Source organism: Pseudomonas sp. MB-090624, from assembly GCF_003205245.1.
Taxonomy (GTDB): Bacteria; Pseudomonadota; Gammaproteobacteria; order Pseudomonadales; family Pseudomonadaceae; genus Aquipseudomonas; species Aquipseudomonas juntendi.
The window spans coordinates 113,187-160,059 of the sequence record NZ_QJRK01000003.1 but is presented as its reverse complement, the minus strand read 5'-3'; the positions used below and the strand labels follow the sequence as shown (position 1 = coordinate 160,059).

At 63.8% G+C, this 46,873-nt stretch carries 35 protein-coding genes (1 of these 35 running past the window's edge); 24 read left to right on the top strand and 11 right to left on the bottom strand.

What is annotated here, in order from left to right; genetic code table 11:
* The coding region (locus DMX12_RS02930) for a non-ribosomal peptide synthetase (protein ID WP_146226809.1) at window positions 1-4,625 on the top strand (4,625 nt) is incomplete at its 5' end.
* Between the two features lie 55 nt (window positions 4,626-4,680).
* Window positions 4,681-5,634 (top strand): alpha/beta hydrolase, encoded by a 954-nt coding sequence (locus DMX12_RS02925; protein ID WP_110676163.1) that lies wholly within the window; start codon window positions 4,681-4,683, stop codon window positions 5,632-5,634.
* 87 nt (window positions 5,635-5,721) lie between these two features.
* On the opposite strand, the gene DMX12_RS02920 is transcribed toward DMX12_RS02925, so the two are convergent.
* The 6 genes from DMX12_RS02920 to pvdM form a co-directional block, all read right to left on the bottom strand.
* Entirely contained in the window at window positions 5,722-8,148 is a 2,427-nt protein-coding gene (locus tag DMX12_RS02920) for a TonB-dependent siderophore receptor (protein WP_110676161.1), read from the bottom strand.
* Window positions 8,149-8,390: 242 nt separating this feature from the next.
* Entirely contained in the window at window positions 8,391-10,040 is a 1,650-nt protein-coding gene (locus DMX12_RS02915; protein ID WP_110676159.1) for a cyclic peptide export ABC transporter, read from the bottom strand.
* A gap of 16 nt (window positions 10,041-10,056) precedes the next feature.
* On the bottom strand, window positions 10,057-11,391 hold the full coding sequence (locus DMX12_RS02910) for a lysine N(6)-hydroxylase/L-ornithine N(5)-oxygenase family protein (RefSeq protein WP_054913100.1): 1,335 nt from the start codon (window positions 11,389-11,391) through the stop codon (window positions 10,057-10,059).
* Window positions 11,392-11,507: 116 nt separating this feature from the next.
* Window positions 11,508-12,368, bottom strand: coding sequence for a formylglycine-generating enzyme family protein (locus tag DMX12_RS02905; RefSeq protein WP_110676157.1), 861 nt, complete (start codon window positions 12,366-12,368; stop codon window positions 11,508-11,510).
* 14 nt (window positions 12,369-12,382) lie between these two features.
* A complete protein-coding gene (locus DMX12_RS02900; protein ID WP_054904863.1) occupies window positions 12,383-13,654 on the bottom strand; it encodes an aminotransferase class V-fold PLP-dependent enzyme in 1,272 nt (423 codons plus the stop codon).
* Between the two features lie 15 nt (window positions 13,655-13,669).
* The gene (gene pvdM / locus DMX12_RS02895) at window positions 13,670-15,016 is read right to left on the bottom strand and encodes a pyoverdine-tailoring dipeptidase-like protein PvdM (RefSeq protein ID WP_054904864.1); all 1,347 of its coding nucleotides are present in this window, start codon (window positions 15,014-15,016) and stop codon (window positions 13,670-13,672) included.
* A gap of 220 nt (window positions 15,017-15,236) precedes the next feature.
* Between pvdM and DMX12_RS02890 the strand changes: the two genes are divergently transcribed.
* Complete coding sequence (locus tag DMX12_RS02890) at window positions 15,237-16,865, top strand: twin-arginine translocation signal domain-containing protein (protein ID WP_110676155.1); 1,629 nt, start codon at window positions 15,237-15,239, stop codon at window positions 16,863-16,865.
* 23 nt (window positions 16,866-16,888) lie between these two features.
* Here the strand turns inward: DMX12_RS02890 and DMX12_RS02885 are convergent, their stop codons facing one another.
* The 3 genes from DMX12_RS02885 to DMX12_RS02875 are packed head-to-tail and all read right to left on the bottom strand — an operon-like array spanning window position 16,889 to window position 21,439.
* Window positions 16,889-18,292: an efflux transporter outer membrane subunit gene (locus DMX12_RS02885; protein WP_110676153.1), complete on the bottom strand. Its 1,404-nt coding sequence runs from the start codon at window positions 18,290-18,292 to the stop codon at window positions 16,889-16,891.
* A gap of 3 nt (window positions 18,293-18,295) precedes the next feature.
* A complete protein-coding gene (locus DMX12_RS02880; protein WP_110676151.1) occupies window positions 18,296-20,260 on the bottom strand; it encodes a MacB family efflux pump subunit in 1,965 nt (654 codons plus the stop codon).
* On the bottom strand, window positions 20,261-21,439 hold the full coding sequence (locus tag DMX12_RS02875; RefSeq protein WP_110676149.1) for an efflux RND transporter periplasmic adaptor subunit: 1,179 nt from the start codon (window positions 21,437-21,439) through the stop codon (window positions 20,261-20,263).
* 228 nt (window positions 21,440-21,667) lie between these two features.
* On the opposite strand from DMX12_RS02875, the gene DMX12_RS02870 reads away from it, so the two are divergent.
* The 3 genes from DMX12_RS02870 to DMX12_RS02860 all read left to right on the top strand — a co-directional run bounded on the left by DMX12_RS02870 (window position 21,668) and on the right by DMX12_RS02860 (window position 24,189).
* Window positions 21,668-22,144, top strand: a complete 477-nt coding sequence (locus DMX12_RS02870; RefSeq protein ID WP_110676147.1) for a sigma-70 family RNA polymerase sigma factor — start codon at window positions 21,668-21,670, stop codon at window positions 22,142-22,144.
* 167 nt (window positions 22,145-22,311) lie between these two features.
* The gene (locus DMX12_RS02865) at window positions 22,312-22,791 is read left to right on the top strand and encodes a histidine kinase (protein ID WP_110676145.1); all 480 of its coding nucleotides are present in this window, start codon (window positions 22,312-22,314) and stop codon (window positions 22,789-22,791) included.
* A 72-nt stretch (window positions 22,792-22,863) separates the two neighbouring features.
* Complete coding sequence (locus tag DMX12_RS02860; protein ID WP_110676143.1) at window positions 22,864-24,189, top strand: MFS transporter; 1,326 nt, start codon at window positions 22,864-22,866, stop codon at window positions 24,187-24,189.
* Between the two features lie 57 nt (window positions 24,190-24,246).
* Here DMX12_RS02860 and DMX12_RS02855 read toward each other — a convergent pair whose 3' ends face one another.
* The gene (locus DMX12_RS02855) at window positions 24,247-25,929 is read right to left on the bottom strand and encodes an electron transfer flavoprotein-ubiquinone oxidoreductase (RefSeq protein WP_080709229.1); all 1,683 of its coding nucleotides are present in this window, start codon (window positions 25,927-25,929) and stop codon (window positions 24,247-24,249) included.
* Between the two features lie 532 nt (window positions 25,930-26,461).
* On the opposite strand from DMX12_RS02855, the gene DMX12_RS02850 reads away from it, so the two are divergent.
* The 13 genes from DMX12_RS02850 (at window position 26,462) to DMX12_RS02790 (ending at window position 39,782) form a co-directional block, all read left to right on the top strand.
* The gene (locus DMX12_RS02850; protein ID WP_110676141.1) at window positions 26,462-27,211 is read left to right on the top strand and encodes an electron transfer flavoprotein subunit beta/FixA family protein; all 750 of its coding nucleotides are present in this window, start codon (window positions 26,462-26,464) and stop codon (window positions 27,209-27,211) included.
* Window positions 27,212-28,141 (top strand): electron transfer flavoprotein subunit alpha/FixB family protein, encoded by a 930-nt coding sequence (locus tag DMX12_RS02845; RefSeq protein ID WP_054904872.1) that lies wholly within the window; start codon window positions 27,212-27,214, stop codon window positions 28,139-28,141.
* Between the two features lie 95 nt (window positions 28,142-28,236).
* Window positions 28,237-29,058 (top strand): ABC transporter substrate-binding protein, encoded by an 822-nt coding sequence (locus tag DMX12_RS02840; protein ID WP_110676139.1) that lies wholly within the window; start codon window positions 28,237-28,239, stop codon window positions 29,056-29,058.
* 9 nt (window positions 29,059-29,067) lie between these two features.
* Window positions 29,068-29,421: a DUF4398 domain-containing protein gene (locus tag DMX12_RS02835; RefSeq protein ID WP_029886528.1), complete on the top strand. Its 354-nt coding sequence runs from the start codon at window positions 29,068-29,070 to the stop codon at window positions 29,419-29,421.
* The gene (locus DMX12_RS02830; protein ID WP_110676137.1) at window positions 29,418-30,230 is read left to right on the top strand and encodes an OmpA family protein; all 813 of its coding nucleotides are present in this window, start codon (window positions 29,418-29,420) and stop codon (window positions 30,228-30,230) included. Before DMX12_RS02835 ends, DMX12_RS02830 begins: the two co-directional genes overlap by 4 nt.
* A gap of 196 nt (window positions 30,231-30,426) precedes the next feature.
* Window positions 30,427-31,869: a PLP-dependent aminotransferase family protein gene (locus tag DMX12_RS02825; protein ID WP_009684720.1), complete on the top strand. Its 1,443-nt coding sequence runs from the start codon at window positions 30,427-30,429 to the stop codon at window positions 31,867-31,869.
* 64 nt (window positions 31,870-31,933) lie between these two features.
* Window positions 31,934-32,389, top strand: coding sequence for a hypothetical protein (locus DMX12_RS02820; RefSeq protein WP_110676135.1), 456 nt, complete (start codon window positions 31,934-31,936; stop codon window positions 32,387-32,389).
* Between the two features lie 132 nt (window positions 32,390-32,521).
* Window positions 32,522-32,776: a YkgJ family cysteine cluster protein gene (locus DMX12_RS02815; protein ID WP_009684718.1), complete on the top strand. Its 255-nt coding sequence runs from the start codon at window positions 32,522-32,524 to the stop codon at window positions 32,774-32,776.
* 33 nt (window positions 32,777-32,809) lie between these two features.
* Entirely contained in the window at window positions 32,810-33,415 is a 606-nt protein-coding gene (locus DMX12_RS02810) for an START domain-containing protein (protein ID WP_009684717.1), read from the top strand.
* 329 nt (window positions 33,416-33,744) lie between these two features.
* Window positions 33,745-34,938, top strand: a complete 1,194-nt coding sequence (locus DMX12_RS02805) for an HlyD family secretion protein (RefSeq protein WP_225785725.1) — start codon at window positions 33,745-33,747, stop codon at window positions 34,936-34,938.
* The gene (locus tag DMX12_RS02800; RefSeq protein WP_110676133.1) at window positions 34,935-36,176 is read left to right on the top strand and encodes a hypothetical protein; all 1,242 of its coding nucleotides are present in this window, start codon (window positions 34,935-34,937) and stop codon (window positions 36,174-36,176) included. The genes DMX12_RS02805 and DMX12_RS02800 overlap by 4 nt, the downstream gene beginning before the upstream one ends.
* 1 nt (window position 36,177) lies before the next feature.
* Window positions 36,178-38,310 carry a glycosyltransferase family 2 protein gene (locus tag DMX12_RS02795; protein ID WP_110676131.1) on the top strand — a complete coding sequence of 711 codons (2,133 nt, stop codon included), beginning with the start codon at window positions 36,178-36,180 and terminating at the stop codon, window positions 38,308-38,310.
* A gap of 11 nt (window positions 38,311-38,321) precedes the next feature.
* Window positions 38,322-39,782, top strand: a complete 1,461-nt coding sequence (locus DMX12_RS02790) for an efflux transporter outer membrane subunit (RefSeq protein ID WP_110676129.1) — start codon at window positions 38,322-38,324, stop codon at window positions 39,780-39,782.
* A gap of 124 nt (window positions 39,783-39,906) precedes the next feature.
* On the opposite strand, the gene gltA is transcribed toward DMX12_RS02790, so the two are convergent.
* Window positions 39,907-41,196, bottom strand: a complete 1,290-nt coding sequence (gltA, locus tag DMX12_RS02785) for a citrate synthase (RefSeq protein ID WP_029886714.1) — start codon at window positions 41,194-41,196, stop codon at window positions 39,907-39,909.
* 352 nt (window positions 41,197-41,548) lie between these two features.
* Here gltA and sdhC point away from each other — a divergent pair, with 352 nt between their 5' ends.
* The 5 genes from sdhC to DMX12_RS02760 all read left to right on the top strand — a co-directional run.
* Window positions 41,549-41,935, top strand: a complete 387-nt coding sequence (gene sdhC, locus DMX12_RS02780) for a succinate dehydrogenase, cytochrome b556 subunit (protein WP_008091902.1) — start codon at window positions 41,549-41,551, stop codon at window positions 41,933-41,935.
* Window positions 41,929-42,297, top strand: coding sequence for a succinate dehydrogenase, hydrophobic membrane anchor protein (gene sdhD / locus DMX12_RS02775; protein WP_008091903.1), 369 nt, complete (start codon window positions 41,929-41,931; stop codon window positions 42,295-42,297). The genes sdhC and sdhD overlap by 7 nt, the downstream gene beginning before the upstream one ends.
* A gap of 3 nt (window positions 42,298-42,300) precedes the next feature.
* Window positions 42,301-44,073, top strand: coding sequence for a succinate dehydrogenase flavoprotein subunit (gene sdhA / locus DMX12_RS02770; RefSeq protein WP_009684709.1), 1,773 nt, complete (start codon window positions 42,301-42,303; stop codon window positions 44,071-44,073).
* An 11-nt stretch (window positions 44,074-44,084) separates the two neighbouring features.
* Window positions 44,085-44,789, top strand: coding sequence for a succinate dehydrogenase iron-sulfur subunit (locus DMX12_RS02765; protein WP_009684708.1), 705 nt, complete (start codon window positions 44,085-44,087; stop codon window positions 44,787-44,789).
* 246 nt (window positions 44,790-45,035) lie between these two features.
* A protein-coding gene (locus DMX12_RS02760) for a 2-oxoglutarate dehydrogenase E1 component (protein WP_029886713.1) crosses the window boundary here: on the top strand, window positions 45,036-46,873 show its 5' portion. It continues 994 nt past the right edge of the window; the window shows 1,838 of its 2,832 coding nt (coding positions 1-1,838); the start codon lies at window positions 45,036-45,038; the stop codon falls past the right edge of the window.

Here is a 46,873-nt window from a genome sequence, read left to right as displayed (position 1 = left end):
GCGGGCAGATGTTCGCCCGCGCGACCATCGAGCGGCTGGCGCGGGCCTACGAGGCGGAGCTGGCGGCGCTGGTCGAGCACTGCCAGGCACCGCAAGGGCTGACGCCGTCGGACTTCCCGCTGGCGGGTCTGAGCCAAGGGCAACTCGACGCACTGCCGGTGGCGGTGGCCGAAATCGAAGACATCTACCCACTGTCGCCGATGCAGCAGGGCATGCTGTTCCACAGCCTGTCCGACGCAGGCGACGACCTGTACGTCAACCAGCTCAGCCTGCCGGTCGCGGGGCTCGAGCAAGAGCGCTTCCGCGCCGCCTGGCAGCATGTGATCGGCCGTCACGAGATCCTGCGTACGTCCTTCCACTGGGAAGGCGGCCAGAGCGCGCCGTTGCAGGTGGTGCACCGTCACGTCGACGTGGCGATGACCGTACTCGACTGGCGGGCACGAACCTTTACCGCCGCCGACCTTGAGGCGGTCGCCCGCGCGCAGCGTGGCTTCGACCTCGGCCAGGTGCCGCTGCAGCGCCTGTTGCTGGTGCGCACGGGCGACGCCGAGCACCAGTTGGTGTGGACCAGCCACCATATCCTCATGGACGGCTGGAGCAGCTCGCAGTTGTTCGGCGAGGTGCTGCAGCACTACGCCAGCGGTGAAGTGACCGGCGACAGCGGCCGCTACCGTGACTTCATCGCCTGGTTGCAGGCGCAGGATCAGGGGCGCCTGCAGGACTACTGGCAGGGCCGTCTGCGCCTGCTCGACGCGCCGACCCAACTGAGCCAGTCGATTCACCCGCGGCACACTGCCGACCTGCCGGGGCACGAGGCGCTGTACACCCGTTGGGACGCCCAGCGCACCGCCGCCTTGCAGCAGCACTGCCGGGCCCAGGGCATTACCGCCAACACCCTGATCCAGGGCGCCTGGCTGTTGCTGCTGCAGCGTTACACCGGCCAGCGCAGCGTGGCCTTCGGCGCTACGGTGGCCGGTCGCCCCGAGAGCCTGGCCAACGCGCAGCACATGCTTGGCCTGTTCATCAACACCTTGCCGGTGATCCAGACCCTCGAGCCGACACAACGCCTGGATCAGTGGCTGCAGCAGCTGCAGGCCGACAACCTGGACCTGCGCGAGCACGCCCATGCGCCGCTGGCTGACATCCAGCGTTGGTCGGGGCAGGGTGGCCAGGCCCTGTTCGACAGTATCATCGTGTTCGAGAACTACCCCATCGACCAACGCCTGGAGCAGGCCCAGGGCGGCCTGCGCTTCGGCGCCTCGAGCAGCCACGACGTCACCAACTTCCCCATGGACCTGGCGGTAACCCTCGGCGAGACCCTGGCCATCGAGTACCTGTTCCTGCGTAGCCACTTCACGGCCGAGGCCGTACAGGGCATTCGCGCACTGATGGAGACCTTGCTGCAGTCGATGATCGACAGCCCTGCCGAATGCATCGGCAACCTGCAACGGCTCAGCCCGGCGCAGTCTCAGGCGCTCGACGCCTGGGGCGCGGTGCCGGCGCAGACCGGCGAGCCGGTGATGCTGGCCCAGCTGATCGCTCGCCAGGCGGCTGCGCGGCCCGAGGCCATCGCCGCCGAGTGTGCCGGCCAGAGCCTCAGCTACGCGGCGCTGGAGGCCCGTTCCGACGTGCTGGCGCGGCAACTGCTCGCCCGTGGTGCCGGCCCGGAGGTACTGGTGGGCGTAGCCCTGGAACGCTCGGTGGACATGCTGGTGGCCCTGTTGGCGGTGTTCAAGAGCGGTGCGGCTTATGTGCCGCTGGACCTGGACTACCCGGCCGAACGCCTGGCCTTCATGATCCAGGACTCCGGCATGCGCCAGCTGATCGGTCGTGCCGACCTGGGGCAGCGCCTGCCCCTGCCCGTGGGCCTGGAACCGCTCGACCCGGCGACCCTGGCGTGCGAAGCCGGTACGCCGGCCAGCGTGTTCCCGGTGCCGGGCGAGCACAGCCTGGCCTACTTGATCTACACCTCTGGCTCGACCGGTGTGCCCAAGGGCGTGGCGGTCAGCCACGGACCTTTGAGCATGCATTGCCAGGCCATCGCCGAACTCTACGAGATGCAGGCCGGCACCCGAGAGCTGCACTTCATGTCGTTCGCCTTCGACGGTGCCCACGAGCGCTGGCTAACCTCGCTGGCGGTGGGCGGTACGCTGATCTTGCGCGACAACGAACTGTGGACGCCCCAGCAGACTTGCGAGGCGCTGAGCCGGGGCCGGGTCGACATCGCCTGCTTCCCGCCCGCCTACCTGAAGCAGGTGGCCGAATATGTGCAGCGCAGCGGTGTCGAGCCGCCCCCGGTGCGTATCTACTGCCTGGGCGGCGACGCCGTGCCGGAGCAGACCTTGGCCGAGGTGCGCGAGGTGCTGCGGCCACGCTACATCACCAATGGCTATGGGCCGACTGAAACGGTGGTCACGCCGATGCTCTGGAAGGCCTCGGCCGAAGAGCCCTGCGGCGCGGCCTACGCACCCATTGGCCGAGTCGTGGGGCAGCGCTCGCTACGGGTGCTGGACGATGACCTCAACCCATTGCCGGTCGGTTTTGCCGGGCAGCTGTTCATCGGTGGCCATGGCGTGGCTCGCGGCTATCACCAGCGGCCATCGATCACTGCCGAGCGGTTCGTGCCCGACCCGTTCGGTGAGCCCGGGGCACGTTTCTACCGTTCCGGTGACCTGGTGCGCCTGCGTCAAAGCGGAATACTGGACTACGTCGGGCGTCTGGATCACCAGGTGAAGGTGCGGGGTTTCCGCATCGAGCTGGGCGAGATCGAAGCCAGCCTGCGCCAGCAACCGGGTGTCGGCGATGCCGTGGTGATCGCTCGCGACGGTGTTTCCGGCAAGCAGTTGATCGGCTACGTGGCGGCCAGCGCCGAGGTTCGCGGCGATCAGCTCAAGGCCGCCCTGGCCGAAACGCTGCCGGCCTACATGGTGCCGTTGCAGGTGATCTGCCTGGAGCGCCTGCCGGTCTCGCCCAATGGCAAGCTCGACCGCAAGGCCCTGCCGGAGCCCACCTTCGACCTGGCCAGCCATGTGCCCCCGCGCTGCGAGGAGGAACAATGGATGGCGCAGATCTGGGCCGAGGTGCTGCAGGTGGAGCAGGTGGGGATCACCGATAACTTCTTCGAGCTGGGCGGCGATTCGATTCTCAGCCTGCAGGTGATTTCGCGGGTGCGCAACCATGCGCAACTGAAACTGGAGCTCAAGCTGCGCGAGCTGATGCGTTGCCAGACCATCGCCAACCTGTTCGACCAGCAGGGCGTGTCGCGGGTCAGCGGCGAGCAGCAGGCCGTGGTGGTGGAGGGCGCCTTCCCGCTGATCCCGATCCAGGAGTGGTTCTTCACCGCGCAAACCCATGCGCCGGAACACTTCAACCAGGCCTTGATCCTGCGTGCCAACCAGCCACTGGATGCGCAGGCGCTGGAGCGCACGCTGACCTGCATGCTCGGCCAGCACGATGCCTTGCGCCTGCGTTTCAGCCACGAGCAGGGGCGCTGGATCCAGCGTTACCAGCCGTTGCAGGAGTGCCTGCAGCGCCTTGGCGATGACCCGCTGCTGTGGGTGCGCGAGGTGGCCGACGAAGAAGCGCTGGAGGACCTGGCCAATGAACTGCAACGCAGCCTGGACCTGGCCCAGGGGCCACTGATGCGCGGCTTGCTGGCGACCCTGGGTAATGGCCAGGTACGCCTGCTGCTGGTGATCCACCACCTGGTGATCGACGGTGTGTCCTGGCGTGTGCTGCTGCAGGACTTGCAGGAGGCCTACCAGGCCTTGCTCGCCGACCGGGAGCCGCGGTTGCCGCAGCGCACCAGCAGCTTCGGTGAATGGGCCGCTGGCCTGGCCGGCCATGCGGTGACCCTGCGCGAACGTGAGCTCGACTACTGGGTGGCGCAGCTCGACCGCCAGGACGGGCCGCTGCGCTGTGACAACCCACGTGGCGGCAACCTCATGTGCCACCGCGAAGAGGCCGCGTTCAGCCTGGATGCGCAACGGACCGCACAGTTGCTCAAGGAGGCGCCCGCAGCCTACCAGACGCAGATCAACGACCTGCTGCTGACTGCGCTGAGCCGGGCCCTGTGCCAATGGGACGACAGTGCGTCGGCGCTGGTGCTGCTGGAAGGCCATGGCCGCGAGGATCTTTTCGAGCAACTGGACCTGAGCCGTACCCTGGGCTGGTTCACCAGCATGTATCCGGTACGCCTGAGCCCGGTGGCCGACCCCGGGGCGTCGATCGTGGCGGTTCGCGAGCAGTTGGCCCAGGTGCCGGACAAGGGCATCGGCTACGGGGTGCTGCGCCACATGGACGAACCGTGGGTGCGCGCGCGCCTGGCCGAGCTGCCGCAGGCGCAGGTCACCTTCAACTACCTGGGGCAGCTCGACCAGAGCTTCGATGCCGAGCAGGCGCTGTTCCTGCCCGCGCCGGAGAGCGTCGGCGACAGCTTCTCGCAGCAGGCGAGCCTGGCCAACTGGCTCGAAGTGGTGGGCCAGGTGTTCGACGGCAAGCTGTCGTTCCGCTGCATCTACAGCAACCGACGCTTCCGCCAGGGCACCATCACGGCCTTCATGGACCAGTTCCAGGCCGAGTTGACGCTGTTGATCGAGCACTGCCTGCAGGTCCAGGCCAACTGAATTTTCCTTCTTCTGACAGACCGGATGCGGGTGCGTCCGGCCCAGGAACCGAGTCATGCCACTGAACCCTGAAATTGCCGAATTCCTCGACCTGGTCGACGCCAGCCCTGGCGATGGCCAGTCCATGGCCTTCCACCGCTCGACCCCCGCCCAGGCGCGCGACGCCTTCGAGCAAGCCTCCGTGCGCATGCGTTGGGAAGCGCCGCAGGTCCATAGCGAGGACCTGCATTGCCAGGCTCGCGATGGCGCCACCCTGGCGCTGCGTCTTTACCGGCCCTGCGCGCCTGCCGAGCAACCACTGCCGGTGCTGCTGTACCTGCACGGTGGTGGATTCGTGGTGGGCAGCATCGCCTCGCACGATGGCGTCTGTCGCGAGTTCTGCGCGCGCACCCCCTGCGCGGTGCTGACCGTCGATTACCGACGCGCGCCCGAGCAACGCTTTCCGGTGGCGCTCAACGACTGCGCCGATGCCTTGGCGTGGCTGGCACGCAACGGGCGCGAGTGGGGGCTGGATGCCAGCCGGGTCGCCGTGGGCGGCGACAGTGTCGGCGCGACCCTGGCCAGCGTGCTGGCGATCGACGCCGCACACCTGGGTGGGCCTGTACAGCCGCGGCTGCAATTGCTTTGCTATCCAGTGGCCGATGCCTCGAAGCGCTGGGAGTCGCGTACGCTGTTCGCCGAGGGCTACCTGCTGGAGAGCGCCACCCTGGAGTGGTTCTACGACCATTATGCGCGCCAGGCCGAGGACCGCTCGAACTGGCGTTTCTCGCCGCTGCTGGCCACCGGCTTGCAGGGCGTGGCGCCGGCCTACATCGGCCTGGCAGGTTTCGATCCATTGCTGGATGAAGGCCAGGCCTATGCACGTCACCTGCGCGAGCAGGGGGTAGCGGTCAGCTGCGAGGTGTTCGAGGGGTTGGTGCACGACTTTCTGCGCATGCGCTTGGTCACGGCTGAGATCGACACGGTGTATGAGAGGTTGGCGCAGGTACTGCGTGACGCCTTGAACTGATGGTTTGCACTGGATAGGGAGGGCCGCCATGCGGCCCTTTTGCGTTGCATACGACCCAGGGCCTTGCGCCCTGGGTCGTGGTTGCGGTCAGAACTTGTACTGCACGCTGGTCATGAAGTTGCGGGGCGCGCCGTACACGCCCCAGCTGTCGACGTAGGAGAAGTACTTGCGGTCGAAGACGTTGTTGAGGTTGAGCGTTGCGCTCAGGTTCCGGGTGATGTCGTAGCGCGCCATGAGGTTGGTCACGGCATAGCTGCCCTGGGTGAAGGTGTGCAGGTCCTGGCCGGTCTTGCTCTGCCAGTTCACGCCACCGCCGATGGTCAGCTTGTTGTCCAGAATGCCGGGCAGGCGATAGGTAGTGAAGGTCTTGGCGCTGTGACGGGGGGTGTTGGTGACGATGCGGTTGTCGTCGGAGTCGGTGCTGACGCTGTAGGCGTAGCCGGCGAACGCCTGCCACCCCTCGGCCAGCTCGCCGTTGAGCTCCAGCTCCACGCCCTTGGTGGTGGTGCCCTGCTCGGCGCGGTAGATGTCCGGCGCACGCTCATAGACGGCCAGGTTGTCCTGGTCGATGCGGAACAGCGCCAGGCTGGCGTTGAGTTTTTCCTCGTTGAAGCTGCCTTTCACGCCCAGCTCGTAACCGGTGCCTTCCTGTGGGTCGAGGGCCTTGTAATTCTCATCGTGCACGCCATAGGGCTGCGGGTTGAAGATCTTGGTGTAGCTGCCGTAGACCGACCAGGTGTCGTTGAGGTCGTAGACCACGCCGGCATAGGGCAGGAACACGCCGTGGCGGTTCTCGTCACTCTTGTTGTCGAGCGTCGGATCACTCCAGTTCTGGTAGTCGCTGGTGCGTCGCCAGTCGGTGACGCGACCGCCGAGAATCACGGCCAGGTCGTCGGTTACGTGGAAGCGACCGGTCATGTAGGCGGCGTACTGGTTTTCCTGGATGTAGGTTTTGCCGATGGTGGTGGTGTCCGGGCGCGGGCCCTGGCCTTTCCAGTCCCAGATATTGTCGATGGTGCCGTCATAGCCGGTCCAGGGACCGAACCAGCCACCGTGATCCGGGGTGTTTTCGGTGTAGCGGGACAGGGTGACCCCGGTGATCAGTTCATGCTCGCGACCGAACAGGGTGAACGGGCCGGTCAGGTAGGCGTCGAGGTTGTTCTGGCGAGGCTTGCCCGACCAGCGGTTGGGGTACATGTAGGCGCCCGAGCCGTCCACCGGGCTGATCTCGCCGTTCATGTAGTTGATCAGCTCGTCGAAGTCCATGACGCTGTGGCTGAGCTCGACCTTGCCGCTCCAGCCGTTGTCGAACTGATGCTCGAGGGAGGTGAAGACATTGGTCTGTTTGCGGTCGTTGTACGACCAGGTTGGCGAACTGTTCTTCGAGCGGCTGAAGTCGGTCTTGCTGCCGTCGGCGTAGCGGACCTGGAAGCCGGTGCGCAGCGGGTCGTCGACCTGGGTATTGAGGTAACTGAAACCGACGGTCAGCATGGTTGCATCGCTGAGGTCGAACTCGGAGATACCGTAGATCAGCTGCGTATCCTGCTCGAGGCGGTCGACGAAGGAGTTCTGGGTCTTGTAGTCGACCACCAGACGCCCGCGGACGTTGCCGCTGTCGGTCAGTGGGCCGGAAACGTCGAATCCGGTGCCGTAACGGTCCCAGCTGCCAGCTTCGGCGGTCACGCTGCCCTGGAAGGTCGCGGTCGGGCGCTTGCGGATCATGTTGATGGTCGCCGACGGGGTGCCGGTGCCGCTGATCAGGCCGGTGGCGCCACGCACGATTTCGACACGGTCGTACATCGCCGTGCTCTGGGTGGTGTTGTCCAGGCGCGGGGAGGTGGGAACACCGTCGATCTCGAAGTTGTTGATCTGGAAGCCGCGCGACCAGTAGGTGTCGTTCTCGGCGCCGATGCCGGTGCGCAGCACGGTGATGCCCGGGGTGGCCTCGAGCACTTCGGTCAGGTTGGTCAGCTTCTGGTCGTCCAGGCGCTGGCGGGTGACCACGGTGACCGATTGCGGCGTTTCCTTCTGGGTCAGGTTCAGGCGCGTCGAACTACTGGACATGTAGGTGGTGTACAGGCCGGAGCCTTCGGTGACCGAACCTGGCGCCATGCCCGAAATCGCGGTTGGGCTCAGCTCCAGTGCGGCCTCGCCGGCACTGGGTGGCGGTACCAGCAGGATGGTGTGGCCGTCCACGCGGTAGGACAGGCCGCTGCCCTGGAGCATGCGCTGCAGCACCTCGTCGGTCGACAGCGAGCCGGATACCGGGCTGGACTTCAGACCTTGCACCAATTCCGGGCTGTAGAGGATCTGCATCTGCGTCTGCTGACCCAGTTGCTGCAGGGCGCTGGACAGCGGCTGGGCGGCGATGTTGACGGAGACCTGCTCGGCGTGGGCTGCGCTGCTCCCCAGCAGCATCAGGGCCAGCAGGGCACCCGGCAGTACCATACGGTTCGACTGCGATGGACGTACGGCGCGTGCCAGAAGGGTCGGGGACAGGTTCGGGCGGTGCATGGGTGAAAGGAACTCCTGAGGGATGTGGGCAGTTTTTCTTTTGGAATGGTCAGTAACTGATAATTAGACGCATCACGGATTGGAAACCGGAAAAAAGAATCAGCAATCTGTGCTTGGCGATTTATCTGATGAAAACCCCGCAGGGGGAATGCCATGGCGTCGGCTGTTCCGCCTTCCTTGCGGGCGGATCGCGGCGCCGTGCTCCGGACTGGCCAGGCCGTGCGCCACGTGCGTCGCAAGGGTCAGGCCGCGACGTGCTGGGTGACCACGCGACCGGCCTCCATGCGTACCAGCTGGTCGGCGATATCGAAGTAGCGATCATCGTGGGAGATCACGATGATGGTCTTGCCCAGGCGCTTGAGGTCGGGCAGCAGCTCGGTGTAGAAGATCCGGCGGAAGGTCGGGTCTTGGTCGGCCGCCCACTCGTCGAACACCAGCACCGGGCGATGCTCCAGCCAGGCATTGATCAGCGCCAGGCGCTTGCGTTGCCCGGTGGACAGGTCGGTGGTGGTGAACTTGCCGTCCTGGATGCTCACCTTGTGTGAGATTTCCAGGCGTTCCAGATACTGGTTGGCATCTTCGGGAATGCTCTGTTCACCCTGGATCACATCGTCGAACAGGTAGTAGTCGGCGAAGATCGTGGTGAACAGCTGGCGATACTGGTCCCTGTCGCTGGCATCGATGATCTTGTCATCCAGCGCGATATGCCCCTGTTGTGGTGCGTAGAGTCCCAGCAACAGCTTGATCAGCGTGGTCTTGCCACAGCCGTTCTCGCCGACAATGAAGACGATTTCGCCCTGTTCGATCCGCAGGTTGACCGGCCCCAGCCGGAAGGGCGCGGCATCGCCCACCGCAGGGAAGGCGTAGCTCACCTCGACCAGTTCCAGGCTGCGCACCTTGGCCTTGGCAGCCGGTGCGTCGGTCAGCAGCAGGTGCGGCTCGGGTGAGGAAAACTGCCGGGAAAGCTCGGCGATGCGCTGGAAGGCGATGCCGGCGCGGCCGACGATGGGCAGCGTACCGATCAGGTGCTCCAGCGGGCCTTTCATGTACAGCAGCACCAGGACGAAGCCACTGATGACCGCTTTGTCCTGCCCTGGGCCGGCACCGTGCATCAGCAGTGCGATGCCAATGACCACGAAGAACAGCATGGAGCCGAAGGTCTTGGCGATCACGAAGGTGTTGATTGCGCGGATCTGGGTCTTGCAGATGAAATCCGCGGTGGCCTGGATGCCATGCACGAACATGCGGTGGCGACGTGGGCGGTGGATGCGCAGTTCCTTGGCGCCGCCGGCCACGGCGTTGTACTGGCGTTGCAGGTCGTCCTCGGCGTCGCGGGCGGCCATGAAGCCACGCACGCCTACCGATTGCGCGAGGTACTGGGCGCTCGTGCCCACGGCGATGGCCGCCAGCATCAGCAGGAACATCGGCCACGACAGCATGGCCAGGTAGCCCAGGCAGCCCAAGGTCACCGTCAGCGAAATCGCCAGCGGCGCGAAGGCGAAGGCGAAGTCGCTGATGGTGTCGACATCATGGGTCAGTACCGGAATCAGACGGTGGCTGCGAAAGCGCTCGATCTGCTCGATCGGCGCGGCGAGCACCTTCTCCCCCAGGGTCTTGCGCAGGCGGGCGATGATGTGCTGGCCAACGTAGTTGGTACCGATATCCGACAGGATCGTGCTCACCAGTGCCAGCAGGCACAACCCGGCAAAGCCCAGGATCAGGCTGTGCCCCAGGTCGCCCTCGGCGTGCAGCGCGCCGTTGATGGTGGCCAACAGCGTGGTCACGCTCAGGCCCCCGATCATGCCGAGGAAGATGGACAGTGTGACGATCGGCCAGAATGGCTTGAGCAGGGCCAGCAATTCACGCAGGGCCCCGCGGTTGGAAGTGCTCATCGGCTGGTTCCCGTCCTCAGGCGCAGGTCTGGCGCAGGCTGGCTGGCGCGTTGCTGGCCTGCTTGCCCAGATGCTGGTAGAGCGACTGGCCGATCTCCGCCGCACGTGCCGGCAATACCGACAGCAGCGTGTCGCTGAGGCCGTGGGAGGCTTCGCAGAACCCTTGCAGGTAGACGTTGGCGCCGAACTCGGAGTGGGCCAGCGCGCGGTAGTCGCGGTCTACCTCGAAGTCCTTCAGGTGCTGCTGCAGGGGTGCCAGCAATTCGCGGTGCGAGCGGCGTTCGTAGCCGGTGGCGAGGATCACCGCGTCGTAGCGGTGGGTCTGGCGCACATCGGTGGCCAGGTCGCGCAAGGTCAGCTCGATGCCTGCGGCGGTTTCCACCACATCTTCGATGGTGCGGCGGCACAGCACGGCGTGGCGGTGCAGGTGCGCGACCTTCTGGCGGTAAAGGATGCCGTAGATGCGCTCGAGCAGGTCAACGTCGACTACCGAGTAGTTGGTGTTGTGGTATTCGCTGACCAGCTTCTCGCGCTCGGCGTGGGGCTGGTTGAACACCAGGTCGGTGTACTCGGGGGCGAAGATCTCGTTGACGAACGGGCTGTCGTCGGCCGGCTTGAGGGCCGAGGCGCGCAGGATCATGTCGACCTTGACCGATGGATAGCTGTCATTGAGATCGATGAAGGCCTCGGCGGCGCTCTGCCCGGAGCCGACCACGGCGATGCGCATCGGCTTGCCTTCGTTGCAAGGCAGCTGCTGCAGTGCGCTCAGGTACTGGGAGTGGTGGAATACCCGCGGGTCGTTCCTGAAGGCGCGGAAGGCGTCGGGGATCTTCGGCGTGCCGCCGCTGCCGACCACCACCGAGCGGGCACGGCGTTGGGTTTCACGGCCCTGCAGGTCGCGGGAGACGATGCGCAGGTGGTCGACCTTGCCCTCGCGCAGCTCAGGTTCGATGCGCAACACTTCCTCGCCGTACACCGCCTGGGTGGCAAAGTGCTCGGCGGCCCAGCGCAGGTAGTCGTTGTACTCCAGGCGGCAGGGGTAAAAGGTGCCCAGGTTGATGAAATCGGCCAGGCGCTGCTTCTGGTGCAGGTAGTTCACGAAGCTGTAGGGGCTGGTAGGGTTACGCAGCGAAACCAGGTCCTTGAGGAAGGAGATCTGCAACTCACTCTGGGTGGCCAGGGTGTTGCCGTGCCAGCGGTAGTCGGTCTGCTTGTCGATGAACAGGGCGTCGAGAGCATGGCCGTTGGTCTCGGCGAGCTCTTCCAGGGCGATGGCCAGGGCCAGGTTGGAAGGGCCGAAGCCGACGCCGATCAGGTCGTGGATTTTTTCGGGGGAAGAGGTCTGGCTCATGGTTGCGGTTCCTTGGATGGTCGAGTGGGGGCGCCGCTGAAGGGCGCCCCGTGTCCTGCGCAAGTACACCGATAGGAACGAGCCTGCTGGCGGAGAATTTACCGCCGCCTGGCGCTTTACAGCTCGCGGGCCACGCGGAATCCGATCCAGTCGCCACGGTCGTCGCGCACGGTGGTGTTGCGGTTGCCCGAGCGCGAGAAGATCGGTGCCTCGCCCCAGTCGTTGCCGCGGATCGAGATCTGCCGGCAGCCGGCTTCCTTCCAGGCGCTGCCGTCGGCCGGCGCGCCGACATAGCTGTCGTGGTAACAGTCGGCGACCCACTCGTAGACGTTGCCATGCATGTCGTACACACCGAAGGCATTGGCCGGGAAACTGCCCACCGGTGAGCTGTAGCTGAAGCCGTCCTTGGGGCCGTAGACGTTGGCGTTCTTGCTGATCTCGAGATTGGCATCCGGCTCGAACGGGAACATGCCGGTACTGCCGCCGCGTGCGGCGTATTCGCGCTGGGCTTCGCTGACCATGGCGTAGTGCTTGCCGGTTTTCTTCGACAGCCAGGCCACATAGTGCTCGATGTCTTGGTAGCTCATGCACACCGCCGGCTGGCGAGGGCCTTGCTGGTAGCTGGGCTTGCTATTGGTGCAGCGCCGCCCGGGGCGATCGTCGCCGTCGGCGATGACGATGCCGGTGGCCTTCTGGTAGGCGGCCCATTCAGCGGCAGTGATCTGGAAGCGGCTGATGGCGAACGGCTTGGCGAAGGTGACCGGGTGCTGCGGACCTTCGTCGTCCTGGCGGCCCATCTCGTCGGGCGGGGTGCCCATGGTAAAGGTACCGGCGGGCAGCACGACCATTTCCGGGCAGGCCTTGTCGCAGTCGCGGAACACTGTGCCGGGCTTGTCCGACGGCTGCGCGGCCAGGGCCGGCAGGCTGCAGGCGGCCAGCACGGCGGCCAGGGTGAGGCGGTGCAGGGGTGCGCTCATGGAAGATGCCTTGTTCAAAGTTGCTGGGTAATGAGGGACATGACCCGGTCTATCTGCTGCTCGTCGTTGAGCAGGCTTGGGGCCAGGCGGATCACCGGGCCGACGTCGCGGTCTACGGCGTCGCACATCACCTTGTTGGTGGTGAGGTGCGCGGCCACGGCGTCGGCGTCACGATCCTTGATGCGCAAGAAGGTGAAACCGGCGGAGAACTGTTCGCTGCGCGGGGTCACCAGCTGGATCTGGCGGTGCTCGAGCAGGCGCTGTTTGAGCAGGCTGTTGAGCTGGTGTATGCGCTGCTGCACCTCGGCCTTGCCCAGTTGCAGGTGCAGCTTGAAGGCCTCGCTTGTGGCCCAGCGGTGCTCGAAGGCGTGGTAGCCGCCCGGGGTCATGATGGTGGCGAAGTCCTCATCGCGGGAGAAGGTGGCGACGCTGGGCACCAGGTGCTGCATGCCGGTGGAGGCAGCGCAGATGATCCCGGTGCCGCGCGGGCCGAACATCCACTTGTGCGTACCGGCGATGAAGTAGTCGCAGTTGAAGTCGGCGAAGCGGGCGTTCTCCACGCCGAAGCCATGCACGCCGTCGACCACGTACAGGATGCGCTCGGCTTCGCTGCGCTCGCGGTTGTGCCGGCGCACCAGTTCACCGATCTCGCCCACCGGCAGCTTGACGCCGCTGCCAGAGTGCACCCAGGTCATGCCCAGCACCCGGGTGTTGGGCTTGATGGCCTTGTCGAGGGTGCTCAGTACTTGGTCGGTGGAGACCGTCCATGGGTCGTCGAACAGTCGGATCTGGCGCACCGCGGTGCCCTGGCGCTGGTTGCGGAACTCCAGCGCCTTCTGCGCGCAATAGTGTTCGTGCTCGGTAATCAGCACCTCCTGCCCGGCGCCGACTTTGAGGCCGCCATAGATCATCGCCAGGCCTTCGGTGGTGCTGCCGGTCAGGGCGATCTGGCGCGGGCCGACCTCCAGGTAGCGCGCGGCCCACTCGCGTACTTCATCTTCGCGCTGCCATTCGTACTGGCTTTCCCAATCCATCAGCGCAGCTGGGTTGCGATCCAGGTCGGCGCGGTGGCGGTCGATGGCTTCCTGTACCGGGCGCGGATGGGCGGTGACCAGGAAGTTGGCGAAATGCGCAATCTGCGGGTCGAGTGGAAACAGCTCGCGCAGGTTGCGCCACTTGTCGGGGCCGGCCAACGGCTTGGCGGGCTGGGCCAGGGCCTGGGGTAACAGTGGCAGGCTTGCGGCCAGCAGCCCGGCCTGTTTGAGGAAAGTGCGGCGGTTACTCATGGGTGTCGGCCTTGTTCAGCGATTGGCGACGGGGCGGGCAGCTTTCTGCACCTGTTCCCAGACGCGCAGGAAGTTGCCTGCCCAGAGCTTCGCGATGTCCGTTTCGCTGTAGCCTCGGGTCAGCAGTTCGGCGGTGACGTTGCGGATTTCGCTGACGTCATTCCAGCCGTCCAGGCCGCCGCCATCGTTGAAGTCAGAGCTGATGCCGACATGGTCGATGCCGACTTTCTTCACCGTATAGTCGATGGCGTCGACGTACTGCGCGAGGGTAGCCTTGGGTTCTTCTTCCAGCGTGCTGTACAGCGCGCTGGCGTATTCGCCGAAACGCGCTTCGGGCCAGATGGCGATCACCGCATCGCCCGGCATCAGCGCGTTGGCCAGGCCCTGCAGGGGTTGCAGGTCGAAGCGCGCGCGCAGGGCGTCGAGTTTTTCAATCACCGGCTTGCTCAGGGGCTTGAGGTATTGGCCGAAGCCGACCACCTGGATGACACCGCCGCTGTCCTTGATCAACTGCATCTCCTTGTCGGAGAGGTTGCGCGGGATGTCTACCAGCGCCCGGGGCGCGGAGTGCGAGGCCACCATGGGCGCGCGGCTAAGGCGGGCGACATCTTCAAGCGCCAGGGTGGACATCTGCGATACGTCGATGATCACGCCCAGATCGTTGAGGCGCTTGACCGCCTGCTCACCCAGCGGCGACAGGCCACCGAGGGCGTCGGCGGTGTCGTTGAAGAACGGCAGTGGGCGCGACGAGTCGGCCCAGTCGTTGTTGCCCGTGTAGCTGAAGCCGAACATGCGCACGCCGCGCGCAGCCCACAAGTCCAGCTGCGACAGGTCGTGGCCCAGTGGGTAGGCGTTGAGCATGCTGATGAAGATGGCGAACTTGCCTTCGCCATTGAGCCGGCGGAAGTCGTCGGGGGTGTAGGCGATGCCGACCTGGTTGGGGAAGTCACGGACCATCCCGCTGATGATCTTGTAGCGGGCTTCCTGTTCCTGCCGGGCGGCATCGACGAAACCGGGGGTAGGGCGGTGCGGGGCGTTTGGGCCGTTCCAGATTTCCGGCCAGCCGAAGATGGTCAGCGCCGCACCGGACAGGCGGCCCCGGTTGGCCTTGACCAGGTCGAACTGGCCCGGGCCGTCCTTGTCGATTTCCTGGCCGGCGCTGCCCAGTTCGAGGGGCACGGTGACATGGCTGTCGAACGACAGCATGTGCTCGTGCAGGTCGTTGGCCTGTTGCACGATTTTCAGCGGATAGCCGGCGTGCTGCTGTTGCCAGAAGAAATAGCCGGCGACACCCCCCAGGGCGGCCACCAGGGCCAGGGGTAGGCCAATGTAAAGGGCCTTGCGGGAACGGGTCTTGGTCATTGCCATCTCGTTGCACGGTTGATCGGGGCGGCCTGCCGACGCACAACGTGCTGCTTGGGCAGGGCTTGGGTATCAGGTGAACGAGCGACCGCCGGGCAAATTTATCGCCGGCTTCGAACCAGGCCAAGCCAGGCCTGGCATTAAATTTCGCCGAAGATGCAACGTTTTAGCCTTGGACGGGCCGTGCTCCACGGCCGCAATGAATGCTCAGGTAGTTGCAATGACGATTTCTCGACGCGGGTTCATCGCCGGTGTGGCATTGGCAGGCGTGGCGGTGCCCGGCGCGATGTATGCGCAGCATGTGCAGCGCCAGCGGTTCGACGAGCAGTTTCCGGAAACCCCCGGTGAGGCGGTGGTGGAACTGGCCGATGCGGCGCTGCAGCAATTGGGCGACACCTTGCGCGGGATCTGGCGTTTTACACTGCAAGGGAAAGATGCCGGGCTGCCCGGCCTGCCTGAGGGTGAACTGGAAATGTTTCTCGATGTCGCCCCAAGTGGCCGCGGCCTGCGTGGTTACCTGGACACGCCCGAGCGCCTGCGGGGTGCCGAGGCGCCGCGTTATCGGGTAGTCGGTGACCTGCTGACCGATGCGAACAGGACCTTGCGTTGGCGGCTGTTTTCTACCGCGCCGGGGGAAGGGCAGGCTGACTACCAATGCACGGTGGTACTCGACGAAGTCTGGGGTGAGTTCGGCAATGCCGGGCAGGCCACCCTGAACGGGCGCATCGCTGCGCTGGGGCGTTCGTTGACCCTACCCGTGCAGGACAACACTTTTGTTGCGCTCAAGCGCAGTTTCCCCGAGGCTCGCGAGCGCACGCCTCTGTCCCCGGCCTTGCTGGCCTGGCTGATTGCGCCGGAGCACCGCCTGTTCCACCAATTGTGGCATGCCTCGCGTGACAAGTGGCACAACCTCGACAAGGACAAGCAGGCGGCCCTGCGCGGCTTGGGCTGGCAGCCCGGGCCGCGCGACCGTGAGCGTGACGCCCGTGGCCGGCACAAGGATCGCAATGGCTCGGGCGAGGACTTTTTCTTCATGCACCGGCACATGCTGCGTGCTGCCCGGGTCATTCAGGACCTGCCGTCGTGGGCGCGGTTCCCGCTGCCGCAGCCAGAGCTCGAACGCGACCGGGTCGGCTTTGCCAACTATTTCGACAACCATGACGGTACGGCCTTGCCACCCACCTGGCTGGCTGCGGACGATGCGGCGTATACCCAGTGGGTGCGCGATATCAAGACGCCGGATACTTTCCACGGTAACTTCCAGGTCTGGGAGTCGAGGTACACCGACCCGCATTACCTGAGTACGCTCACCCTTGCGCAGTTCGGTTCGGAGATGGAACTGGGCCTGCACGATTGGTTGCACATGCGCTGGGCCTCGGTGCCGCGCGACCCGTCCAGCGGCTTGCCGGTGCCGTTCGCGCGCCAGCCGGAGGACTTTGCCGCACGCTGGTTCGAGGCGGAAAACGACTTCCTTGGCGACCCGTTTTCATCCCATGTAAACCCGGTGTTCTGGCACTTCCATGGCTGGATCGATGACCGCATAGAAGACTGGTTCCGCGCCCACGAGCGTGTGCATCCCGGCCAGGTGCGGCGCGCCGAGGTCAACGGTGTGCCGTGGTTCGCGCCTGGGCGCTGGGTAGAGGTATCCGACCCATGGCTGGGGCCCGATACCCATGGCTGTTCGACTGTGCCGGGGCTGCGGCCGGGGCGCAGTGTGGAGATGGACCCAGAGACCATGAAGCTGGCGCTGCGTATCATCTTCGCCGATGACGACCTGTTTGCCAGCTTGCGGCCGAAGGTGCCGCAGCGGCCCTGGTACGCACGCAACCTGAAACTGGCGAAGCGCTGACACCGCGCCCCACAGGGAATGCATCAGCGCTCGACCTGCCAGCCACCTCCCAGAGCCTTGTACAACGCCACGCTGCCCTGCAGCCGAGCCAGGTGCAGTTGCGCCTGCTGGTCCTGGGCAACATACAGCGTGCGCTGGGTTTCCAGCACCGTCAGCAGCGTTTCGGCGCCGGCGCTGTAGCGCTGCTGTGCCAGGGCGAAGGCGGTGCGTGCTTCCTGTACCTCCTGGTCCTGCCATTGCCGCTGGCGGTCTACGCCATGGATCGCATTGAGCGCTTTTTCCACGTCGGCGAAACCTGCCAGGATTGCGGCGCGGTAATCGTGCAGCAGCTCTTCCTGTTCGGCACTGGCCAGTTCGCGCTTGGCGCGCAGGCGGCCGTTGTTGAAGATGGGTGTGGCAATGCCGGCAGTGAGGGTATAGAAGGGGCTGTCGAGGATATCGGCGAAGGTCCGTGCCCCGCTACCCAGGTCTGCTCCCAGGGTCAGCTTGGGCAGCATGGCGGCCCTGGCCACTTGTACGTTGGCGCTGGCGGCGGCCAGCCGGGCCTCGGCGGCGGCAATGTCGGGGCGTCGGCCGAGCAGGTCGCTGGGCACCCCGCTGCCGATCGCCGGCCAGCGCAGGGTAGCGATCGATTCGTTGGTGTTCGGTAATGCCTGCACCGGATCACCGAGCAAGGTGGCAAGGGTTATCCGGTTGTTCTGCCATTGCTGCTCCAGCAGGGGTACCTGGCGCTCCTGGGCCGCCACCAGGCTGCGTTGCTGCGCCAGCTCCAGTCGCGTGGTCGAGCCAGAACGCTGGCGTGCCTCGACCAGGCCCAGCACGTCCCGGGCGTTTTTGAGGTTCAGCCGGGCGATGCGCAGCTGTTCCTGCAGCGCCAGGCCCTGCAGGTAGCTATCGGCGACGGCGCTGGTCAGCGTCAGCTCCACCGTCTGGCGATCGAAGCGGCTGGCGTCCAGGCCATGCAGGGCGCTGTCGCGGGCGGCGCGGATGCCGCCCCAGAAATCAACCTCGTAGCTGGCGCTCAAGCGCGTGCCGAATGAGGTGCTGGTGCGCTCGCTGCTGCTGGCGTCGAGTTGGTCGTTGCCGTCGCCGCGCAACAGGCGCTGGCGGCTGCCGTCCACTCCGAGCGTCAGCTCCGGCAGCCGCGCAGCGCCGGCGATCACAGCCAGCGCCTGGGCCTGGCGCACCCGAGCCGCGGCGGCGGCCAGGTCGTGGCTGTTGTGCCGGGCGCGTTCGACCAGGCGGTCCAGTTCGCCGCTGGAGAAGGCTTGCCACCAGTGAGCATCCGGCAGGGCCTGGCTGGAGGCGTCGGCTCGGGATTGCCAGGTTGGCGGCTCGGTAATGCCGGCCTCGGGGGCGGGCGGTGTGCTGCAGGCGGCCAGGGCCAGGCTGAGGGTCAACAGGCTGATGCGGCTTGGCAATGTCATGGGCTATACGCTGGTAAGGGCTTTGACCGGATCAAGGCGCGCAGCCTTGCGGGCCGGCATGAAACCGAACACCACGCCGGTGATGACGGCGCAGGTGAAGGCGCCGAGAATGGCGGGCAGGGCGAATGCCACGGCGATGTCGGCGAGCATCAGGCCGCCACCGATGCACAGTGCCAGCACGATACCCGTCACCCCGCCGACCATCGACAGCATCACCGCCTCGCTGAGGAACTGACGCAGGATATCGCGCTGGCGGGCGCCGGTGGCCATGCGGATTCCAATCTCGCGGGTACGTTCGCGCACGGTCATGAGCATGATGTTCATCACGCCGATACCGCCGACCAGCAGGGAAATGGCGGCGATGGCACCGAGCATCAGCGACAGGCTGTTCTGCGTGCGCGCCTCGGCCTGGATCAGCGCGGCGTCGTTGGTCAGTTCGAAGTCCTGCTTGTCCTGGTGGCGCTGGCGCATCAGGTGGGCGATTGCCCGCTCGGTTTCGCTCACCCGGCTCGAATCGGCTGCGGCGATGATCACGTATTCCGGGTCTTGCTTGCCGAACAGGCGTACGGACGCGGCGGAGTAGGGCACCACGATACGCTCGTCGCTGTCCTGGTCGCCGGAGCTGGCACCTTTGCCGGCGAGCAGTCCGACCACCTGGAAGGGCACGTTGCCGATCAGCAGGTACTGGCCCAGCGGATCGCTGCCAGGCTCCATGAGCTTGTCCCGGACCTTCTGGCCGATCACCGCCACGGCGGCGGCAGCCCGTTCGTCAGCTTCGGTGAAGAAGTTGCCTTCGACCACTGGCCAGTTGAGGATCTTGGAAAACTGGGTGTTATTGCCGCCGACATAGAACTGCTGGTTGTTGTTGCCGTGGCGCACGGTCAACTGGTCGCCGATCACCGGCATGATGCGCTGGACCTGGGGTAACTGGGCGATGGCGGCGACATCGTCCAGCGTGACGATGCCGGCCGGTTCGCGCAGCGTGGCGTGGCGGCCACTGAGGTAGAGGATGTTCGAGCCGAACGCAGCCATCTGGGCCATGACCTGGCGCTTGCTGCCTTCGCCGACAGCCAGCATCACTACCACCGAGGCCACGCCGATGACGATGCCGAGCAGGGTCAGGGCGGTGCGGAAGCGGTTGATCCACATGACCCGCCAGGCCGCTTGCAGGGCCTCGAGCAACTCGCCCTTCCAGGCCCCGCGCAAGGTGGCGCCGCGGTCCAGGCGCTGGCGCAGGTCGTCGGCCTGCAGGCCTGGGTGCGCCGCGTCGAGGGGCCGGTCGGCCGCCGAGTCGCTGATCACCAGACCGTCGCGAATTTCGATCACCCGTCGCGCCCGGGCCGCCACTTCACGGTCGTGGGTGATGAGGATGATCACATGGCCCTGGCTGGCCAGTTCGTCTAGCAGGGCCATGACTTCGGCGCCGCTGTGGCTGTCCAGGGCGCCGGTGGGTTCGTCGGCGAGGATGATGTGGCCGCCGTTCATCAAGGCGCGGGCGATCGACACCCGCTGCTGCTGGCCGCCAGACAACTGGTGCGGGCGGTTGCCCGTGCGGCTGGCCAGGCCGAGGCGTTCGAGCAGGGCCGAAGCGCGGGCATGGCGCTCGGCGGCCGGGGTACCGGCGTAAATGGCCGGCATCTCGACGTTTTCCTGGGCCGAGCCGGAGGGGATCAGGTGGTAGCCCTGGAATACGAAGCCGAAGGCTTCGCGCCGCAGCCAGGCCAGTTCGTCACTGTCCAGCTCGGCAACATCCTTGCCGGCGAAGCGGAAGCTGCCGGTGGTAGGGCGATCGAGGCAGCCAAGTATGTTCATCAGGGTCGACTTGCCCGAGCCGGAGGCACCGACGATGGCGACGAACTCGCCGGGGTGGATGCTCAGGCTGATGCCGCGTAGCACTTCCACCTTCGGCGAGTCGATGCCGCCGTAGTGCTTGCGGATGTCAGTGAGTTCGATCAAGGGCGCTGTCATTCAACCTCCGCTGGCGGCTGGGGCGCCGATGACCAGTTGCTCGCCTTCGGCAAGGCCGTCGAGTATCTGCACGCGCAAGCGATCGCTCAGGCCGGTGCGCACCCTGCGCTGTTCGATCTTGCCGTCGCGGGTGACCACCTGGGCCAGGCGCACGCCTTCGTCGCCGGCACCATCCAGGGCTGCCAGTGGCGCCGTGAGCACTTGGCTGGCCTGGCCGGCGACGAAGAACACCTGGGTGGTCATCTCGGCCATCAGGGCGCCATCGGGGTTTTCCACATCGAGCAGCACGGTGTATTGCACCACTTGGGCGCCGGTGGTGCCGGCGATGGCACTGGCGGGGCTGCCACCGCCCTGGCTGGCCTGGTCCAGCGGCTTGGGCGGGATCGGCAGGATCTGCCGCACGGTGCTGGTCCAGCGGCGCTTGCCGCCGGCCAGGGTGGTGAAGTAGGCGGTCATGCCGGGCTTGACCTTGCCGATGTCGGCTTCGGACACCTGCGCCCACACGGTCATTGGCGAGAGCTTGGCTATGCGCAGGATCAACGGGGTTTGTTGCTGGGCATTGAGGGTTTGCCCTTCGCGGGCATCGACTGCCACCACCGTGCCGTTCATCGGTGCGTAGATTCGGGTGTAGCCCAGCTCGGCTTCATCGCTGCGCAGGTTGGCCTGGGCCTGGCGGATTTGCGCCTGAAACATGTCGATGCGGGCCTGGGTGACCTTCAGCTGGGCGTCAGCCGTTTGCACGTCTTCGTCACGGGTGGCGCCGGCGGCGGCCAGGTCGCGCTGGCGCTTGAACTGTTGCTGGGCCAGTTGGTACTGCGCGCGCTGCTCTGCCAGCTGAGCCTTGAGGTTGTCGATCGAATAGCGCCCGGCATCCAGCCGGGCCTGCTGGGTGGAGGGGTCGATCTCGACCAGCAACTGGCCTTTGCGCACAGTGTCGCCGACCTCGACGTGCAGCTTGTGGATCTGCCCGGACGCCTGTGCGCCAACATCCACATAACGCCGTGGTTGCAGGGTACCCAGTGCTGTGACGCTGCTTTCGATATCGGCACGGGTGACCGCGACCGTGCTGACTGGCTGAGCCCCGAAGGGCAGGGCTTTCCAGGCCACCAGGCTGCCCAGGCCCAGCAGGCCCAGGCCTACGAGCAGGGCGCGACGGCGGGTGTTGGTTGAACGTGTCATGCAGGCTTCCAGCCAGGAGTGATGGCCACGCGCAGCCCGATTGCGGCGCGCACTGAGGTCCCAGATAGACGAAGGTCAGCCGGGCGGATTTAGCCTTTGTCTCGGGCAGGATCCTTTGTTGCTGAGAATAATTATAATTTGTAAGATCGCAACTTGATATCACTCGGTCCCGCGTTGGTGTCTGGAGGGGTTCCGGCAAAAACTGGCAGGGCGGTCTCAGGTAACGTCGTGGAACATTACTATCGCGAACTGGTGGGTTTCCTTTCCGCGCGCCTGGGCAATCGTCAGGCCGCCGAGGACGTGGCGCACGATGCTTATCTGCGGGTGCTGGAACGCACCCACGCCGAGCGCATCGAGCACCCGCGTGCCTTCCTTTATCGTACCGCGCTCAACCTGGTGGTCGACCGCCACCGCCGCCGCCGGGTGCGCCAGGCGGAGCCGCTGGAGGTGCTCGACAGCGACGAGCGCTGGCATACCCCGGCACCGGCGCACGACATGCAGCACGACCAGCGCCTGGCGCTGATGCAACGTGCGCTGGATGAGTTGAGCAAGGTCTGCCGCGAGTGCTTCCTGCTGCGCAAGCTCGAAGGCTTGTCTCATCAGCAAATCGCCGAGCACCTGGGCATCTCGCGCAGCCTGGTGGAAAAGCACATCGTCAACGCCATGAAGCATTGCCGGGTGCGCATGCGCGAGTGGGAGTGCTGATTGCCGGGCTCAAGGAAAATGCAAATTCTGTCAGTCAGTCACTTGATTTATGCGGTTTTCCCGACTTCTCTCAAAGAAGACCACTGCCAGGCAGGGCCCTGGCAATAGCCGTTAGCGGCGCAGTATGGTCGTGGAACGCCCCCATTACCTACTGCCCAGGTCCGACCATGGCAAACAAGACCCTGCGCATCCTCATCGCCGACGCCCACCCGTGCCAGCGCCTGCAGTTGGAGCGGTTGCTCAACGGCCTGGGCTATTACCGGATTGCCCCGGTGGAGAGCTTTGAAGAGCTGCAGCGCCTGGTGCAGTGCGCCTTGCAGCCCTTCAACCTGTTGCTGGGCAATATCGAGCTGGCCAGCCACGCTGGGGTCGACCTGGCGCGGTTCTGTCGCGTCAGCACGCAGATCCAGCACGCGCTGCTTTACCACTCCAGCCAGTTGAAAGTGCCCGCAGTGCCCGCGGCCGAGCGCCAGGCGGTAAGCTTGAGCCTGCCCCAGGCCCCCGATATCGAGGCACTGGAAACATTCATGGCGATCATCGACACCCCGGTGCTGGTCGGCCAGTTGCCGCTGCCGGATACCCTGGCCGGCAACAGAGCCAGGCCACGGCTGCGGGCCAATTTTGCGCACACGGTGTTCAACCGCTGACGGCGCATAGCGCAGGGCAACCGGGCAGGCATTTGTTATGCTCTTGCCCTTTGCCGATCTGCGGACCCTGCCATGACTGCCATCGATACCGCTCGCCCGCCCCGGTTCAGCCGCGGCGACCACCGGACCCTGGGCCTGGCGGCGCTGGGCGGCGCGCTGGAAATCTACGATTTCATCATTTTCGTGTTCTTCGCGCTGACCCTGAGCCAGCTGTTCTTCCCGCCGGAAATGCCGGAGTGGTTGCGCCTGCTGCAAAGCTTCGGGATTTTCGTCACCGGTTACCTGGCGCGGCCGCTGGGCGGCATCGTCATGGCTCACTTCGCCGACCACCTGGGCCGCAAGCGGGTGTTCAGCCTGAGCATTTTGATGATGGCGCTGCCGTGCCTGCTGATCGGGGTAATGCCGACCTATGCCGAGATTGGTTACGCCGCGCCGCTGATCTTGCTGGCGTTGCGCATATTGCAGGGGGCTGCGGTCGGCGGCGAGGTACCCAGTGCCTGGACATTCGTTGCCGAACACGCACCGCCGGGGCGGCGGGGGTATGCCCTGGGTTTCCTGCAGGCCGGGTTGACCTTTGGCTATTTGCTGGGAGCACTGACCGCGACGCTGTTGGCTCAGGCTTTCAGCGCCGAGGAAATTCTCGACTACGCCTGGCGTTACCCGTTCTTGCTCGGGGGCGTGTTTGGCGTGATCGGGGTGTGGTTGCGCCGTTGGCTGAGTGAAACGCCGGTATTTCTGGCCCTGCGCGAGCGCAAGGAGCAGCCGGTGAAATTCCCGTTGCGCCAGGTGCTGGGCGCGCATCGTGGGGCGTTGATTCCGGCTGCGCTGCTGACCTGCGTGCTGACCTCGGCGGTGGTGGTGCTGGTGGTGATTACGCCGACGGTCATGCAGCAGCGCTTCGGCATGTCCGCCGCGCACACGTTCGCGCTGAGCAGCGTAGGCATCGTCTTTCTCAACATCGGTTGTGTGCTTGCCGGCCTGCTGGTCGACCGCCTGGGCGCCTGGCGGGCGTTGATGATCTACAGCGCGCTGCTGCCGCTGGGCATCGCTGCGTTGTATGCGAGCCTGGTGGGGCAGTGGGGCATGACGTGGCTGGCTTACGCGTTGGCCGGGCTCTGCTGTGGGGTGGTGGGTGTGGTGCCGTCGGTCATGGTCGGGCTGTTTCCGGCACAGATCCGGGTATCGGGTATTTCCTTCACCTACAACGTGGCCTACGCCTTGTGGGCCAGCACTACGCCCCTGGCGTTGATAGCCTTGATGCCGTGGAGCCCATGGGTGTGCGTTGGCTTCTGTCTGGTCATGGGCGCGGTGGGGCTGCTGACTGCCCGCTGCTTTGGCCGCCGCGAACCTTCCGCGTTCGCGGCGGAGCCCATGCCGATCATGTGCGTCGACAAATGAACGAAAAAGCCCCCGGGCCGCGAGGCCAGGGGGCTTTTTCTTGCTGCAAGGGCGGGCTTACATGTTCGGGTAGTTCGGCCCGCCAGCGCCTTCAGGGGTGACCCAGGTGATGTTCTGGGCCGGGTCCTTGATGTCGCAGGTCTTGCAGTGCACGCAGTTCTGCGCGTTGATCTGGAAGCGCTTGTTGCCGTCTTCCTGGGTGACCACTTCGTACACGCCGGCCGGGCAGTAACGCTGGGCGGGCTCGTCGTACAGCGGCAGGTTGCTGGCGATCGGGATGCTCGGGTCGGTCAGCTTCAGGTGGCAGGGTTGTTCCTCTTCATGGTTGGTGCTGGAGAGGAATACCGAGCTGAGCTTGTCGAAGCTGAGCTTGCCGTCCGGTTTCGGGTAGTCGATTTTCTGCGAGTCGGCCGCCAGCTTCAGGCAGGCGTAGTCCGGCTTGGTGTCGTGCAGGGTAAACGGCAGCTTGCCGCCAAACCAGTTCTGGTCGACATAGTTGAAAGCCCCCCCCAGCAGCGGGCCGAACTTGTGCAGTGCCGGGCCGAAGTTGCGGCTGGCGAACAGCTCTTCGTACAGCCAGCTGGCCTTGAACGCGCTGACGTAGCCGTCGAGCAGGTCGCCACCTTCACGCCCGGCAGCCAGGGCGTCAGCCACTGCTTCGGCGGCCAGCATGCCGGACTTCATCGCGGTATGGCTGCCCTTGATCTTCGAGAAGTTCAGGGTGCCGAGGTCGCACCCGATCAGCGCGCCGCCGTTGAAGACCATCTTCGGCAGCGAATTCAGGCCGCCCTTGCAGATGGCGCGGGCGCCGTAACTGATACGCTTGCCACCTTCGAGGTATTGGCTCATCACCGGATGGTGCTTCAGGCGCTGGAATTCGTCGAAGGGCGACAGGTACGGGTTGGCATAGGACAGGTCGACGATCAGGCCGACTACCACCTGGTTGTTTTCCAGGTGGTAAAGGAACGAGCCACCGGTGTTGTCCTTGGCCATCACATCCAGCGGCCAGCCAGCGGTATGCACCACCAGGCCTTGCTCGTGCTTGGCTGGGTCGATTTCCCAGATTTCCTTCAGGCCGATGCCGTAGTGCTGCACGTCGGCTTCGCTGTCGAGGTTGAAGCGCTTGATCAGCTGCTTGCCGATATGGCCACGGCAGCCTTCGGCGAACAGGGTGTACTTGGCGCGCAGTTCCATGCCGGGGGTATACAGGCCGTCCTTTGGCTTGCCTTCGCGGTCGACACCCAGGTCGCCGGTGACAATGCCGCGGACCACGCCGTTTTCATCGAACAAGGCTTCCTGGGCGGCGAAGCCGGGGTAGATTTCCACGCCCAGGTTCTCGGCCTGCTGGGCCAGCCAGCGGCACAGGTTGCCCAGCGAAATGATGTAGTTGCCTTGGTTGTGCATGGTTTTGGGCACGAACAGGTCGGGCACTTTGGTCGAGCTGCCGGCGTCTTTGAGCACGTAGATATCGTCGCGCTTCACTTCGGTGTTCAGTGGCGCGCCCAGTGCCTTCCAGTCGGGGAACAACTCATTCAGCGCGCGGGGCTCGAACACCGCCCCGGAGAGGATGTGAGCACCGACTTCGGAGCCTTTTTCCACCACGCAGACGCTGATTTCGCTACCGGTTTCGGCGGCCTTCTGCTTCAGGCGGCAGGCGGCGGACAGGCCCGCCGGGCCGGCGCCGACGATGACCACGTCGAATTCCATGTATTCGCGTTCCACAGGTTCTCTCCTACTCATCAAGGCTCGTGCTGTTGCTGGGTCTTATGGGTGCATGCGCGCAGTGGCTCGTCACGGGAGCGAAACTGTAGCTGCGCAACTGACGGACTACACCGTTTTGTCTTGGCCGCGCATTATATCTACACCACTTGGCGGGTCCAATACAAACGTTTGTTTGAATTTGCCGCAGGCCAGTAAAATCACAGGAGTGCGGCTGGAGGGTGACCGATTTGCCGTATTGACCGGATTGGGTGTTACGGTCAAGATACGAGCGGTTTTACGTTCGCCGTAGGCTTGCAGCCGGGCGCAGGTACACCTCTAAAGACCAGGTGTGGAGCAGGGTTTTGCGGGCTTAGGCCGGTTTGTAGTGGAGTTTACACGCCACGACAGGAAATGACCCGTGAGTATTTGTCGCAATGGTCCGAACAAGACTGTTCGGTCACTGTGAAGATGCCGCTTCCCGGTACGTTTTTAGAGGTGCCCTTGTACCCACGCGCATCGCAGGGCTTTGCCCCAGGCGACTATCTATTCACCGGAGAGTAACGAGGAATCCATGAAGGTTCTTGTAGCTGTCAAACGAGTGGTCGACTACAACGTCAAGGTTCGCGTCAAAGCGGACAACTCCGGCGTCGACCTCGCTAACGTCAAGATGTCCATGAACCCCTTCTGCGAAATCGCCGTGGAAGAAGCCGTACGCCTGAAAGAGAAGGGCGTTGCCAGCGAGATCGTGGTCGTTTCGGTCGGCCCGACCACTGCCCAGGAACAACTGCGCACCGCCCTGGCCCTTGGCGCCGACCGCGCCATCCTGGTCGAAGCCGCTGATGAACTGAACTCCCTGGCCGTGGCCAAGGCGCTCAAGGCCGTTGTCGACAAGGAGCAGCCACAGCTGATCATCCTCGGCAAACAAGCCATCGACAGCGACAACAACCAGACCGGCCAGATGCTGGCTGCGCTGACCGGCTACGCCCAGGGCACCTTCGCCTCCAAGGTGGAAGTGGCTGGCGACAAGCTGAATGTCACCCGTGAAATCGACGGTGGCCTGCAGACGGTTGCCCTGAACCTGCCTGCGATCGTCACCACCGACCTGCGCCTGAACGAGCCACGCTACGCGTCGCTGCCGAACATCATGAAGGCCAAGAAAAAGCCGCTGGAAATCCTTGCGCCAGACGCGCTGGGCGTTTCCCTCGCCTCCACCAACAAAACCGTGAAAGTTGAAGCCCCGGCTGCCCGCAGCGCGGGTATCAAGGTCAAGTCGGTGGCCGAACTGGTCGAGAAGCTGAAGAACGAAGCGAAGGTAATCTAAATGACTATCCTGGTTGTCGCTGAATACGAAAACGGTGCCGTAGCCCCGGCCACCCTGAACACCGTTGCCGCTGCTGCCAAGATCGGTGGCGATGTGCATGTACTGGTCGCTGGCCAGAACATTGGTGGCGTTGCCGAATCCGCTGCCAAGATCGCTGGCGTGGCCAAGGTCCTGGTTGCCGATAACGCAGCTTATGCCCACGTGCTGCCTGAGAACGTGGCGCCGCTGATCGTCGAGCTGGCCAAGGGTTACAGCCACGTGCTGGCCCCGGCCACCACCAATGGCAAGAACGTCCTGCCGCGGGTTGCTGCGCTGCTGGACGTCGACCAGATCTCCGAGATCATCTCGGTCGAGTCCGCCGACACCTTCAAGCGCCCGATCTACGCCGGTAACGCCATTGCCACCGTGCAATCGAGCGCGGCCATCAAGGTGATCACCGTGCGTACCACCGGCTTTGACGCCGTGGCCGCCGAAGGCGGTTCGGCTGCCATCGAGGCGGTCGGTGCCGCGCACGATGCCGGTATCTCGGCGTTCGTTGGCGAAGAGTTGGCCAAGTCCGACCGCCCAGAGTTGACCGCCGCCAAAATCGTCGTTTCCGGCGGCCGTGGCATGGGTAACGGTGACAACTTCAGCCACCTGTACAGCCTGGCCGACAAGCTCGGTGCTGCTGTGGGTGCCTCGCGCGCCGCCGTCGACGCCGGCTTCGTGCCCAACGACATGCAGGTCGGCCAGACCGGCAAGATCGTCGCGCCGCAGCTGTACATCGCCGTGGGCATTTCCGGTGCGATCCAGCACCTGGCCGGCATGAAGGACTCCAAGGTGATCGTTGCGATCAACAAGGACGAAGAAGCGCCGATCTTCCAGGTGGCTGACTACGGGCTGGTCGCGGACCTGTTCGAAGCGGTGCCAGAGCTGGAAAAGCTGGTCTGATCCGCCTGCTTCACATATAAAGAACCCGGCCCCGTTACAGGGGCCGGGTTTTTTTATGGCCGGTTACGGGCCAATCGCGATACAAGGAGTGAGCAATGGTGCTGCGTAAAGCAGGCAGGGTGCTGGCATGCATGGCGGTCTTGGTTGCGCCACCGGCCATGGCGGCAGGCAAGTGCGAACGCCTGGTAGCAACCGGCAGCCCTGATGCGCCGCCCTATTCGTGGCAGGACCCGAAAGACCCGCAGCACCTGATCGGTGCCAACGTCGACCTGCTGCGTCAGGTGGCTGGCGAGCTGGGGGTGAAGGTGGAGGTGCTCAGTGCCGGGCGTCGCGAACAGGCACTGCAAGAGGTTCGCAGCGGCCGCATGGACCTGCTGATCGACACGCCGATGCAGGTGGAGCAACTGACTGCGCTGGACTATATCCACCCCCCGTTGCAGTTGAACGAGTACCTGGTGTGGACGCGGCACGATGCGCAACTGACCTTCGATGGCCCGGCCGACCTGGCCCGCTACCAGGGTAGTCTGTCCGAGCGGGCGCGCCTGACGCCGGCCTTTACTGCGTTCGCCAAGGCGCAACTGAAGCTGGTGCCTGCGCAGAATCTTACTCAAGCGTTCCAGAAACTGGTGCTCGGCCAGGTGGATTACGTGCTGGCTGGCCGTTATGCCGGTATGGCCATGGCCCAGAGCCTGGGCATGAGCAATGACCTGATTGCGCGGGGTTTGCCGGTCGACCGCCCAGGCTTGTACTTGGCGCTGTCGCACAATTCCGCGTGCAATGACAGTTGGTTGCGTGGGCAATTGGCGAAAAAACTGACAGAATTGCCGATCTCCGGTGCATCCGAAACGGTACTGCAACGCAATGTCGAGCGCTGGAAAGCGCAGTTGCAGGTGCCGGCGGACGCCCCCAAACACTAGGAAGATTGCGTGAGAACCCAACCACTGATCCTTGCCCTGGCCGTGCTCGGCCTGGCGGGCTGCGCCAATGACCCGGCCCCTAACGAGCAGATGCGTATTTCCGAACAGGCGCTGGAGCAGGCCAGGGCCGTCGGTGCAACCGACCAGGTCGAATCGCTGAAACTGGCCGAAGACAAGCTGGCGCGGGCCAGGACCAACATGCTGACCGAAGACTACCGCGATGCGCGCATGCGCGCCGAGCAGGCGGAACTGGACGCGCGTTTTGCCGAGGCCCAGGTGCTGAACCAGAAAAGTGAAGAGCAGTTGCAGTTGTTGCAGTCGCGGGTGCAGCGCCTGCGCAAGCAGCTGGAGGTGCAGCCATGAACCGTCACGCACCCTTCGCCGTACTGGCAGTGCTGGCCCTGGCGGCAGGCCTGCAGGGTTGCGCCAGCCAGCGTAGCAGCGCGGCGCTTGAGCAAGCCAGCGCCGCCTTCCAGAAGGTCAAGGACGATTCCGACGTGTTGCGCAGCGCGCCGCGTGACGTGATTCGCGCAGGCGAGTCGCTGGCGCGCGCCGAGCGCTTGTCCAGCTACATCGGCACCGGCTCCGATGTGCGCCATTACGCTTACCTCAGCCAGCGCTACAGCGAAATTGCCGGTGAGCATGCCAAGCTGGCGCTGAACCAGGAGCGCCAGGTCAAGCTGGACCTGGAGCGCCAGCGTTTGCAGCTGGCTTTGCGCGAGGCCAAGCTGGCCAGCGTTCAGCAGCAAGGCAAATGGGTCGAGGCGCAAATTGCCGCGCTGGCCTCGGAGCAAGCCGACCGCGGCCTGGTGATGACCTTGGGTGACGTGCTGTTCGACACCGGCAGTGCCAACCTGAAAAACACCGCCAGCCGAACCGTGCTCAAGCTGGTGCAGTTCCTGCAGCTCAACCCACACCGCGTGGTACGCATCGAGGGCTATACCGACAGCACGGGCACGCCTGAAGAAAACCTCAAGCTGTCGCACGACCGGGCTCAGTCCGTTGCCGACATGTTGGTGGACCTTGGTGTCGACGAAAAGCGCCTGCAGGTTGAAGGCTACGGCGACCAGTACCCGATCGAGGCCAATGCCTCGGAGCGGGGCAGGGCGCAGAACCGCCGGGTCGAGATTGTGTTTTCCGACGACAAGGGCAGGCTCGCGCCGGCGCGTTGAACGAGTGTGTTCGGCTCGGTGCGGTCGGCGCCGATCAGATCGCGCGCCGCCCGCGCGGCGCTGGATCTCACAGGCGCTGAAGATGCAGTGGCGGCCCCACCATCTGTCCCGGTACACTTCTTGACTGTTACGGTATCCTCTACTGTCAGTGAGTCGCACAAGAACAACGAGCCCGTCCGCGCGTCGAGATCCCGCCATGACCAACCTGCTGCTGTACCAGCGTATCGCCCAGCAACTGGCCGATGACATTCGTCGCGGCGTCTACCAGCCAGGCGAGCGGGTACCCTCCGTACGCAAGATGAGCGCGCAGCTCAACGTCAGCCATGCCACGGTACTGCAGGCCTACGCCAACCTCGAAGACCAGGGCCTGATCCGTGCGCGGCCGCAGTCCGGCTACTATGTGCACCAGACCCCGGCCCTGACCGCCCCGACCCCGGATATCGCCAGGGTCGAGCGCCCAGGCCTGGTCACACGTGCCAGCATCATCCAGCAGGTATTGACCGAGGCCCGCCGCGACGGTGTGTTCCCGTTCGGCGCTGCCGTGCCGCATGTGGATTATCTGCCTGTGCGCGCACTGCACCAGCAAATCGCCAAAGTGACACGCTTCCACAGCCCGCGCGCCTTCAGCTATATGTTCAGCCCAGGGTTCGAGCCGCTGCGCCGGCAAATTGCCATTCGCATGCGCGATGCCGGTGTGATCGTCGACCCGCGTGAGGTGATCGTGACCCACGGCTGTGTCGATGCCCTGCAGATGTCGTTACGGGTGCTGACCCGCCCCGGGGACCTGATCGCCGCCGAGTCGCCGACCTATTACGGTTTGCTGCAACTTGCGGACCTGCTGGGTTTGAAAGTGATCGAGATCCCCAGCGACCCGTCCACGGGGATCAGCCTCGAAGCCTTGCAACTGGCGGCAAACCAGTGGTCGATCAAGGCCTTGGTGTTGACTGCGCGGCTGAGCAATCCGCTGGGCGGTACGGTGCCGGAAGAGCGGCAAAAGCAGCTGCTGCGCCTGGCGTCGGACTTCGATATCCAGATCATCGAGGACGACATCTATGGCGAATTGATGTTCGAGCAGGGCAAGAGCAAGGCACTGAAAGCCTTCGATCGCCTGGACCGGGTGATCTACTGTTCGAGCTTCTCCAAAACCTTGTCTCCCGGGGTGAGGGTTGGCTGGATGATCGCCGGGCGTTACCAGGACGAGATACAGCGCCTGCAAACTTTCACCACCCATTCAGCCTGCAGCGTGACCCAGATGGGCGTGGCAGCGTACCTGGAGAATGGCGGCTACGACCGGCAGCTGCGCTATATCCGCCAGGAGTACCGCAAGAACCTCAGTGCCTACCAGCTGGCGGTGCAGCAGCACTTCCCCGAAGGTACCCAGATGACCCGGCCTACCGGGGGGTTCATCCTCTGGGTGAGCCTGCCTGGGCGGGTGAATACGCAAGAGCTGCATGTGCGTGCGTTGGAGCAGGGCATCAGTATTGCTCCGGGGTTGATATTCAGTAACACGGAACAGTTCAACCACTGCATCCGCCTCAACTGCGGTATTCCGTGGAACAAGGAGGCAGAGCGGGCGGTCATGACCTTGGGCTTGCTGGCACAGCAGCTGTGCCGCGAGCCTGCGCTCACACTTTTGTGAGGGTTGCCAGCAGCCCGCGGAACAGGGAGCATACGAGCCTTTACAGCGGGTCTGTCCATTTGCCATGAATGCATTACGTCGTTTTGTTCTGATTCTGTGCCTTGCGGCCCCATGCTGCGCCGCCGCGGGCCTGGCCTTCGCTGCGCAGCCGGCGCAGGCCCAGCAGGCACAGAAAAAAAACGCCGCCAAGCCTGCGCAGAAGCCGGTGACCCGCAAAGCCCCTGTCAAGAAAGCGCAACCGCCAAGCAAGGCAGTTGCCAAGCCCTTGCCCAAGGCAAAGCTGGACCTGAGCCTGCCCACCGACCTGGTCGACAACCTTGAGCCGGACGTAGGTTCGCCTTCGCCGATCCAGCGCCGCAAACCGCTGCTGCCCCCTATGTTCCGGGACAAGCCGGAAGCGGACGACAGCCCGTTCCAGCTCAATGGCCGCTTGATCAACAATGAAATGCAGCTGCAACTGCGCAATGACAGCCGCCGTGAAGTGGAAGGTGCGGCCATCGATTTCGAGTACCGGCAGTAAGGGGCAAACTGACTGCCGGGTCATGTCATTTTTCATCGTGCCAGCAATTTCAAACACCTGTTTGGGCGGGTACTATCTAGGGGCGTTCGTCCCGTTACTTGTTTCAGGGAGTCCTGAGTTTGGTGAATCGCCATGAACTGCCGTGAGGGCTGCGGTGCCTGCTGCATTGCCCCGTCCATCACCTCTGCCATGCCGCGCATGCCCAATGGCAAGCCAGCTGGCGAGCGCTGCCTGCACCTGACGGCGGCCAACCTCTGCGACCTGTTCGGCAAGCCTGAGCGGCCAGCAGTGTGTGGCGGGTTCAAGGCAGATGTCGAGGTGTGTGGCAGTGACCGTGACGAAGCGATCAGGATTCTTGGCTGGTGGGAGCAGATGACGGCGGCGTGAAAGGCTGGATCTTCGACAACAAGGATAAACATGATGAGATCGTTAAAGCGTATTGCACTGCTGTGTGGCGTGGGTGTTCTGCTTTCGCCGGCGGCCTGGGCCGAAAACTGGCAAGTGGCCAAGGACGAGGAGGGCATCAAGGTGTCCCTCAGCGAAGTCGCTGGCTCCAAGTACAAGGCCTATCGCGGGGTGACCGTGATCAAGGCGCCGCTGGCCAAGGTCGAGGCACTGCAGGAAGACGCGGCCGGGGCATGTGCATGGATCCACGAATGCAAATCGCAGAAGCTGCTCAAGCATGAAGGTAACCAGAGCTGGACCTACACCCAGTTCAATACACCATGGCCGGTGACGCCGCGCGATTCGGTGCTGCATATCACCACTGTCAAGGAGGCTGATGGCAGCGTCACCCGCAACCTGAAAGAAGAGCCGACCTACCTGCCGGAAGAGAAGGGCTTCGTGCGGGTGGCTAAAGTCGAAGGGTTCTGGAAGCTGGTGCCCAAGGGCGACACCACCGAAGTGACCTATCAGGTGCATACCGAGCCGGGTGGCAGCGTGCCGGCGATGGTCGCCAACAAGTTCGTGGTGGATTCGCCGTTCAATACCCTCAAACAGCTGCGTGAACGGGCTGAGAAGAACTGAGGCCTCGCACTGCCTGTAGCGCCTTCAGGTGATGGTGCTACAGGTGGCACCGGTGTCAATAAAAGAACGCCATTATTTGAGCGTTGCTGGAAGTTTGACAGCATAAATTTTTGGGCTTAGATTCAAACTCAGTGAGCCATTTCCTGCCCCCTCTCGTGCTCACGCCAACTATAAAAAACGTGCTGCGTTTTTCTTCTGCTTTATAACTTCAAGACCTACGCCTTACCCACTTGTACCTCTGCGCTTGCGGGCCGTTTTGTCCTCGGTCTGTGCAAGGGCGAGCACTTGCCTATTGATTTTCATCCGCCGCGTGTGTGGGAGATATCATCGTGCATGCTAATCGACTTTCGTTATTGCCCCGGATCGCCGGGTACGGTGTATTGGCTTTCATGGGCTGGTTGCTGTTTTCGACATTGTTCATGCCGTTATTGTCGTCATCGGCAACCCGGGCCATTCTCAATGCACCGGTCATTCTGCTGACCACGCCCATCGATGGCGTGGTGCGTACCTTGAACATTCAGCCAGGCACCACGTTCACCACGGGCCAGGATATCGCAACCATCGAGAACCCCCGGGCGGAACAGGAAACGCTGCTGGGCTTGCAGACACGCCGGCTCACCTTGCAGCAGCAATTGGCGGCCATGGCCAGCCAGGCCGAACACGACCGCAAGTACTACAACGCACTGGAGATCACCAGCCAGCAGTACCAGGATGCCTATGAGGTGCGCAAGCGCTACGCGCAGAAGGCCCTGAAGGCTGAGAGCGGGGCGGCTGGCGCACGCCTGGCCGATGCCCGGGAAACACTGGCACGTAACCTTGAGCTGTTTCGCCAGGGCGCGGTGAGCGAGGCCGTCGTAGCCAGTTCCCGGGCGCAACTTGCCTCGTTGCAGGCCGATGCCGAGACCATTCGCTCGCGGGTACACATCAACGATGGTGATCTTAACGCGGCCAAGGACCAGGTGTACCTGGACCCCGAGCAATTGCGCATGTTCGACCTCAAGTCGCAGATGACCACGCTGAAACTTAGCCTGGATAATCTGGAGCGCAACCGAGTAACCCTCGAAGAGGAACTTTCCCATCTCGACCAGTTGATAGAAAGTGAGCAAAATCGGGTGCAGATGATGGCGGCTTATAATGTGGTGGCGTATGCATCCGGCACCGTGCAAGAGTTGATCGCCCCGCAAGGCACGCAAGTACGGGCGGGTGCAACGCTATTGCGCGCTACCAATTGCAGTCAAAGTTATGTTATTGCGGTATTTCCGGAGCGAATGGCCAGCCGGATCGATCGGGATAGCGAACTGCAAGTATCTATCCGCGGTGTCGCGCAACCGCTGAAAGCCAAAGTCGTGCAGTTGCTGTCAAGCCCGACCGATGTACAAAGCAGCAATTACAGTGTGCCGTTTCCTTATGCCGAGCAGAACTCGGTCTATGTGGTAGGTACGTTCGACAACAACTTGCCGGCCGATGAGCGCCTGTTGACCTGCAACCCTGGCAACTGGGTGACCGCGACGGTATCGCGATGAACGGCTGGGTGCTTTTTGCGGGGGTGCTCGGGTTGGTGCTGGGCAACCAGGCCATGGCCCTGGAGCCTCGGGCCCGCCTGCAGCACATGACCTGCGCAGGCATCGGGCAGGCGGTGGCGGCTCAAGGCCAAGGGCCGTTGCTGCTGGCCAGCTATCCGCAGCAACCGGGGCAGCCTGCCGTGCCTGGCGTGCTGCAAGGCGTGGCATTCACCTACGACAACGCGTTGGCCAGCATCGCCTTGTTTGCCTGCGGCAATGCGCCAGCTGCCCGACAAATTGCCGACGCTTTGGCGTATGCCATCGATCACGACCCTGAGTACCGCGATGGCCGGGTGCGCAATGCCTACGCCGCTGGCCCGCTGCAGGCCGCACCTGTGCGGCTGCCGGGCTACTGGAGCGATGAGCGTGCTGCATGGAGCCAGGATGCGTACCAGGTGGGCAGTGCGACCGGTAATCAGGCGTGGGCAGCGCTGGCATTGCTGGAAGCTTATCGGCACAGCGGTGAAGCGCGTTATTTGCAGGCGAGCAGAAAGGTGCTCGACTGGGCCCGGCGCACCACCTTCGACAAGGGGCCACCGGCAGGCTTCAACGGAGGCATTTACGGGTTCGCCGCTGCCCCGCAGGTGCAGACCTGGAAGTCCACTGAGCATAACGTCGATCTGGCGGCAGCCTGGGCCTCGTTGGCGCGGCTGGACAACGATAGCGAAGCTGGCCGGCAGGCGCGCATCGCCCGCGGCTTCGTCGAGGCCCACTGGGATGCCGGCCAAGGCCGGTTCCTGATCGGTACCTTGCCCGATGGCCGAACACCGCAGACGCAGCAGTCGGGCCTGGATGCGCAGATCTGGCCGCTGATTGCCATTGCCGACGCACCGCAGCAGTGGCTGCAGGCACTGACGTTCGTGGAGCGGGCCCATGGTTTCGCTCAGGGCTATGGCTTCAAGCAGGACCCTGACGGTATCTGGACCGAAGGCACGGCGCAGGTGGCGGCCGTTGCCAGCCTTCGCGGCCTGGCGCCCCTGGCGCAGCCATTGTGGCCGTTGTTGCTGGCGCAACAGGCTGGCAATGGCTGGCTGTACGCCACCCCGGAGGCACAGGTCAGTACGGGGCTGAGCGTGGGGCCGGACTCGACCCATGACGATTTCCTGTACTTCCACCTGCCCCATTTGGGCGCCACGGCGTGGGCGGCGATCGCTGCCACCGGCGTCAACCCTTTCACTGGCGATTACAAGGCCCACTGACATGCAAGCACTGGACTCGACACAACTGCTGCAAATCAACCTGTGGACGCTGGCCATCGTGGTCCTGCTGAGTTGCATGGCCCACCGCGAGCAATGGCTGGCGCGCCTGCTGTTTGGCGCGCTGACCGCGGCACTGCTGGTCAGGTACGTGGCCTGGCGCTTCGCCGACACCTTGCCTGACAGCCGCGCGGGGTTCGCCACGGTATGGGCTTATGGCTTCCTGTTCTTCGAGTTGTTGGGCATTGCCTATACCTTGTTTTCGATCGTGGTGATGTGCCGGCGCAGCGATCACCGCCACGCCGCGGACGCTTGCGAGCAGCGCTTGCGCGCGATGGGGGCCGAGGCGCCGGCGGTCGATGTGTTCATCTGCACCTACAACGAAGGGCTCGAGGTTCTGGAGAAGACCATCATTGCCGCGCAGGCCATGGACTATCCCAACTTCACCCTCTGGGTGCTGGATGACACGCGGCGGGACTGGCTGCGCGACTACTGCGCGAGCATGGGGGTGCGTTACACGCGGCGCGATGACAACCTGCACGCCAAGGCGGGCAACCTGAACAACGGCCTGCGCCAGTCGGCAGCCAGTACCAACGCGCCGTACATACTGGTGCTGGATGCAGACTTCGCCCCGCAGCGGCCGATTCTGCTGCGGACCTTGGGGCTGTTCCAGGACCCTGAGGTCGGGTTGGTGCAGACCCCGCAGTTCTACTACAACCCGGACCCTATCCAGCATAACCTGGGGTCGGCAAACAGCTGGGTGGATGAGCAACGGGTATTTTTCGATGTGTTCCAGCCTGCCAAGGATGCCTGGAATGCAGCGTTCTGCGTGGGCACATCGTTCGTGGTGCGGCGTGATCTGGTCGAGCGCATGGGTGGTTTTCCCACGGGGTCGGTCTGTGAGGACATCTACACGTCCTACCGCCTGATGCAGATGGGCTACATCACCCGCTGGCTGAACGAGCGTTTGTCCATCGGGCTGTCTGCCGAGGGCCTGACCGAGTACATCAACCAGCGCGGCCGCTGGTGCCTGGGGACGATCCAGGTGGCCTTGCTGCGCCAGGGGCCGCTGTTCGGTCGTGGCTATGGCCTGAACGATCGCCTGCATTACCTGCACGGCCTGCTGCATTGGTGCTCCAAGCCTTTCATCCTGATGATGCTGGTGTCGCCGGTGCTGTATTGGTATTTCGGCATTGCCGGTTTCTATGCAACGCCGGCAGCGTTTCTGGCCTTCGGCATGCCGGCGCTGATCGCCTATTGGGGTTACAGCACCTGGGTGACCGGGCGGCGCTCACTGCCGATCTTCACCGAGGTGACGCAGATCGTTTGCGCATTGGCGGTGACCGCGACCCTGATAAGTGCTGCGATTCGCCCGTTCGGGCGGCCTTTCAAGGTGACGGCCAAAGGCCTGGACCGCTCCCAGACCCAAGTGCACTGGAAGCTGTTCGGGTTTTTCCTGGCCTTGAGTGTGTTGGCGCAGGTCGGCGCAATCACGGCGATCAGCACTGCCAGCCGACTGGACGGCAATATGGTGTTCAACCTGAGCTGGACGGTGCTGGTGCTGCTGTACAACCTGGCGACACTGGTGGCCTGCGTTGATCGGCCGCGGCTGCACGGCGAGGAGCGCTTTCCGTTTGCTCGCCCCACCCAGCTGCGCCTGGGCACCGGTACGCTGGGTGGGCAACTGGTCGATATCTCGATCAGCGGGGCGGCGTTCGAGGGCGCCATGGCCGGCGAGGTGCCGTGCGGCAGGCGTGGCCAGGTATGGGTGGACAAGGTGGGCTGGCTGGGGGCAGAGGTGGTACGCCGGGATGGCAGCCAACGGCTGGGGCTGCGCTTCGTGGCGGTGCATGAGGCGCAGCGGCGCGCGCTGATCACCAGGCTGTTCAGCCAGGCCAATCCCAATGTGGCCAGCACGGCGCAACCCGCCACTGCGTTCTTCACCTTGCTGCGCCGGGCGCTGCTGGGCGAAGGCGACTGGCGCCTGCGGCTGGTGCGCCGGCCGCGGCAGGCGCCCATCGCCAGCGCGCGGGTGGCTGTGAAGCGCCGCAGCGCCCAGCCGGCCGCCCTGCAGGCTTCCAGCGGCCTTCTCGGCGTGCTGGCTCAACTGCGTGCCTTGATGAACAGCGTTTGGTGAGGGAAGGGCCCATGACTAGACCCCTGCAGTGTGTGATGTTGGCCGCTCAACTGTCTTTGGCCGGCTGTTCGCTCGAGCCTGCCTACGAGACACCGGCGTCCCCCATGGACACCGGCTGGCCGGATAGCGTCGAGGCGGGCTGCTGTGATCCGCGAAACGCTTTCGACCCGGATTGGCGAGCGTTCGTCAGTGACAGCCGCTTGCGCCGGTTGATCGAGTTGGCCCTTGTCGACAACCGTGACTTGCAGCAAGCCGCAGCCAGCGTGGCGCAGGCCAGGGCAGGCTATCAGGGCGCCGCGGCAGCGCTGTACCCCAGCCTGGGCGTCGACACCTATGCCGGGCGCGCAAAGTTGCCGGCGCTGGAGCAAACCCCCGGGGGCGGCTCCAGTGCCGGCAGTGTGGCCAACACCTTCCAGGCCACCGTGGGGTTCACGGCCTATGAGCTGGACTTCTTCGGCCGGGCGCGAAGCCAGGCCCATGCGGCCGAGGCGCGCTTTCATGCCACGCTGGCCGACTACCAGGCTGCACGCATGGCCTTGATCGGCGAAGTAGCCGGGACCTGGCTGACGCTCAAGGCCAATCAGAGCTTGCTTGGGCTGGCAGAGCGCACATTCGAATCCCAGCAGCATTACGGGCAATTGCTGCGTTCCAGTTTCAACCTGGGTTCGACCGCACGCATCGATGTCCACCAAGCCGATGCCATCACCAACACTGCTGCCGTGCAAGTCAGTACCTACCGGATGCAAGTGGCGCAGAACCTCAATGCGTTGCGGGTGCTGTTAGGGCAAACGGTACCGGCCGGGCTGTTGCCGGAGGGCCAGCTTGGGGCGCAGATGGCGACAGCCGATGTACCCGCCGGGGTGCCTTCAAGCCTGCTTGAGCGGCGGCCCGATATCCGGGCGGCGCAGGCTCAGCTGCGCGCTGCCAATGCAGAAATCGGCAGTGCGCGGGCCGCCTATTTCCCCAGCTTTTCGTTGACAGGCGCGCTGGGTAGCCTGAGTGGGGACTTTTCGCGGCTGCTGACAAGCCCGGCTCAGTTCTGGAACCTGGCGGCGCTCGGTTCGCTGACATTGCTCGATGCCGGCCAGCGCAGGGCAGGGGTGGATGCCACTTGGGCCCAATACGACCAGCGTGTGGCTGCTTACGAGCAGACCGTGCTCAACGCCTTCCGTGAAGCGGCCAATGCGTTGAATGCGCGGCAGGAGATGCTGCCGCAGGTTGCGGCCCAGCGGCAGCTGGTCGAGGACTATGAGCAAGCCTACCGGCAGTCGCGGCTGCGTTTCGAGGCAGGTCTGGACAGCTACTTCTCGACCATGGACGCCCAGCGCTCGCTGTTCGGTGCGCAGCAGCGTTGGCTGGAGCTGGAGCTGGCGCGCGAGATCAACCAGGTGAACCTGTTCAAGGCGCTCGGGGGTGGCTGGTCACCGGGGCCGACGGCAATCGTGGGCAGTGCTGCGCAAGTCGCACGCTAGTTGGCCTGGGTGGCTGATGCGTATCGCCGGGGGAGGGCATGAGCCAGCCCTTGGGTCGCGCGACACCAGGCGTGCGCGCGGCCCAAGGGCTGGCCGGGGGGCTTAAGCGTTACCCGATCAAGCCTTACTTGCGGTCGCCAAGGGCAACGATGTCGCGCTTCTGCTCGCCGGTGTACAGCTGGCGCGGACGGCCGATCTTGTACGGGCTGGAGAGCATTTCTTTCCAGTGCGAGATCCAGCCCACGGTACGTGCCAGGGCGAAGATCACGGTGAACATGCTGGTTGGAATGCCGATCGCCTTGAGGATGATCCCCGAGTAGAAGTCGACGTTCGGGTACAGCGAGCGCTCGATGAAGTACGGATCGGTCAGTGCGATCTCTTCCAGGCGCATGGCCAGTTCCAGCTGCGGGTCGTTCTTGATGCCCAGCTCGCGCAGTACTTCATCGCAGGTCTGTTTCATCACGGTGGCGCGCGGGTCACGGTTCTTGTAGACGCGGTGACCGAAGCCCATCAGCTTGAACGGGTCGTTCTTGTCCTTGGCCTTGGCGATGAAGGTGTCGATGTTCGAGACATCGCCGATTTCATCGAGCATGGTCAGTACGGCTTCGTTCGCACCGCCGTGCGCCGGGCCCCACAGGGCAGCGATGCCCGCGGCGATACAGGCGAACGGGTTGGCACCCGACGAGCCGGCCAGGCGCACGGTGGAGGTGGAGGCGTTCTGCTCATGGTCGGCATGGAGGATGAAGATCCGATCCATTGCCTTGGCCAGTACCGGGCTGATCGGTTTGATCTCGCACGGGGTGTTGAACATCATGTGCAGGAAGTTTTCCGCGTACGACAGGTCGTTGCGCGGGTACATCATCGGCTGGCCCATGGAGTACTTGTAAACCATCGCCGCCAGGGTCGGCATCTTCGCGACCAGGCGCACCGCGGAGATTTCGCGGTGTTGCGGGTTATTGATGTCCAGGGAGTCGTGGTAGAACGCCGACAGGGCGCCGACCACACCGCACATGACCGCCATCGGGTGGGCGTCGCGGCGGAAACCGTTGAAGAACGACTTCAGCTGCTCGTGAACCATGGTGTGGTTTTTCACGGTGCTGACGAACTGCGCCTTCTGCTCGGCATTCGGCAGTTCGCCGTTGAGCAGCAGGTAGCAGGTTTCGAGGTAGTCGGATTGCTCGGCGAGCTGTTCGATCGGGTAGCCGCGGTGCAGCAGGATCCCTTTGTCGCCGTCAATGTAGGTGATCTTCGACTCGCACGAGGCGGTCGCCATGAAACCAGGGTCGAAGGTGAAGTGACCAGTGGCCCCTAACCCGCGGACGTCGATTACATCAGGACCAACGGTGCCGGTTAAAATGGGCAGCTCGACGGGGGCAGCGCCCTCGATGACCAACTGCGCTTTTTTGTCAGCCATGTGGCCTCCTATTAATGCTTGAAATCATCAGACAGACCCCCCACGCAGGGCCCGCACCACTATAGAGGGATAAATTCAGATGTCAATTTGCCTAAAGGCTTGTTGAATCAGGCATTCAAGCCTGATTTTTCCCGAAATTCTCGCCCATTTACGCCTTTTGTTCATTAAAGGCAATGCGCTATTTGGGCTACCCCGTCACGTTGTCATAAGCAGCCTAACTGTCTATACTCGGCACCCGACCGCCAGGGGCTTGCAAGCCCGAACTGCTGGGGGTCGCCGTTCCCTGGGTGGTGGGTACCTGACCAGTACACTTACCAACAACTTTGCCCTGATTCGCTAGGGGCTCTTCAGTGTGAAAAAAGCCGTGAAAAGCCAACGACCTGTAAACCTAGACCTAAGGACCATCAAGCTCCCTGTCACTGCGTACACGTCCATCCTGCACCGTATCTCCGGCGTCATCCTGTTCATCGGCCTTGCCATCATGCTTTATGCACTGGGCAAATCGCTGGGTTCCGAGGAAGGCTTCGGCGAGGTGAAGGCGTGTCTGACCAGCCCGCTGGCCAAGTTCGTGACCTGGGGGCTGTTGTCTGCCCTGCTTTATCACCTCGTGGCAGGTGTTCGTCACCTGATCATGGACATGGGCATCGGCGAGACGCTGGAAGGCGGCAAGCTGGGCTCGAAAATCGTGATCGTCATCTCCGTGGTGCTGATCGTTCTGGTGGGAGTTTGGGTATGGTAACCAATGTCACGAACCTGTCGCGTTCGGGCCTCTATGACTGGATGGCGCAGCGCGTATCTGCGGTCGTTCTCGCGGCTTATTTCATCTTCCTGATCGGCTACGTGGTCGCCCACCCAGGCATCGACTACACCCAGTGGCATGGTCTGTTCTCCAACAACGCGATGCGAATCTTCAGCTTGCTGGCCCTCGTTGCCCTCGGCGCTCACGCCTGGGTCGGCATGTGGACCATTGCTACCGACTACCTGACGCCTATGTCGTTCGGCAAGTCGGCAACTGCGATTCGTTTCCTGTTCCAGGCGGTATGCGGCGTTGCGATGTTCGCTTACTTCGTCTGGGGTGTGCAGATTCTCTGGGGTATCTGATTCATGGCTAGCATTCCAACCATTTCTTTCGACGCCATCATCATCGGTGGCGGCGGCGCCGGCATGCGCGCTGCGCTGCAACTGGCTCAAGGCGGCCACAAGACTGCCGTAGTCACCAAGGTCTTCCCGACCCGTTCGCACACTGTATCCGCCCAGGGTGGCATCACCTGCGCCATCGCTTCGGCCGACCCGAACGACGACTGGCGCTGGCACATGTACGATACCGTCAAGGGTTCCGACTACATCGGTGACCAGGACGCTATCGAATACATGTGTCAGGAAGGCCCGGCTGCCGTATTCGAGCTGGACCACATGGGCCTGCCGTTCTCGCGTACCGAAACCGGCCGTATCTACCAGCGCCCGTTCGGTGGCCAGTCCAAGGACTTCGGTAAAGGTGGCCAGGCCGCCCGTACCTGCGCGGCGTCCGACCGTACCGGTCATGCGCTGCTGCACACCCTGTACCAGGGTAACCTGAAGGCCGGCACCACCTTCCTCAACGAGTACTACGCCGTTGACCTGGTGAAAAACAAGGAAGGCGCTTTCGTTGGTGTGATCGCGATCTGCATCGAAACCGGCGAAACCATGTACATCAAGTCCAAGGCTACCGTGTTGGCCACTGGCGGTGCCGGTCGTATCTACGCCTCCACCACCAACGCCCTGATCAACACCGGTGACGGTATCGGCATGGCCCTGCGTGCAGGCGTTCCGGTGCAGGACATCGAAATGTGGCAGTTCCACCCGACCGGCATCGCCGGCGCCGGTGTACTGGTCACCGAAGGTTGCCGTGGTGAGGGTGGCTACCTGATCAACGCCCACGGCGAGCGCTTCATGGAGCGTTACGCGCCGAACGCCAAAGACCTGGCCGGCCGCGACGTGGTCGCCCGTTCCATGGTCAAGGAAATCATCGCCGGCAACGGCGTGGGCCCGAACAAGGACCACGTGCTGCTGAAGCTGGACCACCTGGGCGAAGAAGTGCTGCACAGCCGCCTGCCAGGTATCTGCGAGCTGTCCAAGACCTTCGCCCACGTCGACCCGGTTGTCGCGCCGGTGCCGGTGGTTCCGACCTGCCACTACATGATGGGTGGTGTTGCCACCAACATTCATGGCCAGGCCATCACCATGGACGAAGAAGGCAAGGATCACATCATCCCTGGCCTGTTCGCCGTAGGTGAAGTTGCGTGCGTATCGGTACACGGTGCCAACCGCCTGGGCGGCAACTCGCTGCTCGACCTGGTGGTATTCGGCCGTGCTGCCGGCCTGCACCTGGAGAAGGCACTGAGCGACGGTATCGAGCACCTCGACGCCAGCGACACCGATATCGATGTTGCCCTGAACCGCCTGAACAAGCTCAACGAGCGTACTTCCGGTGAAGACGTAGCCAGCCTGAAGCGCGAGCTGCAGAGCTGCATGCAGAACTACTTCGGTGTGTTCCGTACCGGCGAATACATGCAGAAGGGTATCGAGCAACTGGCCGGCCTGCGTGAGCGCATCGCCAACGTCAAGATCAACGACAAGTCCCAGGCCTTCAACACCGCGCGTATCGAAGCGCTGGAGCTGCAGAACCTGCTGGAAGTCGCCGAAGCTACCGCCATCGCGGCCGAAGCCCGTAAAGAGTCCCGTGGCGCTCACGCCCGTGAAGACTTCGAAGACCGTGACGACGAAAACTGGCTGTGCCACACCCTGTACTACCCGGGTGAGAAGCGCGTTGCCAAGCGTGGCGTCAACTTTGCGCCGAAGACTGTTCCAGCCTTCGAACCAAAAGTCCGGACTTACTAAGGGTGGCTGCTATGTTGAAAGTCGAAGTTTATCGTTACAACCCGGATACCGATTCGGCGCCAAAAATGGAGTCGTTCGACGTCGATACCGGCGGCAAGGACTTGATGGTGCTGGACGTACTGGCCCTGATCAAGGAAAAGGACGAAGGTTTCTCGTACCGTCGTTCCTGCCGTGAAGGCGTGTGCGGTTCCGACGGCATGAACATGAACGGCAAGAACGGCCTGGCCTGCATCACCCCGCTGTCGGCGGTGGTCAAGGGCAACAAGCTGGTTCTGCGCCCTCTGCCAGGCCTGCCGGTCATTCGTGACCTGGTGGTCGACATGAGCATCTTCTACAAGCAGTACGAGAAGGTGAAGCCGTTCCTGCAGAATGACACGCCGGCCCCGGCCATCGAGCGCCTGCAGTCGCCGGAAGACCGCGAAAAGCTGGACGGCCTGTACGAGTGCATCCTGTGCGCTTGCTGCTCGACTTCCTGCCCGTCGTTCTGGTGGAACCCGGACAAGTTCCTGGGCCCGGCCGCGCTGCTGCAGGCCTACCGTTTCCTGGCCGACAGCCGCGACACCAAGACTCAGGAGCGCCTGGCGTCCCTGGATGACCCGTTCAGCGTATTCCGCTGCCGCGGGATCATGAACTGCGTGAACGTTTGCCCGAAAGGTCTCAACCCGACCAAGGCAATCGGCCACGTACGTAACATGCTGCTGCAAAGCGGCACCTGATACACAGTGTTGTACCTGCAGTAAGCCGAGGTGCGGGCGGTGAGCCCGCACTGAGGTAAAACCCGAGCAAGGGCCCAAAAAGCCCGCGCTCATTACCTATGAAGATATGAGACCAGCAGGGGCTTTCCGGGCTGGTACCCGGAAAATCAGCAGGATCCAGGTGGCGTGGTTCAGTCGCTGTTTTCGGACTTTTCCAGGTTTGCTTCGGCTCTCGCCGATCAGTCCCCTAATCGAGGGTGACCAAGCATGCAAGAAAGCGTGATGCAGCGCATGTGGGATAGCGCCCACCTTTCAGGTGGTAACGCTGCATATGTGGAAGAGCTCTACGAGCTCTACCTGCACGACCCTAACGCTGTGCCAGAAGAGTGGCGCACTTACTTCCAGAAGTTGCCAGCCGACGGCAGCACCGCTACTGATGTATCGCACTCGACAATCCGCGACCATTTCGTACTGCTGGCAAAGAACCAGCGCCGCGCCCAACCGGTATCTGCCGGGAGCGTGAGCAGTGAACACGAGAAGAAGCAGGTTGAAGTTCTGCGACTGATCCAGGCCTATCGTATGCGCGGCCATCAGGCTGCCAAGCTCGACCCGTTGGGGTTGTGGCAGCGCCCTGCGCCCGTAGACCTGTCGATCAATCACTACGGCTTGACCAATGCCGATCTTGATACGACCTTCCGTGCCGGCGACCTGTTCATCGGCAAAGAGGAGGCGAGCCTACGCGACATCCTGGATGCACTCCAGAAGACATATTGTCGCACCATTGGCGCCGAGTTCACCCACATCGTCGATTCCGAGCAGCGCAGCTGGTTCCAGCAGCGCCTGGAAAGCGTGCGCGGCCGTCCGGAATACTCCGCTGACGTGCAGGCCCACCTGCTCGAGCGCGTTACCGCCGGTGAAGGCCTGGAAAAATACCTGGGCACCAAGTACCCAGGCACCAAGCGCTTCGGCCTGGAAGGTGGCGAGAGCCTGATCCCGATGCTGGACGAAATGATCCAGCGTTCCGGCTCCTACGGCACCAAGGAAGTGGTCATCGGCATGGCCCACCGTGGCCGTCTGAACGTGCTGGTGAACACCTTCGGCAAGAGCCCGCGCGAGCTGTTCGACGAGTTCGAAGGCAAGAAGATGAACGAGCTGGGCTCCGGTGACGTGAAATATCACCAGGGCTTCTCCTCGAACGTGATGACCTCCGGTGGCGAAGTGCACCTGGCCATGGCGTTCAACCCGTCCCACCTGGAAATCGTTTCGCCGGTGGTCGAGGGTTCGGTGCGCGCCCGTCAGGACCGCCGCAACGACACCGTTGGCGACAAGGTGCTGCCGATCTCGATCCACGGCGACGCTGCATTCGCCGGCCAGGGTGTGGTCATGGAAACCTTCCAGATGTCGCAGACCCGCGGTTTCAAGACCGGCGGCACCGTGCACATCGTGATCAACAACCAGGTTGGTTTCACCATCAGCAACCCGCTGGACGCGCGCTCCACCGAGTACGCCACCGACGTGGCCAAGATGATCCAGGCGCCGATCCTGCACGTGAACGGCGATGACCCGGAAGCAGTGCTGTTTGTCACCCAGCTGGCCATCGACTACCGCATGCAGTTCAAGCGTGACGTGGTCATCGACCTGGTCTGCTACCGCCGTCGCGGCCACAACGAGGCCGACGAGCCGAGCGGCACCCAGCCGCTGATGTACCAGCAGATCACCAAGCAGCGTACCACCCGCGAGCTGTACGCCGAGTCGCTGATCCAGGCTGGCCGTATCGATGCCGAGCGTGCCCAGGCGAAGATCGACGAGTACCGCAACGCGCTGGACAACGGCCTGCACGTGGTGAAAAGCCTGGTCAAGGAGCCGAACCGCGAGCTGTTCGTCGACTGGCGCCCCTACCTGGGCCATGCCTGGACTGCGCGTCACGACACCCGCTTCGACCTCAAGACCTTGCAGGACCTGTCGGCCAAGCTGCTGGAAATCCCGGAAGGCTTCGTCGTCCAGCGCCAGGTGGCGAAGATCTACGAAGACCGCCAGAAGATGCAGGCCGGTGGCCTGCCGATCAACTGGGGTTATGCAGAGACCATGGCCTACGCCACCCTGCA

Excerpts from the sequence above, each read along its gene's own strand:
- DMX12_RS02925 (WP_110676163.1), top strand. The coding sequence starts at position 4,681 with ATGCCACTGAACCCTGAAATTGCCGAATTCCTCGACCTGGTCGACGCC.
- DMX12_RS02920 (WP_110676161.1), bottom strand. The coding sequence starts at position 8,148 with ATGCACCGCCCGAACCTGTCCCCGACCCTTCTGGCACGCGCCGTACGT.
- DMX12_RS02915 (WP_110676159.1), bottom strand. The coding sequence starts at position 10,040 with ATGAGCACTTCCAACCGCGGGGCCCTGCGTGAATTGCTGGCCCTGCTC.
- DMX12_RS02910 (WP_054913100.1), bottom strand. The coding sequence starts at position 11,391 with ATGAGCCAGACCTCTTCCCCCGAAAAAATCCACGACCTGATCGGCGTC.
- DMX12_RS02905 (WP_110676157.1), bottom strand. The coding sequence starts at position 12,368 with ATGAGCGCACCCCTGCACCGCCTCACCCTGGCCGCCGTGCTGGCCGCC.
- DMX12_RS02900 (WP_054904863.1), bottom strand. The coding sequence starts at position 13,654 with ATGAGTAACCGCCGCACTTTCCTCAAACAGGCCGGGCTGCTGGCCGCA.
- pvdM (WP_054904864.1), bottom strand. The coding sequence starts at position 15,016 with ATGACCAAGACCCGTTCCCGCAAGGCCCTTTACATTGGCCTACCCCTG.
- DMX12_RS02890 (WP_110676155.1), top strand. The coding sequence starts at position 15,237 with ATGACGATTTCTCGACGCGGGTTCATCGCCGGTGTGGCATTGGCAGGC.
- DMX12_RS02885 (WP_110676153.1), bottom strand. The coding sequence starts at position 18,292 with ATGACATTGCCAAGCCGCATCAGCCTGTTGACCCTCAGCCTGGCCCTG.
- DMX12_RS02880 (WP_110676151.1), bottom strand. The coding sequence starts at position 20,260 with ATGACAGCGCCCTTGATCGAACTCACTGACATCCGCAAGCACTACGGC.
- DMX12_RS02875 (WP_110676149.1), bottom strand. The coding sequence starts at position 21,439 with ATGACACGTTCAACCAACACCCGCCGTCGCGCCCTGCTCGTAGGCCTG.
- DMX12_RS02865 (WP_110676145.1), top strand. The coding sequence starts at position 22,312 with ATGGCAAACAAGACCCTGCGCATCCTCATCGCCGACGCCCACCCGTGC.
- DMX12_RS02860 (WP_110676143.1), top strand. The coding sequence starts at position 22,864 with ATGACTGCCATCGATACCGCTCGCCCGCCCCGGTTCAGCCGCGGCGAC.
- DMX12_RS02855 (WP_080709229.1), bottom strand. The coding sequence starts at position 25,929 with ATGAGTAGGAGAGAACCTGTGGAACGCGAATACATGGAATTCGACGTG.
- DMX12_RS02850 (WP_110676141.1), top strand. The coding sequence starts at position 26,462 with ATGAAGGTTCTTGTAGCTGTCAAACGAGTGGTCGACTACAACGTCAAG.
- DMX12_RS02845 (WP_054904872.1), top strand. The coding sequence starts at position 27,212 with ATGACTATCCTGGTTGTCGCTGAATACGAAAACGGTGCCGTAGCCCCG.
- DMX12_RS02840 (WP_110676139.1), top strand. The coding sequence starts at position 28,237 with ATGGTGCTGCGTAAAGCAGGCAGGGTGCTGGCATGCATGGCGGTCTTG.
- DMX12_RS02830 (WP_110676137.1), top strand. The coding sequence starts at position 29,418 with ATGAACCGTCACGCACCCTTCGCCGTACTGGCAGTGCTGGCCCTGGCG.
- DMX12_RS02825 (WP_009684720.1), top strand. The coding sequence starts at position 30,427 with ATGACCAACCTGCTGCTGTACCAGCGTATCGCCCAGCAACTGGCCGAT.
- DMX12_RS02820 (WP_110676135.1), top strand. The coding sequence starts at position 31,934 with ATGAATGCATTACGTCGTTTTGTTCTGATTCTGTGCCTTGCGGCCCCA.
- DMX12_RS02815 (WP_009684718.1), top strand. The coding sequence starts at position 32,522 with ATGAACTGCCGTGAGGGCTGCGGTGCCTGCTGCATTGCCCCGTCCATC.
- DMX12_RS02810 (WP_009684717.1), top strand. The coding sequence starts at position 32,810 with ATGAGATCGTTAAAGCGTATTGCACTGCTGTGTGGCGTGGGTGTTCTG.
- DMX12_RS02800 (WP_110676133.1), top strand. The coding sequence starts at position 34,935 with ATGAACGGCTGGGTGCTTTTTGCGGGGGTGCTCGGGTTGGTGCTGGGC.
- DMX12_RS02795 (WP_110676131.1), top strand. The coding sequence starts at position 36,178 with ATGCAAGCACTGGACTCGACACAACTGCTGCAAATCAACCTGTGGACG.
- DMX12_RS02790 (WP_110676129.1), top strand. The coding sequence starts at position 38,322 with ATGACTAGACCCCTGCAGTGTGTGATGTTGGCCGCTCAACTGTCTTTG.
- gltA (WP_029886714.1), bottom strand. The coding sequence starts at position 41,196 with ATGGCTGACAAAAAAGCGCAGTTGGTCATCGAGGGCGCTGCCCCCGTC.
- sdhD (WP_008091903.1), top strand. The coding sequence starts at position 41,929 with ATGGTAACCAATGTCACGAACCTGTCGCGTTCGGGCCTCTATGACTGG.
- sdhA (WP_009684709.1), top strand. The coding sequence starts at position 42,301 with ATGGCTAGCATTCCAACCATTTCTTTCGACGCCATCATCATCGGTGGC.
- DMX12_RS02765 (WP_009684708.1), top strand. The coding sequence starts at position 44,085 with ATGTTGAAAGTCGAAGTTTATCGTTACAACCCGGATACCGATTCGGCG.